51 protein-coding genes and 1 pseudogene (1 of these 52 cut by a window edge) are annotated in these 57,671 nt (G+C 58.5%); 22 read left to right on the plus strand and 30 right to left on the minus strand.

From position 1 onward, the window contains the following. From HQN82_RS17845 to HQN82_RS17855, 3 genes are all read right to left on the minus strand, one after another. On the minus strand, window positions 1–345 hold the start of the coding sequence (locus HQN82_RS17845) for an ABC transporter permease (RefSeq protein WP_173615427.1). Its footprint begins 639 nt before the window's first position; only the first 345 of its 984 coding nucleotides appear in the window; the start codon lies at window positions 343–345; its stop codon lies off the left edge, out of view. Window positions 346–429: 84 nt separating this feature from the next. Continuing rightward, entirely contained in the window at window positions 430–1,530 is a 1,101-nt protein-coding gene (locus HQN82_RS17850) for an extracellular solute-binding protein (protein WP_173615428.1), read from the minus strand. Window positions 1,531–1,583: 53 nt separating this feature from the next. Then, window positions 1,584–2,564, minus strand: coding sequence for a LysR family transcriptional regulator (locus tag HQN82_RS17855; protein WP_173615429.1), 981 nt, complete (start codon window positions 2,562–2,564; stop codon window positions 1,584–1,586). Window positions 2,565–2,951: 387 nt separating this feature from the next. On the opposite strand from HQN82_RS17855, the gene HQN82_RS17860 reads away from it, so the two are divergent. Then, window positions 2,952–4,025 (plus strand): NAD/NADP octopine/nopaline dehydrogenase family protein, encoded by a 1,074-nt coding sequence (locus HQN82_RS17860; RefSeq protein ID WP_173615999.1) that lies wholly within the window; start codon window positions 2,952–2,954, stop codon window positions 4,023–4,025. 243 nt (window positions 4,026–4,268) lie between these two features. Here HQN82_RS17860 and HQN82_RS17865 read toward each other — a convergent pair whose 3' ends face one another. Beyond that, a complete protein-coding gene (locus tag HQN82_RS17865) occupies window positions 4,269–6,035 on the minus strand; it encodes a diguanylate cyclase (RefSeq protein WP_173615430.1) in 1,767 nt (588 codons plus the stop codon). 317 nt (window positions 6,036–6,352) lie between these two features. Between HQN82_RS17865 and HQN82_RS17870 the strand changes: the two genes are divergently transcribed. The 4 genes from HQN82_RS17870 to HQN82_RS17885 all read left to right on the plus strand — a co-directional run bounded on the left by HQN82_RS17870 (window position 6,353) and on the right by HQN82_RS17885 (window position 11,637). Beyond that, window positions 6,353–8,239, plus strand: coding sequence for a sigma-54-dependent Fis family transcriptional regulator (locus HQN82_RS17870; RefSeq protein ID WP_173615431.1), 1,887 nt, complete (start codon window positions 6,353–6,355; stop codon window positions 8,237–8,239). A gap of 164 nt (window positions 8,240–8,403) precedes the next feature. Continuing rightward, a complete protein-coding gene (locus tag HQN82_RS17875) occupies window positions 8,404–9,477 on the plus strand; it encodes a 2,3-butanediol dehydrogenase (protein ID WP_173615432.1) in 1,074 nt (357 codons plus the stop codon). A 118-nt stretch (window positions 9,478–9,595) separates the two neighbouring features. After that, entirely contained in the window at window positions 9,596–11,398 is a 1,803-nt protein-coding gene (locus HQN82_RS17880; RefSeq protein WP_173615433.1) for an NAD(P)/FAD-dependent oxidoreductase, read from the plus strand. A 62-nt stretch (window positions 11,399–11,460) separates the two neighbouring features. Continuing rightward, window positions 11,461–11,637: a hypothetical protein gene (locus HQN82_RS17885; protein WP_173615434.1), complete on the plus strand. Its 177-nt coding sequence runs from the start codon at window positions 11,461–11,463 to the stop codon at window positions 11,635–11,637. Window positions 11,638–11,796: 159 nt separating this feature from the next. Here the strand turns inward: HQN82_RS17885 and HQN82_RS17890 are convergent, their stop codons facing one another. The 5 genes from HQN82_RS17890 to HQN82_RS17910 all read right to left on the minus strand — a co-directional run bounded on the left by HQN82_RS17890 (window position 11,797) and on the right by HQN82_RS17910 (window position 17,744). Further along, window positions 11,797–13,158 carry an FAD-containing oxidoreductase gene (locus tag HQN82_RS17890; protein WP_173615435.1) on the minus strand — a complete coding sequence of 454 codons (1,362 nt, stop codon included), beginning with the start codon at window positions 13,156–13,158 and terminating at the stop codon, window positions 11,797–11,799. Beyond that, window positions 13,155–13,616, minus strand: coding sequence for a DUF4126 family protein (locus HQN82_RS17895; RefSeq protein WP_173615436.1), 462 nt, complete (start codon window positions 13,614–13,616; stop codon window positions 13,155–13,157). The genes HQN82_RS17890 and HQN82_RS17895 overlap by 4 nt, the downstream gene beginning before the upstream one ends. Before the next feature lie 308 nt (window positions 13,617–13,924). Continuing rightward, a complete protein-coding gene (fhuF, locus tag HQN82_RS17900) occupies window positions 13,925–14,665 on the minus strand; it encodes a siderophore-iron reductase FhuF (RefSeq protein WP_173615437.1) in 741 nt (246 codons plus the stop codon). A gap of 14 nt (window positions 14,666–14,679) precedes the next feature. Next, window positions 14,680–15,513, minus strand: a complete 834-nt coding sequence (locus HQN82_RS17905) for an ABC transporter substrate-binding protein (protein WP_234904911.1) — start codon at window positions 15,511–15,513, stop codon at window positions 14,680–14,682. Between the two features lie 35 nt (window positions 15,514–15,548). Then, window positions 15,549–17,744 carry a TonB-dependent siderophore receptor gene (locus tag HQN82_RS17910; protein WP_173615439.1) on the minus strand — a complete coding sequence of 732 codons (2,196 nt, stop codon included), beginning with the start codon at window positions 17,742–17,744 and terminating at the stop codon, window positions 15,549–15,551. A gap of 285 nt (window positions 17,745–18,029) precedes the next feature. On the opposite strand from HQN82_RS17910, the gene HQN82_RS17915 reads away from it, so the two are divergent. From HQN82_RS17915 to HQN82_RS17925, 3 genes are read left to right on the plus strand one after another with little or no spacing between them, the layout of a single operon-like run. Then, the gene (locus tag HQN82_RS17915) at window positions 18,030–18,776 is read left to right on the plus strand and encodes an AraC family transcriptional regulator (RefSeq protein WP_006697854.1); all 747 of its coding nucleotides are present in this window, start codon (window positions 18,030–18,032) and stop codon (window positions 18,774–18,776) included. Beyond that, window positions 18,773–19,630, plus strand: coding sequence for an ABC transporter ATP-binding protein (locus HQN82_RS17920; protein ID WP_173615440.1), 858 nt, complete (start codon window positions 18,773–18,775; stop codon window positions 19,628–19,630). Before HQN82_RS17915 ends, HQN82_RS17920 begins: the two co-directional genes overlap by 4 nt. After that, a complete protein-coding gene (locus HQN82_RS17925; protein ID WP_173615441.1) occupies window positions 19,627–21,603 on the plus strand; it encodes an iron ABC transporter permease in 1,977 nt (658 codons plus the stop codon). Before HQN82_RS17920 ends, HQN82_RS17925 begins: the two co-directional genes overlap by 4 nt. Window positions 21,604–21,714: 111 nt before the next feature. On the opposite strand, the pseudogene HQN82_RS17930 reads toward HQN82_RS17925, so the two are convergent. From HQN82_RS17930 to HQN82_RS17950, 5 genes and pseudogenes are all read right to left on the minus strand, one after another. Continuing rightward, window positions 21,715–22,576: pseudogene (locus tag HQN82_RS17930) on the minus strand (alpha/beta fold hydrolase). A 108-nt stretch (window positions 22,577–22,684) separates the two neighbouring features. Beyond that, window positions 22,685–23,605: an efflux RND transporter periplasmic adaptor subunit gene (locus tag HQN82_RS17935; RefSeq protein ID WP_173615442.1), complete on the minus strand. Its 921-nt coding sequence runs from the start codon at window positions 23,603–23,605 to the stop codon at window positions 22,685–22,687. 2 nt (window positions 23,606–23,607) lie between these two features. Next, entirely contained in the window at window positions 23,608–23,814 is a 207-nt protein-coding gene (locus tag HQN82_RS17940; protein ID WP_004446037.1) for a DUF1656 domain-containing protein, read from the minus strand. Beyond that, window positions 23,811–25,814 carry an FUSC family protein gene (locus HQN82_RS17945; protein ID WP_173615443.1) on the minus strand — a complete coding sequence of 668 codons (2,004 nt, stop codon included), beginning with the start codon at window positions 25,812–25,814 and terminating at the stop codon, window positions 23,811–23,813. The genes HQN82_RS17940 and HQN82_RS17945 overlap by 4 nt, the downstream gene beginning before the upstream one ends. Further along, on the minus strand, window positions 25,811–26,200 hold the full coding sequence (locus tag HQN82_RS17950; RefSeq protein ID WP_223215997.1) for a hypothetical protein: 390 nt from the start codon (window positions 26,198–26,200) through the stop codon (window positions 25,811–25,813). The genes HQN82_RS17945 and HQN82_RS17950 overlap by 4 nt, the downstream gene beginning before the upstream one ends. A 55-nt stretch (window positions 26,201–26,255) precedes the next feature. Here HQN82_RS17950 and HQN82_RS17955 point away from each other — a divergent pair, with 55 nt between their 5' ends. Both HQN82_RS17955 and HQN82_RS17960 read left to right on the plus strand, forming a co-directional pair. Continuing rightward, entirely contained in the window at window positions 26,256–27,062 is an 807-nt protein-coding gene (locus tag HQN82_RS17955) for an AraC family transcriptional regulator (protein WP_173615444.1), read from the plus strand. 39 nt (window positions 27,063–27,101) lie between these two features. After that, on the plus strand, window positions 27,102–27,476 hold the full coding sequence (locus HQN82_RS17960) for a VOC family protein (RefSeq protein ID WP_173615445.1): 375 nt from the start codon (window positions 27,102–27,104) through the stop codon (window positions 27,474–27,476). A gap of 67 nt (window positions 27,477–27,543) precedes the next feature. Here the strand turns inward: HQN82_RS17960 and HQN82_RS17965 are convergent, their stop codons facing one another. After that, window positions 27,544–28,440 carry a LysR family transcriptional regulator gene (locus tag HQN82_RS17965; protein ID WP_173615446.1) on the minus strand — a complete coding sequence of 299 codons (897 nt, stop codon included), beginning with the start codon at window positions 28,438–28,440 and terminating at the stop codon, window positions 27,544–27,546. A 123-nt stretch (window positions 28,441–28,563) separates the two neighbouring features. Between HQN82_RS17965 and HQN82_RS17970 the strand changes: the two genes are divergently transcribed. After that, entirely contained in the window at window positions 28,564–29,535 is a 972-nt protein-coding gene (locus tag HQN82_RS17970) for an MBL fold metallo-hydrolase (protein ID WP_173615447.1), read from the plus strand. A gap of 34 nt (window positions 29,536–29,569) precedes the next feature. Further along, window positions 29,570–30,154 (plus strand): pyridoxamine 5'-phosphate oxidase family protein, encoded by a 585-nt coding sequence (locus HQN82_RS17975; protein WP_022563190.1) that lies wholly within the window; start codon window positions 29,570–29,572, stop codon window positions 30,152–30,154. Window positions 30,155–30,231: 77 nt separating this feature from the next. On the opposite strand, the gene HQN82_RS17980 is transcribed toward HQN82_RS17975, so the two are convergent. Continuing rightward, entirely contained in the window at window positions 30,232–31,377 is a 1,146-nt protein-coding gene (locus tag HQN82_RS17980) for an MFS transporter (protein WP_234904913.1), read from the minus strand. A gap of 67 nt (window positions 31,378–31,444) precedes the next feature. Beyond that, the gene (locus HQN82_RS17985) at window positions 31,445–31,801 is read right to left on the minus strand and encodes an antibiotic biosynthesis monooxygenase (protein ID WP_173615449.1); all 357 of its coding nucleotides are present in this window, start codon (window positions 31,799–31,801) and stop codon (window positions 31,445–31,447) included. Between the two features lie 123 nt (window positions 31,802–31,924). Here HQN82_RS17985 and HQN82_RS17990 point away from each other — a divergent pair, with 123 nt between their 5' ends. Together HQN82_RS17990 and HQN82_RS17995 are read left to right on the plus strand one after the other, a co-directional pair. Continuing rightward, window positions 31,925–32,851, plus strand: coding sequence for a LysR family transcriptional regulator (locus tag HQN82_RS17990; protein ID WP_173615450.1), 927 nt, complete (start codon window positions 31,925–31,927; stop codon window positions 32,849–32,851). Between the two features lie 161 nt (window positions 32,852–33,012). Then, window positions 33,013–33,963 (plus strand): LysR family transcriptional regulator, encoded by a 951-nt coding sequence (locus tag HQN82_RS17995; protein ID WP_034497496.1) that lies wholly within the window; start codon window positions 33,013–33,015, stop codon window positions 33,961–33,963. Between the two features lie 21 nt (window positions 33,964–33,984). Here HQN82_RS17995 and HQN82_RS18000 read toward each other — a convergent pair whose 3' ends face one another. The 6 genes from HQN82_RS18000 to HQN82_RS18025 all read right to left on the minus strand — a co-directional run bounded on the left by HQN82_RS18000 (window position 33,985) and on the right by HQN82_RS18025 (window position 40,508). Beyond that, a complete protein-coding gene (locus tag HQN82_RS18000; RefSeq protein WP_173615451.1) occupies window positions 33,985–35,064 on the minus strand; it encodes a serine hydrolase domain-containing protein in 1,080 nt (359 codons plus the stop codon). 40 nt (window positions 35,065–35,104) lie between these two features. Then, a complete protein-coding gene (locus tag HQN82_RS18005; protein WP_173615452.1) occupies window positions 35,105–36,094 on the minus strand; it encodes an ABC transporter ATP-binding protein in 990 nt (329 codons plus the stop codon). Next, the gene (locus HQN82_RS18010; protein ID WP_173615453.1) at window positions 36,091–37,065 is read right to left on the minus strand and encodes an ABC transporter ATP-binding protein; all 975 of its coding nucleotides are present in this window, start codon (window positions 37,063–37,065) and stop codon (window positions 36,091–36,093) included. Before HQN82_RS18010 ends, HQN82_RS18005 begins: the two co-directional genes overlap by 4 nt. After that, entirely contained in the window at window positions 37,062–37,961 is a 900-nt protein-coding gene (locus tag HQN82_RS18015) for an ABC transporter permease (RefSeq protein WP_420913925.1), read from the minus strand. The genes HQN82_RS18010 and HQN82_RS18015 overlap by 4 nt, the downstream gene beginning before the upstream one ends. Before the next feature lies 1 nt (window position 37,962). Continuing rightward, window positions 37,963–38,934, minus strand: coding sequence for an ABC transporter permease (locus tag HQN82_RS18020; protein WP_173615454.1), 972 nt, complete (start codon window positions 38,932–38,934; stop codon window positions 37,963–37,965). 164 nt (window positions 38,935–39,098) lie between these two features. Further along, the gene (locus HQN82_RS18025; protein WP_234904914.1) at window positions 39,099–40,508 is read right to left on the minus strand and encodes an ABC transporter substrate-binding protein; all 1,410 of its coding nucleotides are present in this window, start codon (window positions 40,506–40,508) and stop codon (window positions 39,099–39,101) included. Between the two features lie 55 nt (window positions 40,509–40,563). Here HQN82_RS18025 and HQN82_RS18030 point away from each other — a divergent pair, with 55 nt between their 5' ends. The 5 genes from HQN82_RS18030 (at window position 40,564) to HQN82_RS18050 (ending at window position 46,655) form a co-directional block, all read left to right on the plus strand. After that, on the plus strand, window positions 40,564–40,893 hold the full coding sequence (locus HQN82_RS18030) for a hypothetical protein (RefSeq protein ID WP_173615024.1): 330 nt from the start codon (window positions 40,564–40,566) through the stop codon (window positions 40,891–40,893). Window positions 40,894–41,165: 272 nt separating this feature from the next. Then, on the plus strand, window positions 41,166–42,545 hold the full coding sequence (locus tag HQN82_RS18035; RefSeq protein WP_173616002.1) for an enoyl ACP reductase FabMG family protein: 1,380 nt from the start codon (window positions 41,166–41,168) through the stop codon (window positions 42,543–42,545). A 227-nt stretch (window positions 42,546–42,772) separates the two neighbouring features. Continuing rightward, complete coding sequence (locus tag HQN82_RS18040) at window positions 42,773–43,882, plus strand: PAS domain-containing protein (RefSeq protein WP_173615456.1); 1,110 nt, start codon at window positions 42,773–42,775, stop codon at window positions 43,880–43,882. Between the two features lie 11 nt (window positions 43,883–43,893). Then, the gene (locus HQN82_RS18045; RefSeq protein ID WP_173615457.1) at window positions 43,894–44,319 is read left to right on the plus strand and encodes a response regulator; all 426 of its coding nucleotides are present in this window, start codon (window positions 43,894–43,896) and stop codon (window positions 44,317–44,319) included. 26 nt (window positions 44,320–44,345) lie between these two features. After that, window positions 44,346–46,655, plus strand: a complete 2,310-nt coding sequence (locus HQN82_RS18050; protein WP_173615458.1) for a GAF domain-containing protein — start codon at window positions 44,346–44,348, stop codon at window positions 46,653–46,655. Between the two features lie 251 nt (window positions 46,656–46,906). On the opposite strand, the gene HQN82_RS18055 is transcribed toward HQN82_RS18050, so the two are convergent. Continuing rightward, a complete protein-coding gene (locus HQN82_RS18055) occupies window positions 46,907–48,043 on the minus strand; it encodes an ATP-binding protein (protein ID WP_223215998.1) in 1,137 nt (378 codons plus the stop codon). 17 nt (window positions 48,044–48,060) lie between these two features. Continuing rightward, entirely contained in the window at window positions 48,061–48,759 is a 699-nt protein-coding gene (locus HQN82_RS18060; protein ID WP_173615460.1) for a response regulator, read from the minus strand. Window positions 48,760–49,049: 290 nt separating this feature from the next. Between HQN82_RS18060 and HQN82_RS18065 the strand changes: the two genes are divergently transcribed. Further along, window positions 49,050–49,820, plus strand: coding sequence for a phosphatase PAP2 family protein (locus tag HQN82_RS18065; protein ID WP_173615461.1), 771 nt, complete (start codon window positions 49,050–49,052; stop codon window positions 49,818–49,820). A 444-nt stretch (window positions 49,821–50,264) separates the two neighbouring features. Here the strand turns inward: HQN82_RS18065 and HQN82_RS18070 are convergent, their stop codons facing one another. From HQN82_RS18070 to HQN82_RS18085, 4 genes are read right to left on the minus strand one after another with little or no spacing between them, the layout of a single operon-like run. Next, complete coding sequence (locus HQN82_RS18070) at window positions 50,265–51,875, minus strand: ABC transporter ATP-binding protein (protein WP_173615462.1); 1,611 nt, start codon at window positions 51,873–51,875, stop codon at window positions 50,265–50,267. 1 nt (window position 51,876) lies between these two features. Then, complete coding sequence (locus tag HQN82_RS18075) at window positions 51,877–53,007, minus strand: ABC transporter permease (RefSeq protein ID WP_173615463.1); 1,131 nt, start codon at window positions 53,005–53,007, stop codon at window positions 51,877–51,879. Beyond that, complete coding sequence (gene oppB, locus HQN82_RS18080; protein ID WP_173615464.1) at window positions 53,000–53,923, minus strand: oligopeptide ABC transporter permease OppB; 924 nt, start codon at window positions 53,921–53,923, stop codon at window positions 53,000–53,002. The genes HQN82_RS18075 and oppB overlap by 8 nt, the downstream gene beginning before the upstream one ends. Window positions 53,924–53,976: 53 nt before the next feature. Beyond that, window positions 53,977–55,572, minus strand: coding sequence for a peptide ABC transporter substrate-binding protein (locus tag HQN82_RS18085; RefSeq protein ID WP_173615465.1), 1,596 nt, complete (start codon window positions 55,570–55,572; stop codon window positions 53,977–53,979). Window positions 55,573–56,328: 756 nt separating this feature from the next. Between HQN82_RS18085 and HQN82_RS18090 the strand changes: the two genes are divergently transcribed. After that, a complete protein-coding gene (locus HQN82_RS18090) occupies window positions 56,329–56,601 on the plus strand; it encodes a hypothetical protein (protein ID WP_173615466.1) in 273 nt (90 codons plus the stop codon). Here the strand turns inward: HQN82_RS18090 and HQN82_RS18095 are convergent. Beyond that, window positions 56,595–56,909 carry a response regulator gene (locus HQN82_RS18095; RefSeq protein ID WP_173615467.1) on the minus strand — a complete coding sequence of 105 codons (315 nt, stop codon included), beginning with the start codon at window positions 56,907–56,909 and terminating at the stop codon, window positions 56,595–56,597. The genes HQN82_RS18090 and HQN82_RS18095 overlap by 7 nt on opposite strands. 284 nt (window positions 56,910–57,193) lie before the next feature. On the opposite strand from HQN82_RS18095, the gene HQN82_RS18100 reads away from it, so the two are divergent. Next, complete coding sequence (locus tag HQN82_RS18100; protein ID WP_035208414.1) at window positions 57,194–57,430, plus strand: DUF6894 family protein; 237 nt, start codon at window positions 57,194–57,196, stop codon at window positions 57,428–57,430. Window positions 57,431–57,671: the final 241 nt, after the last annotated feature.

A 57,671-nucleotide genomic window follows, 5' to 3' on the forward strand; every position in this document is an offset into this window, starting at 1 on the left:
GGCCGCAAATACGAGGCTACGTATGAAGGGCAGCACGTAAATCGAATCCGAGAAGAACAGGGCATAGTTGGCGAGCGTATAGCGCGTGGCCTCGTTCGGTTGAGGCGGATAGTTGTCCGTGAAACTGATATTGGCCATTTGCAGGATCGGCCCGACATGCAGGACAAAAAGCCATATCACGGGTATACCGGCAAGGAGTGCGAGGCGCGCATGGCGACTGTCTGCCAGCCGGCCTATGGTGGTTCGGTAAAGGGCTGAGCCTGTCACCTTGCCAATCCATCCGGAATAATGCGCGGTAGCTGGCGCGCTTTCCTTTCGGAGTTCAGTCATTGTCGTGTTCACCATGATCGTTCCCAGCTCTGGACAAGCTTTTTATTGGGGTCTGCGAACCCGGTACCGGCCGGGTTCGCGTCGCATCGCAGCGGTAACTCAGGCAGCCTTGATTTCGGCAGCTGCCTTGTCGATCATCGCGTTCTTCATGGCCCGGTTGACCGAGCTGAAGAACTTGATGCGCTCCATCTGGTCCTGTGGAAGCGCCATGGCCGCCCGTTCGCGGTCGTTGAGCAGCTTGTCGACGCCATCAAAGGCCGAGGCAAAGCCGGACTGGCGAACCATAGCAGCACCGATTTCCGGTGAGGCGAGAATGGCGTCCAGGAAGGCATAGGCGGCGTCCGCATTCGGACCGTTCTTCACCACGTTGAAGGAGTAGAGGAACCCGTAGGTGCCTTCCTTCGGAACCGACAGCTCGATGGGGTGACCGTCCATGATCAGCTTGGACGTCGGACCGGACCAGGCTTGGGCGACGTAGATGTCTTCATTCAGGAACATCTGCTGCACTTCGGAACCTGCGTCGTAATATTTGCGGACCTTGTCCTTTTGCTTGATCAGGAAGTCGCGCGCCTTGTTGGTTGCTTCCTGGGCAACGGCTTCCTTGCCTTCATAGGCGACATAATCGCCGTCATTGCCCTGATACAGCATGGTCAGAGAGAGGAAGTCCGAAATGATGTAGGACGTCAGTCCCTTGTATTCCTCGTCGAACATCATGCCCCAGCTGTCGGAAGGCTTGGTGTATTCCGTGTTGCGGGCCAGGCCTTCAAAGCCCGCCAGAAGCGGAACGCCGTAGGTGGAGCCGTTGATGGTGAGCTGCGGTGCGCCTTTGTAGGCTGCCGCCAGCTTGTCCCAATTCTTCAGTCGGCTGGTATCAAGCGGCGAAAGGAGGTTGGAGCCGATGAACTGGGAGAGCCGGTGGCCGGTTACCGTCACGATATCGGTCGACGGCGTGGCGCCTTCGGCCGTCAGAATGTTATACTGCTTGCCCTGATCGTCCGTGAGACGGATGCGGATCTCGATCCCCGTGTCCTTCTGGAACTGATCGATGAAAGACTGCGGCACGAACTTGTCGTAGGTTGTGATGTTGACGACTTTGCCCTGTGCGTGGGCGGAGCGCATCAGGCTGGGCGCTGCCAGGATACCGGAGCCGGCAGCGAGCAGTTTGAGGGTAGAACGGCGGGTCGCTTTAAACTCTTTCATGGCACTCTCCTTTGTTGTTTCTTGATTGGGGTCGACGGGGCAGAAAATTCTGATCAGGGAGCGTCCCCTTCGACGGTTCCCCCATAGGTGACGTCAGCCACACGCCCTGAGGCGCGCGGATCGTGGGCGATGAAATCCGGCATGCGGGCTGAGGCCACACGGATAATCAGCTGGATCAGCTCCTGGGCGGTGGCCGACAGCGGGCGCGCTGTCGCCGAGAAAATTCCCCAGAGAAACGGAATGTCGACGTCGAGCGGTCGCACAGTCACGCCCGCAGTCAAGGGACCGTAAGCGGTAGCCGGTTCAACGATCGCAATTCCCATGCCGGTCGACGCGACCTGTACCGCGCTCATCGCCGCGCTCGTGGCGATGATCCGCCGTGCGCGGACATTTGCCTCTTGCAGCGCCTTGTCGACACGGCGGCGCAGACGGAATGGGTTTGCAAGCGTAATGATCGTCTGGTCGGCAAGGTCGCTAATAGAAACGACATCCTTGGCGGCCAGCGGATCGTTGACGGACAAGACCGCTGCACAGCGGCCCTGGAAATAGCCATGCGCCTCGAGACCCGGTTGCTCGGCCGGAAGCGATGTCACGCAGAAATCCGCAGTCCGTCCCAACACCGCCTGGACCGCAGCCTCGGCCGGCATGCTCCTTAAAAAAACCGTGTGCGGCAGAAGGGCTTCGGGTAACTCCGCGAGAGCGAGCGGCACCATTCCGGTTGCAAAAGCAGGTGTCGCCGCGATCTCGACAGGCTCAGGCTCCTTGAGACTGATGCGTTGGGCACGGTTGCGCAGATGCTCGATACCGCTGATGAAGCGCTCCGCTTCGGCGTGGAAAGCCACCCCCTTGTCACTCGGCGTAATACGCGGGCCATTGCGATCGAACAGCGGAAATCCGAGCGATGTCTCGAGATCTTGAATAAGGCGCGTCACCTGAGATTGCGAACGGTCAAGGAGGCGCGCAGCACCGGTAATGCTGCCTGCGGACATTACCGCCAGAAACGCCTCGAGCTCGCGTATCTCCATCGCTATCATGCATCCTTTGCATTATGACAAATTTAATGTGCATTAAACGCATGATATCTGCTAGTGACAAAAGAGAATTTTTCGTTCGAGGGGCAGAAGATGAAAAAGATGGCTCGCTGACTTCGAAGTGTGCAGAAAATTAAGCCTCAGGGCGCGGCTTTTGCTCATGCAGCACATGCATTTACTCGAAGGAGCCAAGACTTGCTGAGGGTGTAGGCAGGCGCGCTGATAAATGAGGCAGGAGAACCGAGAACGCGGTTTCCGGCGCGCCAGAAAAAATGATGCATTTGCGCAACGATCGGCGGGCAATGTACAGAACCGGTTTGTGTTCTACGCGAAAGATAGAGACCAGAGGGTGGCGCCATGTCCACTCCTACAACCGAAAGGACAGATGACATGCGGATAGCCATTCTCGGTGCGGGTTCGATTGCTTATGGCATGGCGGCTTTCCTCGCCAATGCGGGGCATCATCCGTCCCTATGGTCGCCCTCCGGCCGCAGTGCCAAGCCGTTGTCGGAAGGCGAACCGCTCGTCGCTACCGGCGCGTTGGACTTCGTCGGTCCGGTCGAGGTCGCGGCAACCTGCGAGACTGCTGTTGCGGATGCAGATGCGGTCATCATTGCAATGCCTGCAAACGGTCATCGTGCCGCCATCGACGCGGCGCTGCCGCATTTGCGGTCGGGACTGCCCGTCATCATCAGCTCTCATAGCTCCTTTGGAGCGCTCTATCTGTCGAAGCGGCTTTCCGAACGACAGCTCCGCCTGCCGATCATTGCGTGGGGGACCACGCTTCTGACGGCCCGCCGCCAAACCGACGGGCGCAGCGTCGTCGTCAACACCATCCGCCAGAAGGTGGACTTTGCCACCCTGCCGAAGTCGGCAGCCGCTGAGGGTCGGAGCCTGTGCACTGAACTCTTCGGTGATCGTTTCGTCGAACGTGACGGTTTGCTTGCCATCGCGCTCTCAAACCTCAATCCTCAAAATCATCTCGGGATCGCATTGCTCAATCTAACAAGGATGGAAAAGGCGGAGAGTTGGGGACAGGGCGAACATGTCACACCGGCGGTCGGTCAGTTGATTGAGGCGCTCGACGCCGAGCGACTGTCAATTGCCGAGAGCTTCGGCCTGGAGGTCAAAACAGTTCGCGAACACTTTTCTCTCTCCTTCCACGTGCCCCTCGCCTCTGTTTCCGAAATGAACCAGCAGATGCATCGTGAAGGACGAGGCGGAATGGGCCCTTCCTCCATCGAAAGCCGCTACATTTTCGAAGATGTGCCGTTCGGTCTACTCCCAACCGTGCTTCTCGGCCGCATAGTCAACCGGCCTGCGATCCTGCACGAGGCAGGCGTTCGCATCTTTACCGCATCGGTCGCACACAATCTGGAGGCAGACAATGACCTGCTGCCGGAGCTTTCACTTGATCATCTCGGTCCGAGCGAGCTGCGGGAGCTTTGCGAGAGCGGATTTTAACGGAGCAGAGGAGCCGCCCGTGATCCCGACCGGCAGGAGCCGAGGGCCTTTCAGCGGGCCTTTGACGATCCGCAGATCCTGAGACAGATCGGCTTGCGTCAACGGCGGGCTGGCACGCGAACCGCAGCCCTGGATCGATTACACGAGCAGCTGGGCGGGCTCAGCCATCCTTGCGGCATAGCGCGTTAAGTGAGCGCTTTCCGTCATGGCTGGGATTGGCCCGACGCGAATGTTGCCGGTTATTCACGAGGCAACCACTCTATTGCGTCCTTGTGCCTTGGCGAGCAGAAGGGCCGCATCCGCGCGTGCCAGCAGCGTGTCCAGCGGGCCGGCCTCCGGCGAGGTTGCCACACCCACGGAAATTGTTACGGTTCCAAGAAGTTTCCCAGCATGGGAAATCGCTGTACCACTTACTGCTGTTCTGACTTTTTCGGCCAAACCAGCAGCGTCGCCCTTGAGCATCCCCGGCAAGAGCGCGGTAAATTCCTCTCCCCCATAACGGTAAGCGTCACCGTGATCGCCCAGCGTGTCACGAAGCGTTCGGCCCACATACTGCATGACCTTGTCGCCGGCATCATGACCATATTCGTCATTAAAGCGCTTGAAGTGGTCGATATCGATCATCAGGCAGGCAAGTGGTGTCTTTAATTCGTCACTCGCGAAACGCTGCACCCTTTCATCCAGATGCCGGCGATTGAACAACCCGGTCAGAGGGTCTTCGATAGCCATCAGCGTCAACTTCTCACGCAGCTGCAGATTGGCGATGGCAAGCCCGACATTTTCGGCAATCAGTTCGAGATAAAGCCGTGACGCATCGAGGTGCAGCGCCTGCCCTTCTTTTTCTTCCAGGTAAAAAAGCCCGATCATGTCGCCTTGCGCGGTCAACGGGACGCAAAGAGCGATAGCATCCGGATCATCCAGATGCTGACACGGCACATCGGTGTCGGAGAACCCGTTGGCGTGCGCCCGCCCGCGGCGCATTCCCCAACACGCAGACGCAGGAAAACTGTCTCCGGCATTGTCAGGCGCTAGCCAGTCCGAACTGCGGTTGAGGATATTCTTGTTTTCGTTCAGGATATAAAGGCCGCCGGCAATGCCGGGAAAGATTTGCGGCGCAAAGCGCGCGACGATGCTGGCAAGCTCGCCCTGGTTCTGGCAGGCCTGCAGACGGTGCATCATCTGCAGGATGAGATCCTTGGTCTGTTGGTCTGCCCGTCGTTCCGCGTCGAGCCGATCGCGCTCAATGCCGCTCGCCCGGAAGATTTCAATCGCGGTGTTCATCTCGCCGATCTCGTCCCGGCGACTGTCGGGCAGCACCTCGACGGAATAATCCTGCTTTGCAAGCCGGTCGATGATCCCGCTCATCCGAACCAATGGCATGGCGATCCGGCGTCTCAGGATGAAATAGAGCACCGCCAGGAACAGCCCCCCCGTCAACCCCAGCATGATCTTGGCGATGACGCTCCACCAGTCGCTACGCGCTCGCGCCGCGGCCAACTGCGATCCGGTTCTTGCGGCTGTCAAATCTCGAAAATGCGCGACAGTCGCCAGAAGATCCCCTTGCAGTCTTTCGTGCTCGGGGCCGAACAACGTGGACTGGGCAGCGCTCCTCTCACCGCGCTGAAATGCTTCGACCGCCGCGATCTCGAACTTGTCGAGTGCGTCCGCATCCGTTTCGATCTTTCGCAGCGCATCGACCTCGGCCTTCGGCAGCGCTTTCGACAAGAGCTGGTCAACTGCGGCTTCCCGGCTTCGCTCGCTTCCATCTTCGGCCCGGAACGCGTTGAGATGGCGTTCTTCACCACGCATGACAAACAGCCTGGCCTCGTCGGAGCGGACCTCTGCGCCAAGTGCGAGGTCTTCCGCCAGACTATCCAGCGTCAGATGCTCTTCCACCGCGACACGCTCTTCGACGGCACTGCGGGACGACATGATGAAGGCCGCGCCAGACAAAGCCGTCAAGACGACTGTCACTCCGTAAGCCCAGTTGGTGATCGCGCTTATTCTCATTATCTAATACTACACACCGCTGCTTGCGGGAGGATTAAGACGCCGGTTGCGATTGCATGGTGCGTACTCAACATTGCCGGCGCCGGCAGGCCCAGATTTCAGCAAGCTGGCCGAAGTTGACTGGACAGTCAACGAGGGCGGTGCATGAATACTGTAAACCTCAACGAGAGCGCCACGGAAATCATTCATTCCGTCCCGCGCGGAGATCGAGGTTCCAAATGATGTCCGGCATTCGCCGAAGCATTAGTCACACTGAACAATTGCGGCTATGTTATTGTGGCAGATCACGGGAGGCGGCCTTCGAGGGCCGGTGATTGATGGGTTTTACGGATCACGTCAAGGAAATCGAGCGGGTCGGACAGGGAACCAACACGGGCCGCGACACCGTTGTCCTGGAGTCCTGGCGGCGCTGTCTGGACGCCTACCAGCTCGATCCGGCGCAGGCGCGCGAGGCAGTGATCGTTTCGGAAACACGGCTGCGGGAACACCGTCAGCAGGCGGAAGATCTGGTACACATCGCCCGCTCCGGCCTGGAGCGGCTCTACCGGCAGGTTGCCGAACAGAATTACGTGTTGCTGTTGTCGGATCGGCTTGGTGTCACCGTTGAATTCCTGGGTGACCCCTCCTTCAACAACAATCTGCGCAAAGCGGGGCTCTATCTCGGTTCCGAGTGGTCCGAGCCCCGGGCGGGCACCTGCGCGGTGGGCGCCTGCATTGCCACGGGCGAGGCCCTGACGATCCACCAGACCGACCATTTTGACATCACCCACACGCCCCTGTCCTGCACGGCAGCTCCAATCTATGATACGCAAGGATCATTGGCGGCCGTTCTCGACATTTCACTCCTGAGTTCGCCAATCCTGAAAGCCAGCCAGAACATGGCGCGTCATCTCGTCTCGTCGACGGTGCGGCGGATCGAGCTTGCCAATCTCATGGCAAACAGCCGTCACGATCTGGTCCTGCGCTTTGCGGGAGCGCCGGAGTTTCTCGACGTCGATCCGGAAGCGGCGATATCCGTAGACGGTGCGGGGCGCATCACCGGCATGACTCACGGCGGCGCCCGGCTTCTTGCCGCGTCGCGCGGTCTCGACTGGCACACGCCCGAGCTTCTGATCGGTCAGCCCGTTACGGACTTCTTCCATGCGGGGCTCGACGAGTTGGCCTCGCTGACCCGCGCCAGCCTGCCCCAGGAACGGCGGATCGCCGTTCGCGACGGCTCGCTGCTCTTTGCCCATGCCATAGAACCGCAGCAACGCACAGGCAACGTGCCGCCTGCCCGCACTTCCGGCCGATCGCCGGCGATCAACAGGCTCGGCGGTAATGTGCCGGCGATCGACGACCTCAGGCGCAAGGTAGTCAAACTTGCACCCAGCAGACTGCCGATATTGCTGCAGGGAGAGACCGGGACGGGCAAGGAATATCTCGCCCGCATCATTCATGAGATGAGCGGGCTTTCTGGCCGCTTCGTGGCAGTCAATTGCGCCGCCATTCCGGAGCAGCTGATCGAGAGCGAACTTTTCGGTTATGTCCCGGGGGCTTTTACCGGGGCGCTGGCCAAGGGGAAAAAGGGGTTGGTCGAGGAGGCCGAGGGCGGAACGCTGTTCCTCGACGAGATCGGCGACATGTCCTATGCCGCTCAGAGCCGGTTGCTCAGGGTTCTCGCCGAGGGCGAGGTGCTTCCCGTCGGCGGCTCGGTCGCGCGCAAGGTCGGTTTCCGTGTCGTCTCCGCTTCGCATCGATCGCTGGCCAACATGGTCGCGGCAGGCGGGTTCCGCGAAGACCTCTATTATCGGCTCAACGCCGCCATCCTGTCGCTACAGCCGCTCCATGAACGCGAGGATCTGCCGTGGCTCCTCGAGCAGCTGCTCCATAAACACAATACGAAGGACGGCCGCCTTACGCTGTCGGGCACAGCGAGGCTGCTGCTTCTCAACCATCGCTGGCCAGGCAATATCCGCGAACTCGACAATGCCATCGCCTTTGCCGCAGCGCTGTGCGACGATGGTGTGATCGAGATCACGGACCTGCCGGATCATTTGTCGCAGCCTGCCAGCGTGCGCATCGGCGGCAGCGTCGAAGCAGACCTGCGTGCCGTCCTCACGAGTTGCAAGGGCAACGTCTCCGAAGCGGCCCGCCGTCTTGGTGTCGATCGCACGACGCTCCATCGCCGGATGAGACGGTTCGGCATAGAGCGTCCGCACTGAGCCATTCATTGCGGCATCCACCACACCTGTTGCGCCACAGCTGTGGCGCAATCGTCGTCACCCTCCCTGAAAACGCTGTGATTTCCAGCCCTCTCGACGGTCGGCTCGGCTGGCACGGCGGTTGCTCCTCCTGATGGCATGAAAAGCAGCCTTAAGGAGGAAACATGCGCGCCCTCAGATTTCACGCCGCAAAGGACTTGCGGCTCGAGGACATTCCCGAGCCGAAACAGGCGGGACCGGGTCAGGTCATCGTCCGCAACCGCTTCGTCGGAATTTGCGGAACAGATCTTCACGAATACAGCTATGGCCCGATCTTCATCCCGACCGAGCCGCATCCGTTTACCGGCGCCCACGGCCCGCAGGTCCTCGGCCACGAGTTCGGTGGCGTTGTCGAAGCCATCGGTGAAGGCGTGACCTCGGTCGCCATCGGCGACCGCGTCTCGATCCAGCCTCTCGTCATGCCGCGCTCCGGCGACTACTTCGCCGACCGCGGCCTTTTCCATCTCAGCCCGCAACTCGCACTCGTGGGTCTCAGCTGGAATGGCGGGGGCATGGCTGAAGCCGCGCTCGTTCACGAATATAATGTCCAGAAGATCCCAGACGAGATGACCGATGAAGAGGCCGCGCTCGTCGAGCCGACGGCAGTTGCCGTCTACGCCTGCGACCGTGGCGGCGTCACCGCCGGTAACAGCGTTCTCGTTACGGGTGCCGGCCCGATCGGCATGCTGACGCTGCTGGCGGCCCGAGCGGCCGGCGCCACCAAGCTGTTCGTCTCTGACCTGAACGATGCCCGCCTCGAGCTTGCCAAGAAAGTCCTGCCCGACCTTGTCGCCATCAATCCGAAGCGCGAGAAGGTTGGCGATGTCGTCCGCGCACAGACCGAGGGCCAAATGGGATGTGACGTCGCGATCGAATGCGTCGGCAACGAAGCCGCCCTGAAGGCATGCGTGGATGCTGTGCGCAAGCAGGGCGTCGTCGTTCAGACAGGCCTGCATCCGCATGAGAATCCGATCGACTGGTTCCAGGTCACGTTCCGCGATCTCGAGGTCAAAGGCTCGTGGGCCTATCCGACCCATTACTGGCCGCGTGTGATCAGCCTGATCTCATCCGGCCTCCTGCCGGCGACGAAGATTGTCACCAAGCGCGTCACGCTTGAAACGGCCGTAAAAGAGGGTTTCGACGCCCTCCTCGATCCGGCTGGCACCCACCTGAAGATCCTGATCGATCTCTCGAAATGAGCATCTCGGCCAAGGCCTGAAGGGAGAGGAGCCCTGATGGCGGCGGTTTGGAGGCTTTGACGGAACGCCCGGCAGCGGCGTTCCGTGACCATCACCAAGCAATCATGGAGGAGAATAAATGCTCGATATCAGCCCCGGAACCAAGATTGACACGGCCCTTGCGAAGCTCGAAGGAGCGCTGGCGAAAGGCGACGTGGACGCCGCCGCCAACCTGTTTCAGGCGGATTGTTACTGGCGAGATCTGGTGACCTTTACCTGGAACCTGAAGACCCTCGAAGGCCGCGAGCAGGTCCGCGACATGCTTTCCAGCCAGCTTGCCGCAACCAAACCGTCCAACTTTGTGCAGGACACCAGGGAGGCCGCTTCCGAAGCGGGCGGCGTTACCGAAGGCTGGTTCGAATTCGAAACGGGGGTTGCCCGCGGCTATGGCCATATCCGTTTGAAGGATGGTCTGATCTGGACCCTCTTGACCACCATGACCGAACTGAAGGGCCATGAGGAGCCGAAGGGCTTCCGCCGCCCGATGGGGGCGGAGCACGGCCATGACAGAAACCGCACGACCTGGAAGGAAAAGCGAGAAAGCGAGGCGGCGGAACTCGGTTACACGTCCCAGCCCTATGTCGTCATCATCGGTGGCGGCCAAGGCGGCATCGCGCTCGGCGCACGCCTTCGCCAGCTCGGCGTTCCGACGATCATCATAGAGAAGAACGAGCGGCCCGGTGACAGCTGGCGCAAGCGCTACAAGTCACTCTGCCTGCACGACCCTGTTTGGTACGATCACCTTCCTTACATTCCCTTCCCGGAAAACTGGCCGGTATTCACCCCAAAAGACAAGGTGGGCGACTGGCTGGAAATGTACACCAAGGTGATGGAACTGAATTACTGGGGCTCCACGACCTGCAAATCCGCCCAATACGACGAGAAGACCGGCGAATGGACCGTCGTCGTCGATCGCGACGGCAGAGAGGTCGTCCTCAAGCCGAAGCAGCTCGTGCTGGCAACCGGCATGTCGGGCAAGGCCAATGTGCCGAAATTCCCCGGTCAGGACATCTTCAAGGGCGAGCAGCAGCATTCTTCCCAGCATCCGGGTCCGGATGCCTATGCCGGCAGGAAGGTGGTCGTCATTGGCTCCAACAACTCGGCCCACGATATCTGCGCAGCGCTCTGGGAAGCCGGCGCCGATGTCACCATGCTGCAGCGCTCGTCGACCCATATCGTCAAGTCGGACTCGCTGATGGAGATCGGCCTTGGCGATCTTTATTCCGAGCGGGCGGTTCAGGGCGGCATGACGACGCGCAAGGCCGACCTGATCTTTGCGTCCCTGCCCTACCGGATCATGCATGAGTTCCAAATCCCGATCTACAACAGGATTCGGGAAAGGGATGCCGAGTTCTACCAAGCGCTCGAAAAGGCCGGTTTCATGCTCGACTTCGGCGACGACGATTCGGGCCTGTTCATGAAATACCTGCGGAGGGGATCGGGATATTACATCGACGTGGGGGCCTGCGATCTGGTCATCGACGGTTCGATCAAACTGAAGTCTGGCGTCGACGTCTCGCATCTGACAGAGAACGCGGTCATCCTGAAGGATGGGACGGAGCTGCCGGCGGACCTCGTGGTCTACGCCACCGGCTACGGTTCAATGAACGGCTGGGCCGCCGATCTCATCTCGCGCGACGTGGCGGACAAGGTCGGAAAATGCTGGGGCCTCGGCTCCAACACCACCAAGGATCCGGGCCCCTGGGAAGGCGAGCAGCGCAACATGTGGAAACCGACACAGCAGGAAGCCTTGTGGTTTCACGGCGGCAACCTGCATCAGTCACGCCATTACTCCCAATATCTGTCGCTGCAGTTGAAAGCCCGCCAGGTGGGCATCGAGACGCCCATCTACGGAATGACCAAGCCGCATCACCTGGCCTAAGCACAAAAAGAGCGTCGGCTTTACCGGCGCTCTTTTTGTAAGCATCCTGCGTTGTGAGTTAAATGGCCGATCCCATCCTCACGCTTGAAGAAATTGCCCGCCATGCGAACCTATCGAAGGCGAAAACCTATTCGCGCGTTGTAAACAGGGAAGAACTCATCGAAGCGGTAATCCAGCGAGAATCCGACCTCACGATCACCGGCCGGCAGTTTCGAGCGTCCGGGTCTCTGTTCTGGTAGTCGGTCGAAAGGCCCAGCCCGATAGTAAGATCGTCACCCTCGTCCAGCGAAACGGCGGCGCCATAGACGTCAGAAGGCCGACGTTGCACCAACGAAACGAGCGACAGTCGCCTTATCGATCCGGAAAAGCCTTTGCGCTCCTCGCCGGGCCGGCTGGGGTCAGGTTTCCCTGAGGTCGCCGATCAGTGTCGGCACCAGCTCTCCGACCGTTGGATGGATTGGCACCGCCCAGCGCAGTTCTTCAGTTGTGGCCCCCAGGTTGATGGCGTCGAGCACGCCATAGATCGCCTCGTCACCTCCGACCCCCAGGAAAGCGGCACCGAGTATCCGGTCGGTTTCGGCGTCGGCGACGAGTTTCATGAGGCCAAGCGTTTCACCTTTCTCGACGGCCCGGCCGACGCGGCTCATCGGTCGGGTCGAGACCTTGATCCGGTGACCGGCCTCCTTCGCCTGACGCTCCGTCATGCCAACGCGTCCGAGCGGCGGATCAATGTAGAGGCCGTAACCGAGGGTACGGTCTGACACTTTTCGATTGCCGCCATCAAGGAGGTTTGCCGCGACGATCTCGAAATCATTGTAGGACGTATGCGTGAATGCGCCTCGCCCGTTGCAGTCACCAAGGGCCCAAATGCCTTCTGCGGTGGTCTGCAAGCGCTCATCCACCGTGATGAAGCCGCGTTGATCAGTCTCGATGCCAGCAAGATCCAGACCGAGATCATCCGTGTTCGGCCGCCGTCCGAGCGCGATCAGGACATGGCTCCCACTGACTTCGCCCTGATCGGTCCGCACGACGACGCCCACATCTTCCTTGGTGAAGGACAGGAGTCTGCGGTTCAAAAGAACCTCGATGCCATCCCTACTCAGAATCTCCGCAATGGCTTGCGAGATATCAGTATCCTCCCTGGGCGCCAGTTGCTGCCCACGCTCAATGACCGTCACCTCGGCGCCGAAGCGCCGATACATCTGGGCGAATTCCAGTCCGATGTAACTGCCGCCGAGAACAATCAGATGTTTCGGCAATTTCTCGAGCGCGATCACCGATGTGCTCGTGAGGAACGGCACGTCCTCAAGGCCAGGAATGTCGGGGATGTGCGGCCGCGCGCCGACATTTATAAAAATCTGCGGCGCAGTATAGTCTGTCCCGTCCACGGACACGGCCTTCGCACCGACGAATTTGGCCTGGCCGTGGATCACATCCATCGTCTCGAGACTGTCAAACCAGGATGCCAAACCGTTTCTCGCATCAAGGGTCACCTTCCTGGCGCGGGCCGCTACGGCCGGCATGTTCACTATCGGCTCACCACTGATGGTGACGCCGAATTCGGATGCGCGCCGCGCAACCTCCGCGGTCTTGGCGCTGGCGACCAATGCCTTGGTCGGCATGCACCCGGCGTTGACACAGGTGCCGCCGAGATATTTGCGTTCGATCAGGCCCACCTTGCGGCCCATCGCCGCCATGCGAGCGGCGAGGAATGGTCCGGCCTGACCGGCCCCGATGAAGATCGCGTCATACTCCCTCATGACACGGACACCACGACGATCAGTGCGAGTAGGATGGCGACCGCATCCTCGATCAGGGCGGCGGGAAGGTCGCGGCCGAAATGCCTGGCGAGATTAGCGCGGCCGGATGCACCGCCGAAGGTTCCGACGACAGCGCCGATGACCCCCGCGAGAAGCCCGGGAACCACCATTCCTGCAGTTGCGGCGACCGTCGCACCGCTGAGAGCGCCCATTATAACCCGTGCTCCGAATTGAACGGGTACCTTGCGTGAGGGCGTGCCGGGAAGCTGGTCGGCAATCAGTTCCACGATGGCAAGCACAGTCAAAATCGCCGCGGCCCAGAGCGAGCCCATGAAGGAGAGAACGCTTGGAGAAATATCGATCCACCCGAAATAAGCGCCCCAGGAGAGTGCGGCGGGGGCAGTCATGGTGCGCAGACCGGCGACAAGCCCTATCAGCATTGCGAGAAAAATGAGCATTCAGATCCCCCTAAGCTAAATCGGCATGCCGCGGCGCCCGGCTGATGCCCAGTTGACAGTTCCCTTGCCCGTCCGGGCCATCTTCGGTCGATACGTCCGAAGGAAGGCCGGAAGATCGGCCGCGACGGCGTCCCGGATTGATCCTCAACTTGCCGTTACCTACCCGACAGATCGCAACCGTACCATGGCGCGCCAGTTTGGTCGACAGGGGCGCTGCGTGGTGCCGTGAGCCAGCGCCCCGTCGTTTCGGTTGTTTGAGATCCTGCAAATTTGCTGAAAGGGGGCTCGCTATGTGCTTTCGGCAGGCCTTAATTTTTTCCCGAAGAACAGTGCCGCCCCGGGCACGGGCACGTCTTGCAGTAATCCAGTCCGTCGATAAGATATCGGATACAACAGACGCGGCGGAGCCGCTCCGGCTGGCCATCGCTTCCAGGGTAAAGGATAGGTCTGAAAAGCGGGTTACGTGAGCCATCTGCCATCTGAGGCAGTTCAAGCAGTGCCAATGCATCCGCGACGCCTGCACCAGGGCAATCATTATCCACGGCGTAACCGCGGGCGATACCTTCGAACAGGTTGCCGGCATTTGACCAAAGGACGTTGCGAGACAGCCCGCTCACCTCGGACACAGCTCGGATAACTGCTTCGATATTGCCCCTGATCAGAAAATCGAAACGGTCCTCTGCGGACCTCGCTCGGACCGGGTGGCCAAAATCAGTCAGGCCGAGCGAAACCACCTCCCCTTCACCGCTTATTTCGATGCTCAAGTCTGCCGGTGTCAGCGGTACCCGCCAATCCAGTAACATGGCTGCGGTGGCAATCGGTCTCATCACCCTTGCGAAGTACCGCTTTGACCACTCACCGGCAACGGCGGCAATGGGCGCGTTCGACCCGTGGCGGCGACCGTAACTCTTAAGGACCGCCAAAAGACAATCGGGCTCCAGCAATTCAGTGAAAGCCAGATCGGCGGGCCGCCTGCGCCGGAAGCAATACCGCCACTGCGAATGTGCCGACTGCCGCAGTAATTCGCCAAGAACCTCCGACCGTCGCATACGCTCCCGCCAGCCTAAACGAACCGGGTGACAATCTGGCGAGCCAGATGCTGCAGTGAGGCCGTGGAGCCGAATGGCCAGGATGGCATGCCGGTCAAACGGACATTTCCTTGCGCTACGACCGGCAACATAGGCCAGAGCGAAGCATTGAGAAGATCAGCCGGAACGGTCTCGCCAAGGATGAACAAGGTGCTGTCGCTCCCAAGGGAGGCAATTCCTTCAAGATCGATTGTCGTAAAACCGAAAGGTTGCGGTGACATTTCAATGCCATCGGCAAAACCGATCTTCCTGAGAAGGCCGGAAATTGCGGCGTTGGGCGCAAAGACGCGCAACCGAGGAACGCCCGGCAACGGTTGCGCCACGACCAGCTTGCGGCCTGCCACCTGCCCGGCATGGCGCGATTTCAGGTTTTCGATCTCATCATCGAAACGTCCGAGGAGCCTTGCGACGTCATCCGATCGCGAAAGCGCTGCGCCCGCCTGACGGGCGCTCTGATAGACGCTCGCCAGCATGTCACCGCCATTTTCCTGATCATCGATCAGATGAACCGGAGCGATCTCACTGAGCGCATGAGCGATGGACGCGTGCCGATACCGCGACGTCAAGATAAGGTCAGGCTGCAGCTTGCGGACCGCCTCGAGGCTGGGCTGCTGTCGCCGTCCCACGTCGATGGCATCGGCAAGGCCTTCATTTGCGACATCGACCCATGTTCTGTACCCGGAGATTTCCGCGCATCCAGCCGGCGATATTCCAAGGGAAAGCGCAATCTCGGTAGCAGTCCAATCGAGCGTGACCAGGCGTGAGGGTCCTGAGGCGGCAAGCGACCCTGGCGCCGCAATCAAAGCCACCGCGCCACTCAAGAACGATCGTCTGCCTATACCCGCTACCACTTCACGCTCACTGTTCCGACAACAGTCAAACCCTGCCCGTAATAGCACTGCGTGGTGGTGTTGCAACCGGCGACGTAGGTCTTGTCTCCAAGATTGTAGCCGTTGAGCTGGAACGAATAGCGATCATGTTCGTAACGGGCAAAGGCATCGACCAGCGTATAACCGGGAACGAAGAATGAGTTCGCCGTATCCCCGGCAGTCTTGCCGATGCGACGGACACCACCACCGACTGTCAGCTTGCCGTTCCAGCTGTCCGGCATCGGCAGATCATAACTCACGAACAGCGACTGCTGCTGCTTTGGAACGGTATACGGCATTTTCCCGATCTGGGTGGGCGTCTGGCTCTCGGTTACCACAGGATCCTGCCAGCTCGCCGCCGCAGTAACATTGAGACTGTCCCAGAGGGTGGCGTTGGCCTCCAGTTCGATCCCACGGACGCGCACCTCGTCAGTCTGGTAATAAACGCCTGCAACACGGTTGACGACATTCTGCTGCGTCGCCTCGAAGCCGGAAAGAGTAAGGCTGAAGTCCTCGCCCTGTGGCGCAAATTTCACGCCCATTTCCTTCAGCTCGCCTTTGGTTGGCTTCAGCGGCGTTGGCGCCAATGTCAGCACCGGGGAGAAGGACGTGGAGTAAAGCGCGTAGGGCACAAGACCGCTATCAAGGACATAAGCGGCACCGACCCTACCGGTGAAGGCACTATCGTCCTGCCGGTATCGGGTGGTAAGACCGCTGGCAAGCGTGGTGCTGTCGGAATCGTTGCTGACATGGTCCTGGCGGCCGCCAACCGTCAGTCGAAGCCCGCCGAGTTCCATTTGATCCTGGAGATAAAAACCGACCTGACGCTGCGTCTGATCAAGACGTGTCGTCAGTGCTGCCGGCTGTACGCCAATGCCGTAGACCGGATTGAACAGGTCGAGTGTGGGGCCACTGCGTGATCCTGTCCTGTTCACAAGGTTTTGCCACTGCACGTCGATACCGCCGAGAAGCGTATGGCTGATTGGCCCACTGTCGAACTTGTACTCAAGATTGGTATCCAGCGCCACGGCGTTGAGCGTTGGCTGCGCATTGTAAACGAGGCGTGAAAGCGTGCGCTGGTTGGCGGAAAGGCCGTTGCCGAAAAGGTTTTGATAATTGACGTCCAGATATGAGTACCGGAAATTCTGGCGTAGAACGAGATCGTCGCTAATTGCGTGTTCGAGCCGATATCCAATGTAGGCCGTTTCCTTGTCGTAAATCGCCAACGAGGGATCGCCGTCCGAAAAGCTGCGCGGTATCGTCAAACCGAGACGATTGGGATAGATGCTCCCGAGTGCTGGAATAAGCGAGGGCACCTGGCCGGCGTCATCCTTCATATAGGCGCCATAAACCGTGAGACTGGTATCTTCATCCGGCGACCACCTGACCGTCGGGCTGATGGCGAAACGGTCGTTCTTGCCGAAATCATTCATTGTTTCGCTGTCGCGGATAATGCCTTCCAGGCGATAGGTAAGATTTGAATCCGCACCGACAGGGCCCGTGACGTCAAACCCTGCTTCCTTCAGATTATAACTTCCGAAGCGCGCGTAGACTTCTCCGCCAGCCGTCTCTGACGGATCCTTGCTGATCATGTTGACGACGCCGCCGACATTCGTTTGTCCAAAAAGCGCCGAACTTGGTCCGCGCAGCACTTCCACGCGATTAAGGAAGTAGGGTTCCACTCGAAAGCCGGCATAGCCACCGGTCTGGTTCGCAATCTGCGGCACGCGCAAGCCGTCGAGATAGAGATCGGCGCTAAAGCCGCGAATGCTGAAGTAATCCGAACGGGGGTCGTTACCGTAGCGTTGGCCGTTGACGTTCGCGCTATAGAGCAGGCTGTCCGCCACCGTCTGCACGGCTCGATCCGTCATCGCGCCCCGGGTGATCACGGAGACGGATTGCGGCGTCTCGGCAATCGCCGTCGTAGTCTTGGTGGCCGAAGCCGATTGCGTCGCAACGTAGCCACGCTGTTCGACACGCGCCCCTTTGACGCCCGTCTTTCCCTGTACGACGATTGGCTCAAGCACGGTGGACCCATTTGCCTCTTGCGCCTCAACCCTTCCCGGCTGGAGGACAAGCGCTCCCAACGCAACGCCTGACACCAGAAACAGGAGCTGCTGTCTGGTGACGTGGCAGGTTGATGTGCGAAGGCGAAGGTGGGTGTTCTGCATTCGAGGACCTGTGATAGGAATACTGCGTAAGGGCTACTCCGGACTGTCCGCAGTGATTTTCCTTTCCCGCACGCTTGGCCGCTTAACTAGACTTTTTTTATCAGCATTGTCAGGTCAAAATCGAGCTCTTGCGGGCCATTTTGTGGCCTGATCCTGCTAAATGATATTATTCTGCTCCATCGGGCCAATTTTTCCTTTTGAAATACAGACGCGACGCGACTATGGCTCTTCCCGTTGGATGCGGCCGCAAGGCCCCCGTTGGGAATCCCATTGCCTGGAAACACGATGAAACAGCCGCAAAGGGCAGCCGATCTTCAAAATGTGCCGCGGCCTGTCGCTGCCATGGCGCGGACCTACGAGCAAAGCGTCGATTTTGGCTGGCACAGCCATCGCCGAGGGCAATTGCTCCAGATCATCGACGGCTTCATGACCGCCCGCACCCCCGACACCTCATTCATCATCCCCTGTGGTTACGGTTTGCTGATAACGCCCGAGATACCACATGCCGTCCATTCGCACGGGCGGGTTTCCATGCAGTCGGTCTATATCGAGCCGGAACCGGGGATCGCCATGCCGTGGGAGCCGCCACGTGTTATCTCGACCTCGACGCTCCTTTCGGCCACGGTTGGAGCGTTCCTGAAGGAACCAACTCTTTATGACGAAAATGGCCGCGGCGGACATCTGGCAGCTCTGATACTCGAAGAAATTGCCAATGCGGAGGAAGGCCCGTTTGCGCTTCCAATGCCAAGTGACAAGCGATTGCAGCGGCTGTGTCGGGATCTTTCCGAAACCCCATCGCTCGATCTTGATATTGACCGCTGGGCAGACAATCTCGGCATGAGCCGGCGCACCATGACCCGGAAATTCCGAATTCAGACGGGCATGAGTTTCGCCGAATGGCGGCGTCGCTTGCGCATGGCGCATGTCATGCGCCGGCAGGCGGAGGGAGCGCGTCTGGAAGAGGCAGCCGCAGACGTCGGTTATCGCAGCCTGTCCTCTCTGCGCAAAGCCATGCGCGAGGCTGCCGGATGACGGGGCTCGCAAGCAAACAGAAGACGCAGACAATCGCCGCTCAGGCGATTGGTCTCAGCGTCGTCTATGATCAGGCTCAAGCGCTTCGGCAGGTCGATTCAATCGCATTCGAAGGCCGTATTACCGTCATATGCGGCGCGAACGGTTCCGGGAAAAGCACGCTGCTCAAATGCCTCGCCGGGCTCGAACAACCGACAGAGGGCGAGGTCCACCTGGCCGGGCAGCAACTCAACGCTTTGTCACGGCGCGCCGTCGCCCGTCAGGTTGCCGTCATGAGCCAGACGCCGGAGGTTCCGATCGGTCTGAGCGTCGAGGAACTCGTTGAACAAGGCCGTTATCCTCATCGCCCCTGGCTGGGACGCCTGTCGACACGGGACCGCGGAATTATCGAAAGCGCCATCTTTCGCGTCGGCCTCCAGGACTTACGTGCGCGTCAACTCACGACCCTCTCCGGCGGTGAAAGGCAGCGCGCCTGGCTGGCCATGGCTCTGGCGCAGGAACCGCGTGTCCTCTTTCTTGATGAACCCACGAGCTTTCTCGACATCAGACATCAGGCCGAGCTGCTGACACTCCTGCGCAAACTCAACTCGGAGGAAGGGCTCACGATCATCGCGGTACTTCACGATCTCAATCAGGTTATGGATGTCGCCGATGACGTCGTCCTGATGCAGAAGGGTCAGGTTCTCGCGGCTGGGCCGACACACAAGGTGCTTCGGGCTGACCTGCTGCGGCAGGCCTTTGAGTGCCACGTCGATCTCGTTCCACATCCCGACGGAAGCGGGCGAACCTATTGCATGGTTGACTGGGTCGGCACCGGCAATCGGCAAAACCGCCCGGCTTCGGCTCAACCATGACTTTGTCTCGCCTCGCCCTTCATCGATTGGCTCCATCCCTTGTCTGGCCCGTTGGCGTGATCCTTTTGCTGCTCCTGGCGGCGCTGGAACTCAGAGTGGGGAGCAGTCTGGTGGGCTGGAGGGACGTGTTTCTTTTTCCGACAGCCCCGGAAACACTCGCGCAGGCAATTCTGGAAACGACCCGGGCGCCGCGTATGGTCGCAGCAATATCAACTGGCGCCGCCCTAGCGCTGGCAGGTTCGGTTCTCCAGACCGTCTTGCGAAACCCTTTGGCGGCTCCGGATATACTGTCCGTTACCAGCGGCGCGCAGCTTTTCCTCGTCGTATCGACCTTGTTGCTGCCCTTGGCTCTGCCACCCATCATTGCGACAAGCGCAGGCGGCCTCGCCGGCGCAGCTGCATGTCTAGCGCTGGCAGGCGGCTTTCAAGCCGCGCCCGGCCGGCTGGCTCTTTCGGGTGTCGCCGTATCACTTTGTTTTTCCGCCATATCATCGGTCATCGTGCTTCTCGCTGACGAACGGGCGTCCGGTCTGTTGCTCTGGTCCTCCGGTATCCTGGACCAGACCGGATGGGCCAGGATCACCACGGCGATCCCCTTGGTGCTCCTGTCTTTCCTGATGCTCATGGTGATGGCGCGCGCCCTGGACTTGCTGGGACTGGGAAGTCAGGCCTCGGCCAGTCTCGGGGTGACACGGGCCGTCACACTTTTCGGTCTGCTCGTCGGCGTTCTTCTCTGCGGCGCCGCCGTTACCCTCGCAGGGCCGATTGGCTTCATCGGCCTTGCAGTTCCGAATGTTTTGCGCGCATTGGGTATAATTCGGCATCATCGCCATTTGCCGCTTTCGATGGTTTGGGGAGCAAACACCCTGCTCCTCGCAGATGTCGTCACGCAGTGCCTCGCGCGCAATGGCACGAGCATACCCACAGGCGTTACGGTTGCTTGCCTTGGTGCACCGGCCATGCTGCTCCTGCTCCGGAAGGCAAAGATCGGGGGGGAGCGCCGAATCGGCTTGCCCATAGGGATAGCGCCCCCGCCCCTGCCCCTTGCCGCGGTAGCGCTTGCCGCCTTGGGCCTGATAGCCATCGCGGCAAGTCTCGCGACAGGCGACGGGCTGTCACTGACGATTGCCGAGGTGACGGGAAACCTCGACCTGCGCGCGCCTCGCCTTCTTGTGGCACTTGGCTGTGGTGCATTGCTGGCTGCTGCCGGCACCGTCCTTCAGGCGGTGACGCGCAATCCGCTGTGTGGGCCGGAGACGCTGGGCCTTACACAGGGAGCAGCGCTGTTTAGCCTCGTCGCGCTCCTGTTGGGATTTGCACCCGCAACGCCAACTTTTCAGGCGGTCGCTCTGGCCGGGGCCATCACCGTGCTCTTGCTGCTCCGGTTGCTGGCGCCGAAATATTCTCCTGAGAAATTCGTTCTGGCCGGTGTCGCAATCGCAGCAAGCCTGGGCGCGGCCGCAACAATCATCGTCGTGGAGGCTCGCCTGCAAACGGCTCAGGCACTTTCATGGCTCATCGGCTCGACGCACGCCCGTGGCTACGCCGACGCGGTCGTACTGATGCCATGGGTCTTCGCCCTGTCGGCCATCGGCCTGTTGTTCAGCCGTCATCTTGATGCGTTTTTACTTGGGGACGAAAAAGCTCGCTCACTGGGCCTCGCGACCGCAGATGCGAGCAAATACGCGATGCTCTATGCCGCCGTCGCGGTGGCAATCGCCGTTTCCTCCATCGGAGCCGTCAGTTTCGTTGGCTTGCTCGCGCCCCACGCGGCTCGGCTCCTTACCGGGGCGCGCCATGCCAAAAGCCTTCCTGTCGCGATGGCGCTCGGCGCTGTGATGCTCGCTTTCGCCGACACGATCGGTCGCAGCATTATCGCGCCACTCGAACTTCCGGCGGGCATCATCACCGCAATTATAGGTGCGCCCGCCTTTATGTTGCTGCTCCGTTCCGGATTGAGGTCGCGGTCCTGATCGAATGGAAGAGGTGCAACTCTATGGTCTCGGGTGTTCGACTGCGGGGCGGTAAAATCCGGCGACGATGCCCATCGCTTACACAGCAAGGGGCGGACGAAATCGACAGCCTCATTCGGTGAAAAACGAGATGAGCTCACGCGCCAGTTCCGCTGGAGCCTCTTCTGCCATGTGATGTCCGCTGTCTATTCCCCCGACCCGAAACGGGAAGGGTTGACCAGGGCTGCCATACCGACAGGACATCTCCGTACAACATTTCCAGATCGTCCTGCAGCGACCAAAGGACATGAAGTGGGCATGTCAGCTTTCTTCCGCAATTTCGATCATCAAGATCGTGGAGATGGTCTATGTGGATACCCGCGCGATAATCACCCAGCATGCCCTGAACAGTCCTGGGGTCTTCGACGGACGAGCGGAAGTCCGCGAAGTTTTCTTTTCCCATCGAAGCCTCGCTCCCGCCATACCATGCCAAGGGATCGGCAAGGATGGCCCGCTCGGGTTTGTCGTGTTGAGCAAAGAAGAACCAGTGCCACCATCGCTGTGCAAAGCGAAGATTGCACCGCTCCAGCGCTTCGAGGATCGGAACACCGTCGAGGATCGCGAGCTTCTCGACTCTTGCCGGGTGGTCCATCGCGGTGCGAAATGCCGTGTAACTTCCACGGTCGTGGCCGGCCAGAAAGAACCGGTCGAAACCGAGATGTTCCATGAGCGCAACACAGTCACGAGCCTTGGCCCGCTTTGACGACGCTTCATGATCATAGGGGTCAGACGGCTTGCCAGACTTGCCAAAACCTCGCAGATCGGGGCAAACAACCGTGAACTTGTCGGCCAGAATGGGAGCCACCTTGTACCAGGTTGTGTGTGTTCTCGGATGTCCGTGAAGCAGAAGAAGCGGCGGGCCCTTGCCGCCATGGCGAACCCGGAGCGTCGTTTCCGGGACATTGATCATTTCCAGCCTGAAATTTTCAAACATCGCGCTCCCCCTGGATCATGGAACGAACGGTCTCTGCCACCAGTGGTTCCATCTCGGCCTGCCGTGGCTTGGAACCGCGGGCCCCTCAAAACCCGGCTTCGGTAGCGATCAGGGTGCGATTGCGGAGGGTGATGGATGACGAAGTGCCGCCTGGTTACTCCTCTGCTCGATCGAAACGGTTGCGGTCCTTCCCGCAACGAGCCGAACCGTCTTTGGGGCGTCATCGATCTCGATCCGCACGGGGATTCTCTGGGCAAGTCGGACCCATGAGAATGTCGGGGCGACGCTTGCCAGAGAACCCGCATTATCGCTTCGCTCCCGATCTTCAATGCCCGCGGCAATGCCTGCAACACGTCCGGTGACCGACTGGGCTTCGCCCATGATACTGATCGTTACCGGATCACCAATGTGGATCCGGGGGAGCTTCGTTTCTTCAAAATATCCTGCGACATAGACGGATTCTTCTTCCACCAGGGCTCCCACGGCGTTGCCGGAAACGACATAGTTACCCCTGCGCAGGGAAAAGTTGGTGATTGCACCGGATGCCGGTGCCCTGACCGTTGTGCGCTCAAGGTTGAGCCTTGCCAGATCCCGGGCAACCAGCGCAGATTGATAGGCGGCCTCTGCCTGATACATCCGGCTTTCGGCGTATTGACGCTCCTTGAGGCTTGCCGCCTCCTTTGACGCAAGCAGTTGATACCGTTCGAAATCGGTTTTCGCCAACTCCGCCGCCGCCCTCGTCGCTGTTACCTGCGCTTCTGCCTCGCGCAGCGCGAGCTCGAAGCGATCTGTTTCGATGCGAAACAGCGGCGTTCCTTTCTCCACCTGTGCATTGTCCGACACCAGAACCTTGGCGACAGGCCCGGAAACATCTGGTGCCAATCGAATGATATCCGCCCGGACATGGGCATCACGCGTCCATGGTGCCTCCATGTAGAAAGACCATAGGTGCCAGCCCAGCACCGCAGCGCATCCCGTCATGGAGAAGGTGAGAAGCACTCGACCCGCAGTAAACGTCAGATTTTTCATGATCATGGAAACCAGTCGATAGCGGCAGAAAATCCGCCGACAAGGGTAATGTAAAGCGCAAGGTTGAACAGGGAGCGGTGCCAGACCATCCGGTAAAACCCCATCTTTTCGAGAAGTGATGTGAGAAGACGAAATCCTGCATACGCAAACAGTGCGAGCGCTGCGAACGAGGGCAGAAAAATGCCATAGAGATCGACCTGTTCCTTCAAGCGGCTTTCCTCCACCGCCCGGGTATATGGGGAACTGGCGCGTCAGCGTCCGGAGCAATGCACAGGCGAAGAGCAGCGGCGCGCAGCAGAAGTTCGTCATCCATCACGGTGATGGCCGCAGGAGAGAGAATCAGATCATCCAGCGCCCGGACGGCGCTTTCCAGGATTTCTCCACCTTTAACGGCACGGCCGCGGTATAGAATTGTGACCGCCTGAAAGACCGGTTGTGCAGCAAGGTGAATACCGTTCGAAACCTTGGGTAAAAGCTCCTGCATTGCAATCAGATGCAGCCCTGCCCGGATATCCCTTAACGGATCATAGCCGCCGACCTCCGACACCGGAGGCAGTTTCGCCAGTCTTGAGGCGAACAGGCCGGATACGTCAATCATGCGATAATGGGCGGCGAGAACGTCGGTCTGTTTACCAACGGCGACGTTCGCGACATGTTTCCGGACAACAGAAAGAAGCCTTCTCGCATTTGTCTCAACTCGCACGGATCGAAAGAGACCGCAAACCGTGATCGTCCAGACCATTGCGAGTATGGTCGCCCCCGCGGCATTCACGAATGTGCCGAAATCTGTCGCGGGATATGCCTGAAGGGTGAGAAAAAGGGGAAAGTTTATGCAAAGCCCCATGCCGACAATGGCGAGTGAAGGCACTGCAAGACATATGCCCGCCGGTATCAGAAACAACCCCAAAGCAGCAGAGAGCGATGCAAACCCGTCGATTACCGGAAGAACTGCAAAGCCGTAGACGAATGCCGCAATGGCTGCACCGATCGTCACATTAACAAACTTGCGCATGGCAGGAACCGGGTCGTCCATGGTGGCAAGGAGGCAGCAAAGGACACCGGATATCTGGGCGAAGGTAACTCCGTCGGACCAGCCGGTGGCAATCCAGAAGAAGAGCGATGTTACGAGGCATACTGCAACCGCCACCGACGACAGCCACGCCATTCCGATGTCGCGATGCGGTGCGGGCGCTCTGTCGGGCGCGCGGGCGCCTCTTGCTCCGTTTTCATCTTCAATGGATTTTCGAAGAGTAAGGCACTCGTCAGAGAGCCGAGAAACAGTCCGCAAGTCTCGGGCGAAATTGACAAGGAGGAGTTTTTCCCATGTCGGCAGCGAGGCGGGGAAGGCCAGCGCATCGATCGTGGAGAAGGAGCCTCCCGGACGCGAATCCGCTTCCGCGACTATCGCTAATGCCTTTTCCCGGCCGGCAGGGTCCAACCTCCCCAGCGATCGTCGCAAATCCTCCAGTTCGCTCAGTAGGGGCAGGAAGGAAACCATTCGGTGCTGCAGCGACTTCACCAGCGCCACTCTGCTTCGGTATCTGGATCCGTCATACTGAAGATGCACCGCGAACGACCGCAGATCGGCCGCCTCCCCCGCCAGGGCGTGGCGTTCCATCCGATTTTGGGTTTCGTCCATTTTGCCGGTTGCTGTGGCTTCGAAAAGCTTCTGCGCCCTGGCCATCCATCCATCGATCCGGTTGAGAAGCGCTGTCCCCACGTGAACCGGAAAAACGACGTGGCTGACAATCGATGCGCATATGACCGCGAGCCCGATCTCTTCGGTGCGGGAAACGACAATGTTGAAGGTGTTTGCCGGGGCGTTGACGAGCGGCAGTCCTGCGAGAAGAACGGTATAGCCGGCTAACAGGAAAACATAACTGCGTGGTGTGCGATCAAGAAGACTGACAAAGGTACACCCGGAGACCCACACGATGATCGCGCCGGAAAGCAATATCGGTTCGTTCACCAGGTTCGGGACCATGAGGATCGTCGCACCGCCGCCGATGACCGTGCCCAGAAGCCGATATACCGATTTCGACGATATCGCACCGGAGAGGGGATGAGCGACAATATAGACGGTTGCAACTGCCCAGGACGGTCGGTTCAAATCGAAGCTAATGGCAACAAGATATGCCAGCAAGGCCGCAAGGAATGATTTCAGCGAAAAGATGACGTTCCCGGTGGTGACAACTGGCCGGCTGCTCACACCGCATCCTCCGGCCCGGGGGCGCTGCGCTCGATGCCTTGTTTATTACTGGTGATCTCTTCTGCGAGGCCATAAGTCGCTGGCGACACATAACAAAAGAAGGGTACGGCGAGGCAGGCGTGCAGATAGGCTTCGGCCGGGTCGGCGGACACACCGGTCGACATGGCCGGTGGATGGCGGGCAACGAGCGCTCGGGCCTTCGAAACGAGCCCGTCTGTCATCCTTTTCAGCACCGTAGCGCGGGCCAACCTTGCTCCCGGTCGTAACGGGAGAAGGACGCAGAACCTGCGAGGTCCTTTCAGGGGAAGACGAATTTCAGTCCGGATAATATCCGACCACCACCGGTCGTCGTATTTTTGAAGTGCCATAATCTTCTTCTCCAGCATCTTTCCGGATGACCCTATCGACAAAACCGAAAGAAGAATTTAGATATTCTCTCTAATGATCACTAAATACCACCAGACGCCTATATCCCTGTCCGGTGCCCTCGCCGACCATGATCTCGAAAGCTCCTCGTCGCGCGTTCGCGCTGTGAGGATCGACGTGTCGCAGAACGAACGCGAGGCTCCGGAACACCAGCACCGCAAGGGCCAGCTTGTTATGCCCCTGCGGGGAGGCGTGACATGTCGCGTCCCAAGCGGCATGTGGATGGTTCCGCCTCATTGTGGCGTCTGGGTTCCAGGAGGCATGCGTCACAGCAATGTGGCGACCGCCAACGCGCGTTTGTTCTTCCTGTTCATCGAGCCGGGGGCCGCCGATCTGCCGAACCGGTGCTGCACGCTTTCCCTGTCCCCGCTCGTCAAAGAGTTGATCATCGAGATGGCCGACCAGTCCGCTGTGGCGACTGCTGACTCGGAAGTCATGGCAACGCTGCTTCTGTCGGCCTTGTCGCGGATGCCGGTTGAGCATCTTCATCTGCCGCTGACGGATGAGCCCCGGCTTGCACGCATTGCATCGGAACTGGCGGAAGATCCATCCGACCGTAGTACGATGGCACAATGGGCAAAACGAATGGCGATGAGCGAGAATTCGCTTGCCCGCCTCGTCCAAAACGAGACGGGTCTGACCTTCGGCCGCTGGCGACAACAATTGCAGGTGATTGTCGCTATCCGAAGCCTTGCCGCGGGGGCAACGGTGCAGCAGGTTTCGGGCGATCTTGGATATCAATCCGTGTCTGCGTTCATAACCATGTTCAAGAAGGCGCTTGGTACATCACCTGCCCGATATCTGGGAAATTTCGACCGCTAAACGTCAGAAAGCACCGCCACACCTGAGAGGAGATAAAACATGTTCACCCACGTCATGATCGGCAGCAACGACCTGGAGCGGGCCAGGAAATTCTACGATGCCGTCTTTGTCGCACTGGGCGGCAAGCCCGGCGAAATGGATGCAAGAGGCCGGCTGATTTACGCCCATGAGGGTGGGCGGCTCATGATCACGAAACCGATCGATGGCAAGCCGGCGACTGCTGCCAATGGCGGAACGATCGGTATTGCGGCGGCGACCCCCGAACATGTTTTAGCCTGGCATGCCGCCGGCGTCGCGCATGGCGGCACGGCAATCGAGAGCCCGCCGACGGCGCGGCCGAACGGGGCTTTCGTCGCATATCTTCGCGATCCCGATGGAAATAAACTGACTGCGCGGACGCCTCCGACGACATGAGGCAGGCGACCTTCCGCTCGGTTGGCTGCAGAAATGAAGCAAATCGGCCGTGGGTCCAGAGCGGAACTCATTGAGCCATCCGCTCGCGCAGGCGAGGTGTGAGCCAGTCGAGAAAGCACCGCACTTTCATCGACAAGGGCTCGGCCGGCCCATGAATGACATTAACAGGCAGCGGTTCAGGTGCGAACTCGGTCAAAATTTCCTGTAAGGCGCCGGAACGCAGTCGATCGGCGACCTGGTAGGAGAGCACCCGGATGATACCAATACCGGACATGGCTGCCTGAATTGCGGCCTCTGTCGTGTTGACCGCAAGCCTGGGGCGGGGTTCGACATTGAAGGCCGTCCCGTCGCGGCGGTAACGAACTTCGGGCGCGGTCGCGAAGCCCTGGAAGCTTATACCGTCGTGCCGGGCGAGGTCATCGGGATCAAGCGGAACGCCTCGCCGGGCGATATAGTCAGGACTGGCGCAGACGACTCGACGGACCGAACCGACACGGGTTGCGATCAGCGCGCTGTCGGCCAGGTGGCCGATACGCAGCGCCACGTCAACGGGTTCATCCGCCAGACTTATCTGGCGGTCCGTCAGCGTCAGCCGCATGTCGATTTCGGGTTGCTCCTTCAGGAATTCGAGCACTATGGGCAGAACGTGGCGCTCCCCGAACGCGATCGGAGCGGTCATATGCAGCCCTCCGCGCAGCGCGCCGTAATCGCCGCTCGCCTGCCGCTCAGCCGCGTCCAGTTCCCCCAGAATACGCCGGGAAGCGGCGACGTAATTTCGCCCTTCCTCCGTCAAGGTCAGGCCGCGGCGGGTACGCAGCACCAGACGGGCACCAAGATGCTTTTCGAGGTCGGCGACCTTACGGCTGACCGTGGCGAGCGGCGCCTGCAATCGCCGTGCGCCGGCCGAAAGGCTGCCGGCATCGACCACCGCGAGCAGCACCGACATCGCTTCGAACCGATCCATTCCATCCTTCCATAAATTGAGAGGTAGTCTCCTGAAATCGTAGGATACCCTATCGGTTTTGGATATCCTAGCTTTCATGATGTCGGGGATCTTCCCCATTGCCACAATAAGGAGAAAGACATCATGCCCGATCTTTCGCGTCGTGCCTTTGCAAGCGCCCTTCCTTTTGGCCTCCTCGCGGGAGGACTGGTCCATAGTGCGCAGGCCATCGCCGCAACGCCGGAACCGGTCGCGACGTTGGCCAGCGTAACCCCGCTGGCGCAGATCCGCATCGGCCGCTTTACGGTGACGGCGCTGACGGATGGTTATGCGGATATGCCCTACAACTTTTTCCCGGGGCGGGATCCGGCCGAGGTGGAACAGGCGGCTGCCGCCCAGTTCACCGCCAGGCCAAGCGGAGTGCGATTTCTGTTCAATCAGTATCTCGTCGATGACGGCCAACGCCGCATCCTGATTGATGCCGGCGCAGCGGGCTCTATCGGGCAAACCGGCAACCTGCCGCAGGCGCTTGCCAGGCTCGGTCTGCGGCTTGATCAGATTGACGCGGTGATCGTGACGCACATGCATCAGGACCACATGGGCGGCCTGATCGCAGGCGGCAGGAACAACTATCCGAACGCGGAAGTCTATATCGATCGGCGCGACGTCAAGCATTGGACCGACCCGGCCAAGCGTAGTGGCGCGCCGGATTACCTTCAGACCAGCTTTCAGATGGCGGAAGAGGTCGTGCGTCTCTACCCCAGACTTCAGGCGATCGACGGGGAGCGCGAAATCGTGCGGGGCGTCTCGATTGTCGACCTGAGCGGCCATACCCCCGGCCATATCGGTGTTCGCGTGGAAGATGAGGGAAAGAGCCTTATTATGGTTTCAGACATGATCTTCCCGGTCGTACATCCGGCAGCGACGGACGTGTTCTTTCTGTTCGAACAGGACCGGGCAGCGGCCAAGGCAATGCGCGACCGCTTCTTTCCCCGCGCTGCTTCGGAAGGCACACTCATAGCGGCGACGCACATGCCGTTTCCGGGGCTGGGCCACGTCGTTGCCGATCGGGGACAAATCCGCTGGCAGGTTGCGGACTGGGCTTTGCAAGACTGAGGCCGGTTCAGGCCTCTGGAAAGGCAGATGGAAAATGAGCAGATATCTCGATATTGCCACGACTCCTTCCGTCGCGGCCGCGCAGGATAAGTATGGAAGCGCGGAGCAATGGGCGCGGATTGCCGCGCGCGGTGGCGTGGATGAAACGACCCGGAGCCAGCGCCTTGGCCCCGCAGAGGCAGGCTTCATTGGGGAGCGTGACGGTTTTTATCTCGCCAGCGTCTCGGAAACGGGCTGGCCTTACGTCCAGTACAGGGGCGGACCAGCCGGTTTTCTCACCGTTCTCGAGCCGGCACTCCTGGGCTTTGGAGATTTTCGCGGCAACCGGCAATACATTACGACAGGTAATGTGACGGCAAATGACCGCGTGTCACTGTTCCTGATGGACTACGCGCACCGGCAACGCCTGAAAATCTTTGGCCGAATCCGCATCATCGACGCAGCTGATGATCCGTCGCTGGCGGAGAGGCTGACCATGCCAGACTATTCCGCTCGGGTGGAACGTCTTGTCCTCATCGGCGTGGAAGCTTTCGACTGGAACTGCCCCCAGCACATAACGCCGCGCTTTACACTTGCTGAGCTGCAACGATGGCGACAGGCATCAGGCGAGGCGCCGTGAAATTGGTCCGAGGCGCTCGCGATGACAGACGTGAGCCGTCTGCGGAAATCATGTCCGCATTCGGCTCAAATCTGACATCAAGTAGATTGCTTCGACGGAAATGCCCTCTCCTTTTCCAGGTAAGTAATAACAAAAGCGAGAGACAGTAGCGCCAAAACCGACCAGGCGAGCCAGTTGATGCCGGAGTGTTCGAGCAACAGGCCACCAATGACGCCGCCGCCCGCAATCGCAAGGTTCCAGGCGGTCACGATCATGGCTTGCGCAACCTCCGACGCCTTTCCCGAGGTTTTGGCGGCAGCGGTCTGAAACAGTGTGGCTGCGCCACCGAAGGCCAATCCCCATACACCGGTTGCCAGCCAGAAGAGTTCAGGCACGTTTCCTCCGAGGCCGACGGTCAAGGCGGCGCCAGCGAAGAGCGTGATGCTTGCTAGCACAAGTTCGCGCAGCCAGCGCCCGATCAGATAGCCGACAATACCAATCCCTGCGATGGCCGTTACCCCGAACAACAGCAGAACAACGTCGAGCTTCTGAGTTAATTCCGCAGGAGCCACGAGCGGGGCGATGTAGGTATAGAGGATGTTGTGCGCCAGGACGAACAGCAACGTCACCATCAAGACAGACTTGATCCCACCTGTTGCCAACGCTCCGCTGATCGTGATCCGTTCGTTGATCGTGGTGCCCGGATAATCGGGCACCTTCACCAACACCCAGCCGATCAAAACCACGGTCAACGCGGTCATGGCCGAAAATGTACTTCGCCAACCGATCTCGGACCCTATCAGCGTACCGGCGGGAATACCCAATGAAAGGGCCAGCGGCGTACCGACCATCGCGACAGCAATGGCGCGCCCCTTGAGCTCATCCGGAACCATGCGCGCCGCGTAACCGGCAACCGTCGCCCAAAGCAGTCCTGCGGATACGCCGGCAAAAAATCGCGCCAGCAGCAGGATGCCAAAACTGTCCGTGACGGATGTTATCGTATTGGCAACGGCAAAACCGGCAATGGCGCAGAGGAGAAGTGGTTTGCGGCGAAACCGCTGGGTGGCTGCGGTGAGCGGAATGGCCGCCACCAGAGACCCTATGGCGTAAACCGTGACGAGTTGGCCGATAACGGAGGGGCTGACGCCAAGGTCCACGCTCATTTGTGGAAGAAGCCCTGCTGGCAGGGCCTCCGTCAAAATGGTGATGAAGCCAGCCGTGGCAAGGGCAAGCAGCGCCGCCATCGGCAATCGATTGCCGTCTGATCCTGCGGCCGTTTTGCGGTTGTCCGGGAACGAACGTGACATGGTGTCAGCCCGTCTTGCCCAATTTGGGCAAAACGAGATCGCCGACAGAGTATGTATGGAATTCACTGGTAGAGACGGTGTCGAGCTTACGGAATTTTTCAACGAAAACCGGATCTGAAAAGAATTCGTCTACGTTGCCCGCCCCCTGAATTGCTTCGATATTGACCACGGTCAGCCCGTCAGTGCTCTTGGCAAGATTGCTCCACAGAAATCCGGGCTTTCGTTCTGCCACGTAGTGGACCGCGTCCTGAATGATTTGAAACGCTTCATCCTGCTTGCCCGGATGGGCATGAATGACATTGACGATGAAAGTTGTTGGCTCCGGGGAGATGACAAATCCGGCGGTGAATGTCCTATCCATATGCTTTCCTTTCGTGGAAATCAGTACCCATTGTCGGGTCCCACTGGATACCGGCCGAGCGATAAGCGATAAACAGTCGCGTATTCCAATCAGAGCGGAAGAATATTCCTTAATGGGAGCGATATGGATAAGCTTGGGACGCTGAGTATTTTCGTTCAGGCGGCCGAAGGCGGCAGCTTCGTTGCAGCCTCTCAAAGGCTGGGTCTCTCCGGCTCCGCCGTTGGCAAGGCCATTGCGCGGCTTGAGCAGGAGATGGGGGTACGGCTTTTCCATCGCTCGACTCGCAGCATGACGCTGACGGAGGAAGGGAGCTTTTTTCTCGATACCTGTCGGCGCGTTCTGTCTGAGCTGGACAGGGCGCAGGCGCAGCTTTCAAGGTCCCACAGCGAACCTCATGGCCTGTTGCGCGTGAGTTTTCCGCTGACGGGAATGCTGCTCATGCCGGCAATATCCGCGTTCATGAAAGCATATCCCGACATCACGCTGGATCTCGATTTTACCGACCGACTGGTTGACGTGATAGAAGAAGGTTTCGATGCCGTTGTCCGCACTGGCGAGGTGCGCGACACGCGGCTGATGAGCCGCAAACTTGGTTCTTTCCGACACCGGATAGTCGCCTCGCCTGCCTATCTGGAGAGAGAAGGCATGCCGCTCGTTCCCGAGGACCTGCCAAGTCATCGCTGCATGCATCACCGATTTGCCAACTCGGGCAAACTGGAGCCATGGCCGCTGGCCAGAAGCGGCAAAGATTTGCGCATCACGCTGCCAACGACGACGGTGGCCAGCACACTTGAACCGCTTATCCACCTTGCAGAAAACGGCTTTGGCATAACCTGCCTGCCCCATTTCGCCGTGGCTCAACAGATTGAACAGGGCACGCTGGTCTCAATACTCGAAGACTTCACAGCGGAAGCGGGTGTTTTCCGCGTCCTTTGGCCGACAAGCCGTTATCTATCGCCAAAAATCCGCGTGTTCGTTGATTTCATGGCTGATAATCTTTTCGTGCCGGAAAGGGCCGCAGCTCAGGTCAACGGGCAGAAAGCCGGCTAAAGGTTTCCTCCACCCTGTTGTTTCCGGCCGGTGTCGCGCGAGCCAGACCACCGCAGGCAGCCGACGCCTGAGACCGCAAGCGAAAGGCTGCCGCCTATTTTCGCCAGGCGCGGTCCATGCCATTGTGTTCATGCACGTTTTGAAGGCTAAGGCAGGTTCGCATGCAGCGATTTTCATTGGGATCCATCGATCTCAATCTACTCAAGGTCATCTATGCCCTCGTCGTCAAAGGCAATATGACGGCAGCAGGCGAGTATATCGGTCTGTCCCAACCCGCCATGAGCCATGCGCTAAAGCGCGTTCGTGCCATCACGGGTGACGAATTGTTCCGGAAGACGTCAGGTGGTTTCGTGATGACGCGGTTCTGCGCGGAGATTTTTCCGGCGGTGCGACGTATCATCGAAGACACCGAAACAGTGATGCTGTCACATCTCAAATTCGAACCGGAAACATCGCACCGCGCCTTCAGGATCGGAATGAACGACTATTTCTCCGTCGTCCTGATGCCTCGCCTGATTGAACGTGTACAAGCACGGGCGAAGCATTGCGTGCTGGAAGTCATTCACATGCCGCGCACGGGCGTGGCCAACAATCGAAACTTTCTCCCCGTCGTCCAGGAGCATCTCGATGAAGGCACGATTGATGTCGCCGTCATGACGGCGGACAATTTTCCGGCCCGTTACCGCTGCACCTCACTCTTTACAGAAAGGCGCGTCTGCATCATGTCAGCTACCAATCCGGCCGCGCAGAAGCCGCTGACGCTGGATGCGCTGCTGTCGCTTGGACACGTCAAGGTAACCTCCGCGCCAAGCCGTCGTGGCTGGATCGACGAGCGGCTGGACGCCATGGGGCTTGAGCGAAGAGTCGTTGCCGTCGTGCCGCATTTCTCCGCCGCAGTGGCGATCATAGCCCGCAGCGATCTCGTGGCGATCATGCCGGAAAGCGTTGCAAAACTCTTCGAACGTTCGCACGAACTGCTGCTGCTGGAATCTCCCTTTGCAGAAGAAAAACAGTCGACCAGCATGATCTGGCTTGCCGAAAAGGAACGCGATCCGGCAAGTCAGTGGCTGCGGGAGCAGATTTCCGACTGTTTCATCGGGGACGCGCCCTGATGGATCAGCGGCCTTGCAGCATCATCCGGTCGTCAACTTTGCGCGGATGAAATGATCGGCGACGCCAAGGAAATTTTCCATGGTCACCGCCGGCAATTCTTCCTTGAAGCTGCCGTCATTGCGGGCAATCGCCAGATGATCAGGGATTGCTCTCCTGTTGACGAAAACCATGTCGAGCGCTGGCAGGCACAGGATGAACTGCCCGAAATGGCCAGCGGCAACACAGGCGCCCTGCCATTCCGGCGTCTCATCCGTCACCACGGGAATCCACCAGAGATAGCTGTAACCGGCAATCCGCGACTTTTCGCTCTCGTTCATGCTTTCCGCAGGAACGCGGATCTTTGTGCTTTCTGCAACCCATTCGGTCGGCATCACCTGCCTGTCGCCCCAACGACCCTGTCGGACCATCGCAAGCCCCAGCCGCGCCATGTCGCGCCCGGACAGGAAGAAGTGATAGGCAAGGTACCGCGATGCACCCTCGTACCCCATCATCCGCTGACGGGAAGGGTCGAAATCCTGCATTTGCATCGGCCCTGCGAAATCTTCCTCGAATGCCTTGAAGACACTGCGGCCGGTCAACTGTTCAAAAGCGGCCCCGAGCACGTTGAAATCCCAGTTGTTGTAGTGGAAATACGTGCCGGGTTTTTTGGAGCCGCGCTCTGGAATGTTCTTGGTATTGCTGCCGGGGCTTCCCGGCCGATGGTAAACCCCGGAACTGCTGATCAGAAGGTCCCGCAGCTTCGCCGTCTTTTCGATAGGCAGCAGGCCGTGATCCTCATCGATGCCGAGGTCTGCCATGGTCAGATCGAGATCGATCTTTCCTTCGGCAACGGCTTTGCCCATCAGCATCGATAGGATGCTCTTGCGGGTCGAGGCGAGATAGCTCACCTCGGAAATATCACCGTAGCTATAGAGAATTTTGCCACCCGCGACCGCCACAAACGACGTGGTCGGCAAGGCGTCCAGAGCCGCATCGACTTTCGAGCGAACATCGGCGGAAAGACCGTGGTTGGCAGGATTAGCTACCTGCTTCCATTCCTGTGACGGAAATTCCTGGCCTTGCTCGGCAGACAAATGTTCCAGAGGTGCTGAAACAGACATATTTCTTCCTTTTGCGGTTTTGGTTTTGGATTTGCCGACGTCAGTCGTTCAGATGACAGGCGCTCTTGTGGCGCGAACCGACTGAACGCAGCTCCGGCCGCTCGACACGACAGCGTTCCATCGCCAGCGGACAACGGGGGTGGAAGTGGCATCCTGACGGCGGTGAAAGCGGGCTTGGTATTTCGCCTTCGATGGCGGTAAAGCTGCGCTGCACGGGATCGAGGCTTGGTCGTTCCTGAAGAAGGGCGCGTGTATAGGGGTGATTGGGATGGGCGAACAACTCCTCGACGGTCGCCTCTTCCACGACACGGCCGAGATACATCACCACAACGCGATCGGAGATATGCTCAACAACCGAGAGGTCATGGCTGATGAAGATGTAAGTTAGGTCCAGCTGTTCTCTGAGGTCGAGAAACAGATTGAGTATCTGCGCCTGGATCGACACATCGAGAGCCGCGACCGACTCGTCACAGATCAGCATGTCCGGTTGAACCGCGAGCGCGCGTGCGATGCCGATGCGCTGGCGCTGGCCGCCGCTGAACTGGTGGGGAAAGCGGGATGCCATGGAGGGATCGAGGCCGGCGCGCGCCATCTGCTGGTTGACGTAGTCATCCAGCTCCCGCGCCGTGGTGAGCCCATGATGCAGGGGTGCAGCACCAATGATTTCACGCACCCGCTGCCGAGGATTGAGGGAGGAGGACGGGTCCTGAAAGATCATCTGGACCTTCAGCCGCGCCGTCTCCGCCTCGTCGCCCTGCATATCCTGTAGGCGCTTGTCCCGGAAGAGCACGGTTCCGTCTGACGCCTGCAGCAGACCGGCCACCACGCGTCCGAGCGTCGACTTCCCGCAGCCGGATTCTCCGACGATGCCGACGACTTCGCCTTCTGCGACGGTAAGACTGACATCATCCAGAGCGCGGACGACGGGATTGGGGGATTTCAGGCCGATGAATTCGGCGCCGCGTTCAATCAGGCCGGATTTGCGGCTGAAGCGCTTGCTGATGTTGCGGACCTCCAGTCGATTGCTCATGCTGGCGCTCCTTCCATGACGGGGTGAAAACAGCGAAGAAGTCGGCCTTCGACGGGTTCAAGCTGCGGTGGACTGAGACAGAGCTCGGTCGCTGACGAACAGCGGGGATGAAAGGCGCAACCTTTCGGCATATTGGCGACAGATGGCGTCGTGCCCGATATCTGTTTGAGCCTGAAACCGCGCTTGTTGTGCGCGGGAAGGCTCGCCATCAAGCCGTTTGTATAGGGATGCATGGGGCGGCGAAGCAGATCGGCCGTGTTACCCTGCTCGGCGATACGGCCGGCATACATCACCGAAACGCGATCCGCGAGGCCGGCGACAACTGAGAGGTCATGGGTGACCCATATGAGGGCAGTTCCCTTTTCTCGGGCGAGCTTTTGCACGATCGAGAGGATCTGCGCCTGGATCGTGACATCAAGCGCCGTGGTCGGTTCATCGGCGATGATGAGATCCGGCGACATCAGGAGTGCGATGGCGATGGCCACTCTCTGCCGCATCCCGCCCGAGAATTGATGCGGATAGGCGCTCAGCCTCTCCTCAGGGCTTGGAATGCCGACCATGCCCAAGGCATCACGCGCCCTCTCGCGGGCGGCCTGCTTGCTGATCGTTTCATGGGCACGCACCGCCTCCATCATCTGCGTATCGATACGCAGGACGGGGTTTAGCGTGGACATGGGATCCTGGAAAATCATGGCAATCCGGTTGCCGCGAATGGAGCGGAACTCCCTTTCAGAGAGCGTCCGCAGATCCCTGCCCTTAAAGAGTATCTGGCCACCCGTCACCTGGGCGGGTTTATCGATCAATCCCATGATCGACAGGCCGGTTACCGATTTCCCCGACCCGGATTCGCCGACCAGCCCCATCACTTCACCGGCCGCAAGGTCGAGATTGATGTCGTCGATAAGGGTGACGCGGCCTTCGGCGGTCACGACTTCGGTCTTCAAACCTTTGATTTCGAGCATGGCGGTCATTTCTGTGCAGCCTTCGGATCGAGCATTTGACGCAGGCGGTCGCCGACGAGGTTGATCGAAAAGATGGTCACGAGCAGCGCTATTCCGGGGAAAAGCGCGATCCAGTAGGTGCCCGACAACATGAATTCGTAGCCACTGGAAATGAGGAGCCCGAGCGACGGTTCGGTAACGGGCACGCCAAGGCCAAGAAAGCTGAGCGTCGCCTCAAGAGTAATTGCGCGCGCGACCTGCATGGTCAGGAGGACCACCAGCGGCGACAGACAGTTCGGCAGAAGCTGCCGGAACAGGATATTCCGGTGGGGAAGGCGCAACGACCTTGCCGCTTCAACATATTCGCGGCGCAGTTCGGTCAGTGCAGCCCCGCGGGCGGTGCGGGCATAGGTCGCCCATTCCACCAGCACGATTGCGAAAACGACGTTACCGACGCTTTTCCCGAGCAGCGCGAGGATGAGGAGCGCTGAAAGGATCGTGGGAAAGGAGAGCTGAAGATCGACAATGCGCATCATCGCCGTTTCCACCTTGCCACCGACATAAGCGGCCGTCAGGCCAAAAGCGGTGCCGATGGCAAAGGCGATGGCTGCCGATCCCAGACCGACAATCAGGCTGATCCGCAGACCGTGGAGAATGGCGGAAAGCATGTCGCGCCCCTGATCGTCCGAGCCAAACAGGAACGTAAAGCCGGCGGACGCCTCCGATCCCGGGGCCATGCGGCCATCCATGATGTCCAGTTGCATCAGGTCGTAGGGGTTCTGAGGCGACAATATCGGAGCGAAGATGGCCAGAAGGGCAATAAGTATGATCAGGATGAGGCCGATGAGGGCGAGCGGTGAGCGTGAAAACTGCCGCAGGAATTGCAGCCCGGGTCGGAATTTTGCGGAGACGGGGATAGCTTGCACGTCACTCTCCCTGAAGTCGGATACGTGGATCGAGCAGCCTGTAGGTGACATCGACGATGAGATTGATGATGACGAACATGATGACCACAAGCATGAGATAGGCCACGATCACGGGGCGATCGAGCGCGGCGATGCTGTCGATGATGATCTTTCCGACGCCGGGCCAGGCAAAAATCGTTTCGGTGACAACAGAAAAGGCGATTGTCTGGCCGATATCGAGCCCGACGACGGTCACGACCGGTATCATGACATTCTTGAGGACGTGGATGCCGAGTATGCGCCGTGGCGAAAGGCCCTTGGCTTTGGCAAACCGCACATATTCGCTGGACATGGCCTCGCGGACACCGGCTTCCGTCAGGCGCGTCACCATGGAAATGTTAAACAGCGAAAGGCTGATTGCCGGCAGTACCATGTGCCTGAGGCCATCCAGCGTGACGAAGGACCATGGAATACCAAACAGGGTTTCGGTTGCACCACGCCCGGAACTCGGCAGCCAGCCCAGCTGCACGCTGAATATCATGATCAGCAGAATGGCTATCCAGAAGATCGGCAGACTGAAACCGAAGATCGAACCGACCATGATCATGCGGGAAAATGGACTCTCGGGCTTCCAACCCGCCATGAGGCCGAGGGGCACGCCGAAGACGAGCGACAGCAGGACGGCCGCAAAGGCAAGCTCCAACGTGGCTGGCAGGCGAGACAGGATCAGCTCAACAGCCGGCTCCTTGTAGACATAGCTGATGCCGAGATTTCCCTGGAGGACGCCTTTCAGAAACAGAAAGAATTGCTCATAAAGCGGGCGATCAAGGCCAAGATCGGCGATCAGCCGCAGGCGGTCTTCATGGGTGGCTTCCGCTGGAAGCAGAGTTTCGATCGGGCTGCCTATCAGGTGAAGGCCAACAAATACGATCACGGCCATTGCCAGAGCGACCAGTATCGCTTGCAACAGGCGCTGGATAATCCATAGGGTCATGATACCCTCAAAACATGATGATGTGGCGCAGGGCCCGCCGCTTTCGACATGCGGGCGCTGTCAGATATACCGCATTTCAGGCTTTGCCTTCTTGCAAAAGCCGCTCATCTGCGCGCAGGAGGTGACGGTGACGGATCGAAACAATTCCGATCCGTCAGGCAGACTTATTCGGATATATCCTTCACGAGCGTACGCTCATCGATCCGCGGCGCATAGGACAGGCCTTTGCGCGTAACCCAAGCATTGCTCTGCTGGTAAAGCGGTATGATGGCGCCGTCATTCACCGCGACCTTGACCGCCTCCACAAGGGCCGTCTCGCGAGACTTGTCGTCGTAGATCGTCATCGCCTTCGCAACGAGATCATCGAGTGCCGGATTGGAGTATCCGCTGTCATTTGAAGCGCCCAGTCCACGCTTCGGATCAACCGTTCCAAGGACGTTCACCAACATGGAGCTTGCATCATAGGTGGCGTTACCGAGCCCCAGCAGCTTCATGGAGAATTCCGATTTGCGCGAGGAGAACGTGGTCCATGGAAGTGCTTCTACATTCGTCTTCACGCCAATGCGGGTCCACATCTGCGCAACAGCCTGAACGACTGCTGGCGCATTGGGATAGCGGTCGTTCGGCACATGAACCGTCAGCTGGAAACCATTCGGGAAGCCGGCATCGGCCAGCATCTTCTTGGCGCTTGCCGCGTCCGGCTTCGGTGGTTGAATGTCGTCGGTGTAGGAGAAGGCACCTTTGGGCAACCACTGGCCGGATGCCGTGGCTGTACCTTCCATGATCTTATCGACGATACCCTCACGGTTTATCGCCACGGACAAAGCGTTGCGGACGCGTGCATCGGCAAGCGGATTTGTCTCCAGCGCTTCGCCATTCGGCCCCTTCACATTGGCTTTCCAGGTCTCGCCCGAGGTCGTCGGCGCCAGATAGATCACACGCAGACCGGGCGTGGAGACGAAGGAAAGATCTGCTGTCGACTTGAATCGCGCGATATCGGTTGCGGCGGGGGCGTCGATAATGTCAACATCACCCGCCAGAATGGCCGTGGTGCGCGCGCTGGCGCTGGAGATCATGCGGTAGGTCGCGTGGTCCCAGGCCACTTTCTTGCCCCACCAGTCTGGATTGCGCTCCAGCCCAACTTCGATGCCCTGCTTGAAAGTGGAAAAGCGAAAGGCGCCGGTGCCGATTGCCGCTTTTCCGGAATTGTAGTCTGCGGTGTCCGCGCCCTCCCCGACGTGCCGGGAAATGATCGCGATGTTGGCGAGATCACCCGGGAGGGTAGGCGCCGGCGCCTTCGTGTTGATGATGACCGAAAGATTTCCATCGGCTTCGACACTTGCGACATTTCTGATGAAACCGCCGAACCCACCGGGGCTGTTGGGAACATTTCCAGCGCGGCCGAGTGTGAAAACAACGTCATCGGCAGTGAAAGGTTTCCCGTCATGCCATTTTACGCCCTCACGAAGAGTAAAACGCCATTTGGTTTCGGAAACGGCCTCCCATTTCGTTGCAAGGCCCTCGACAAGCTGCCCTTCGGCTGTCCGCTCGGTCAGCCTGTCGAATATCTGCATGGCTATACTGTTGTTTGGAGAGGCATTATAAAAATGCGGATCAACCGATGTCACGGTGCCGCTCAATCCTACCTTAATATCCTTCGCAACAGCTGGAAAAACCGCAAAGCTGGCGCAGGCCGCCAAGCAAAGAAAAACCGCACTTTTCCTCATTTCGTTCCCTTTTTTATTGATTTCTTTGAGCGATGAACCGCCCTGGCCAGTTTGGCTCGTAAAGTATTATTCCGGCCTCGTCCTGATTTATCAAATGAATGTTTTTTCCATTCATCATTCGCCAGGCGAATATATGGTCGCGCTAAACTCGGTCCAGGTTATCGAGAGCAACGTGCTTCCGAGTCCTCGTGAAAAGAGCAGAATGGGCGACCGCCGAGAAATGACGCGCTGAAACCGCTTAGCGAAAATCTGTCTGCGTATAGAAAACCGGCAATATGGGTATCGTGCCCAACTCTTCGCCGGCAATGCTGTGGCTAATTCGTACTGAAGCAACCGCGGCGAAAGGCGGATTTAATGCCGAGGTGTTTTCGGATTGCCCGACTCTTCACGTTTTGAAATGAGCAGTCACCGAAAATGAGTTCCCATCGGCCAACTATGCGGTCATGTCTTGCTCAGATCGTATGGGCACCTGCTCGACGAAACGCGAAGCAAAGAGTTGACAGTATGGAAAATCCGGTTGCGTTGAATCGTCTTTCCGAAAACACGGTCTTCCGTAAGGGCGATGTTTTCGTACTCTTCGGCGAATTGTTCGGTCGCGGGTACGCCACCGGCCTGCTAGACGAAGCCAGACGGGCTGGAATGGAGATTGTGGGGATCACCGTCGGACGGCGCGACGAGAATAACGCCCTGCGGCCGCTCGACGCCGAGGAACTGTCTTCTGCGGAGGCCCGGTTGGGCGGTAGGATCATCAACATACCGCTTATGGCGGGTTTCGATCTCGATGCGCCAGCAGGTGGCCCGACTCCAACCGATCTTCTGGCAAAGATGACGCTTGAGAGCTGGGAACACGACAGGCTCGACTGGGACTATCTGGAGCACTGTCGAGACATTGCCACTGCGCGTTTCAAGGCGTCGCTGTCAAAGGTCATGACCGCTCTGGACGGAATGATCCCTAATGGCCGCAATGTTTTCTTCGCCCACACAATGGCCGGCGGCATTCCGAAGGCGAAGACATTCCTGGTCGTCGCCAATCGAATCTACAAGGGAACTGGCCCCCGCCACATGTCTTCTCAGACGCTGCTCGACAGCGATATGGGAAAGCTCATTCTGCAGAATTTTGACGACGTCTCTGCAAACACCTTTCGCCATCTCATCGACTTCAGCACAGCGATCCGCGAGCGCATCGAAGCCTCGGGCGGACAAGTACGATATACGGCCTATGGTTATCACGGATCGGCAGTCCTGATCGATGGGAGCTATCGTTGGCAAACCTATACCAACTACACCCAGGGATATGCGAAGATGCGGCTCGAAGGCATCGCCGAGGATGCCTGGGCGAAAGGCATTAAGGCGACCGTCTATAACTGCCCTGAAATCCGGACCAATTCGTCCGACGTGTTCACCGGTATCGAGCTGCCCCTGATACCGCTGCTGCTTGCGTTGAAGAAGGAAAACGGGAGCGAATGGGCCGACGAACAATGGCAGGCCTGCGAGCAGCTGCTCTTGGACGGCTTAACCATGAACGATGTTTTCCGGAAGATCACCGACATGCAGGCCAGCGAGGTCATGCGTCCATTCTATGATTTTTCGGCATGGCCCATGGCAAACAGCCAGGCACAGGCCGATTTGACCATCGGCACGTCAAACGAGATCACCCGGATGCATCGGGATGGCAAGACGATGATTAGTGATCTCCTGAGCAGTCTCATTGTGACTGCAACAGGGCAACTGATCTTTGGCGAATCGTCTGAACCCGCGGGTCCCGTCCTTTGGCTCAACCACGATATTGTTGCCCGGCGACTTAACGCTTCCCACCCGCATTCTAAGCCTTCTGCGCCGCTCGTCGCTCACGGAACGGAATCCCCGCATCCTGAGATGGCGTGAAGACTTCTCCAACCTGGCTTGAAAACGAGGTGTCTTGGCCTGGAGCGACAAATCCTGCGAGGGGAAGGCCCCTTCAATTGGTCCTGCGTAGTGAACAGCTTGTCGCAGGCGTCATCAGAAGCGAGGCCGTTGGAGCATACACGAAGGGCCGAAGCTCTTTTTTCCGCGACATTGGAACAAAATCGGAAGTGGCCCATTTCATCGGCGTACAATTCTCAGGGCGCTGAATGATCGACAACCACAACTCCCGGCAGGACGCCAAAGACGCCGGTGAGCGTCTTGTGTCAGCGCATGCATCAGAAGATCCGTTTGCGGCCGCATTCAAGGCCACCCGCATGCCGATGCTGATTACTGACCCACGGCAGCCAGACAATCCCATCATTTTCTGCAACAAGGCGTTCTGCACCCTCACCGGCTACGAGGTTGGCGAGCTAATTGGACGTAACTGCCGACTCCTGCAGGGACCACAGACCGATCCGGACGCCGTCACCAAACTTCGTGACGCCGTTGCATCGCAAAAAGATATTGCCGTCGATATCCTCAACTACAGGAAAGATGGATCCAAATTTTGGAATGCACTTTTCGTAAGCCCGGTGCGCGACGTGTCCGGAGCCGTGATCTACTTTTTCGCCTCGCAGCTCGATTTCACCAATATCAAAAGTAAGGAAGCCGAACTCGCCCGCGCCCGGCACATTGCCGAGGAAGAAGTGGCACTCAGAACGGCCGATCTGACCGAGGCCTTGCGCGCAAAAACCGCTCTCGTCCATGAGGTCGACCACCGCGTGAAAAACAATCTTCTGACGATCGCTTCCATCGTCAAGCTCCAGGCGCGAATGACAGACAACGAGGTCGTCGAGCGGACACTGATGTCCGTGCTGAACCGTGTCGAAGCACTGAGCACCGTACAGCGCAAGCTTTTGAACGATGAGGATGTTGGCCATTTCGACGTGGCGGATTTCGCCAACACCCTGATGCTGGACAAGATCGGCGCCTTGAAACGGACCGATATCCGTCTCACGACAGACCTTCACGAGGTCGTGGTTCCGGCAACCAAGGCGTCTCCTCTGGCGCTGATCATCAATGAACTCATTGGAGACGCGATTGGCCGGGGACTGAAAGAAAGCGGTGGTGAACTGCATCTGGAAGTGAAACGGCTGAACGGTCACTTCCTCATCCGGGTCGTTGACATCGTTGTCCCGGTGGAAGTGGACAGCGAACAAGCCGCCTTCAGCAAGAAGATGCTGGAAGCGTCACTAAAGCAGTTGCGTGCAACGATCGTAAGGACCGTCGATGGTCGCTGTACTGACGTGCGGGTCACGCTCTCTGTAAAAGACTGAAAGGATGTCTCTTGAAGATCTTGATTATTGAAGACGAGGCTTTGCTGGCTATGGAGCTTGAGAGCGAGGTCGAAGAGGCCGGGCATGAGATCGTCGGCGTCGCAGCCGAAAGCAAGCAGGCTCTATCCTTGATCGAAAAGTCCTCACCACAGTTCGCCTTTGTGGATATTCAGTTGCTGGACGGTCCTACGGGTATCGACGTCGGCCGTCATCTCGCATCCCGTTCAATTCCCTATGTCTTCGTTTCCGGAAATCTGAAGCGGATTCCTGAGGATTTTGCGGGCGCCCTTGGTGCGATCGAAAAACCTTACACCATGAATGGACTGCAAAATGCGCTGGAATTCATCGACACCATTGTGAACGGTGAGCACCAGTCCGTCACCGCGCCTCCAAGCCTCGTTTTGTCACCCCGCTTGCTCGCCGCTCTGTCGGCGTGAAACGCATCCGTGATTAGGGATTGACCTTGAACTCACCATCTGAACGCATTGAAGCCGTTCGCAATTCTGGTTTGCTTGATGTTCAGGGCCAATCCGAATTCCAGGATATTATCGAGGTTGTCAAAGCCGGGCTGAAGTCTCCGGTGGCACTGATTTCCATTCTTGATGAGCACAGGCAGGTCTTCATTGCCCATCTCGGCCTTCCGGAAAAATGGGCCGAGGCGGCAGAAACGCCGCTGACGCATTCCTTCTGCCAGCACGTGGTTCGCGACAAGATGCCCCTCATCATCGGGGATGCGACGCTCCACGACCTCGTCAGGGACAATCTGGCCATCGCCGATCTCGGCGTGATTTCATATATGGGTGTTCCCGTCACCATGCCGGATGGCCTGGTCATCGGTGCACTCGCGGCAATCGACGGAGAGCCGCGAAACTGGACCGAAAGCGAGCTGGAGTTGCTGAGCCGGATCGGGCGCGTCGTCTCCAATCAGATTGCGACCTTCCTCTCCGAGCGTCGATGGGGAACACTCTTTCAACAGCTGGAAGAAGGCATCGTCGTCGGCTCAGTGATCCGCGATCTTGAAGGATCGATCATCGACTGGCGGTTTGATACAATCAACCCGGCCTGGAGTGTTCTCCTTGGCTTGCCCGGAGATGGTGTCCCGGGCCGAACAATGCGGGATGTCTTCCCCGACTTCGAGGAAGAATGGATTTCCGATGTCGCCGAAGCGATGGAGACCAGGCAAAGCAAGCGTTTCACTCGCAAGATTCGTTCCCTGGATCGCTGGTTCGACGGCTATGTCCAGGCGACTGGCAACGATAAATTCGTCATCATCTTCGTTGACGTCACCGATCGGATGCGGGCGGTGGAGGCGCTACGCAACAGCGAGACGAAGCTGCGACTGATCGTCGAAGGTGCCAAGGATTACATCATCCTGACGCTTGATGAAAACCAACGCATCACCAGCTGGTTCGGCGGCGCGGAGGAGACTTTCGGCTGGTCGGAAGCGCAGATGCTCGGCAGACCGTTCGAAGAAATTTTTACAGAGGAAGATCGGGCGGCAAATATCCCGCAGTTTGAGATCGAAACGGCGGGCCGCGACGGTGTTGCACTTGATCGCCGATGGCATCTTGCCGCCGATGGTACGCGGGTGTTTCTTGACGGCACCATACGCCCGATGCCCAACCACTCCTCATCCCATCTTTCCGGCTTCATCAAGGTTGCGAGAAACGCGACAGCCCAAAAGCTATCGGAAGACCGGCAGCTCGCTTTCCTGGAGCTGGGGGAAAAGATCCGCGAACTCGACTCGGTCGCCGCGGTCGCTTTCGCAGCAGCGGAAATTATGGCTCGAAACCTGCAAGGGGCAACGCGGGCCGGTTATGGCATCGTCGATCCGATCGCCGAGACCGTGGAAATGCTGCCTGACTGGCGCGCGCCCGGGATGTTCACCGTTACCGGCCGGCATCAATTTCGCGATTACGGTTCCTATATTGAAGACCTGAAGCGTGGCGAACTGGTTATCATAGCAGACGTTGCGGTCGATCCAAGAACCTCGGCGTCAGCGGAGCTTTTGAACTCGCTGGGCATCTCCGTCCTCGTCAACGTCCCTATCCTTGAGCGGGGCGCTTTTGTCGGCGTCATGTTCGTGCATTACGAAAAGCCGCACGAATTTTCTTCAGAGGAACGGGATTTCGTACGGACGATTGCCGATCGTACCCGCGAAGCGATATCGAGGATCCGTGCGGAACAGGAACAGCAGGTTCTCAATCATGAGATAAGCCATCGGCTCAAGAACACGATGGCGATGGTTCAGGCAATTGCGACCCAGACCCTTCGGCCCGTCACCGACAGAGCGCCCGTCGAAGCGTTTGTCAGCAGGCTGCATGCACTTTCAAAAGCGCATGAAGTGCTGCTCACTCACGACTGGTCATCGGCGCGCATGGTTATCGTGATCGATTCCGTGCTTCGACAACTCTCCCTTCCGGATCGTTACCGTCTGTCAGGTTCGGACCTTGAAATCGGGCCGCGGACTGCGCTCAGCCTTGGCCTTCTCATGCACGAACTTGGCACCAACGCCCTGAAATATGGCGCGTGGTCGAGCGACGCTGGAAGGGTTATCGTGACCTGGAGGGTTGAGTCCGTCGGTGGGGATAGCACGCTTGTTATCGAGTGGAACGAACAGGATGGCCCGCCGGTTGAGCTTCCCTCGGGAAAAGGGTTCGGATCAAAGCTCATCCGCATGGGCCTCCTGGGAACCGGGGGCGTCGAGATCAATTACGATCGTGACGGACTGCGTGTGACCATGCAGGCGCTGGTTTCACAGCTTGAGCAGTGACACCCAGCGCGAAGCCACAATAACGGACAGTCATGATCGGCGAATCCGTTCTCGACCGACCGTTCATGGCTCCCGACCGCAACCGTCAGCATGAACGCTTCTGACCTTGCCCCCAAGTTTTATCCAGTTTCGAGTTCGTCGGTGAGCGCATTCACGGCGGCCTTGCTGGCGCGATAACTCTGATGACCGGCAGCGCCTTCAGTATCACCGAGGACGTAGACGTGATGCGTGTCCCGCGTCTTTTAACGTATTTAACGTATGTGGATTGTAACCACCGAGCCGCCATTGACCCTGTTCTTAAACTCGAGATATCCGCCATGCGCTGCTGCTATCGCTTGAACCACGGAGAGTCCAAGGCCAGTTCCACCCGTTTCTCTCGAACGTGATACATCGCCGCGCCAGAATAGATCGATCGATGCAGAATCCATCTCCTCCGGAAACCCCGGGCCGCGATCGATAACATGGATGAGCGCTTGGTTGTCTTGCAGTTGTTGTGTTTCGAACCGCAGCCACTTGCCGTCGTCGGCATATCTGACAGCGTTGTCCAGGAGCGCAAGGACGGCTTGCCTGATCCGCTGGGCATCAGCAGAGACCCATGCCGGGGCCAAACTTGTTTCGGTCTCGAATTTTCGCTCATCGAGAATGGGTAGTGTGGACGCGATGACAGAGGCGACAATATCCGCCAGATTGGTCTTTTCGCGATGCGTCACGAGCTTGTGGCCGGCGGCCAAAGACAGCGTGCGCAAATCTTCTACGATTTTCGCCAATCCTTCCACCTGGACCAAGAGATCTACAACGCTCTCACGCCTCAGGGGAAACACGCCATCGATCATCGCCTGCAAACCGCCCTGAAGGATCGTCAGTGGGGTGCGCAATTCGTGGGCAACAGCCATGTTGTTAAAACGTAGCCTTGTTTCCATGTGATCAAGACTGCGCGCGAGCTGGTTGAACGTTTCGACAAGGCTGGAGACCTCATGCGCGCTTCCGACAGACGCTTCAACCCTGACCGAAAAATCCCCGCCTCTTAATGCCTCCGCGGCGCTCGTAAGCTCAGCGATTGGACGCGCGATGCGCCGGGCAAAATAGACACCGATCAGCGAGCAGATGGAAGCCGAAATCAAGCCGCAGACCAGCGCAGACAGCTCGATTTTAAGATTTGCCTTGGCGTCCTCTTCTTCCATCCCGTCAAAGAGAGCTCTGAGAGACGCGCCGTCCGGAATGCCTCCCTGCTGGATGGTTTTCAGAGCTTCGGCGGCGTCGGGCGGAAGGCTCCTGTTGATGCCATCGTCAAGGAATGCTGAGTACCAGGTGACACCAACATAGGACATCCCGACACTGAGAATCAGCATCGTTGCGATAACGATAGCGGTGAGTGTCGCAAGCGACATGAAAAGTGGGGGGCGTCTCAACATAGTCCAAGCTCCGCAAATCGGTAGCCGACGCCCCTGACTGCGGGGAAGAACCCGGTTTGTCCATGTTCTTCCAGCTTTCTCCTCAGATTGGAGACATGGGTATCCACTGTCCTCACCAACGCGTCGCTCTCCGGCAGGCATGCGTCAAGGATGTCAGCGCGCGCAAAAACCTGGTTCGGATGGCGGATCATATGTGCGAGGATGCGAAATTCACTGAGAGTAAGAGGCAGAACCTCACGCGTCTTGTCTTTCGCAACGACGACAGAATAGCTGCTGAAATCCACCTCAATCGCGCCGAACCTGATTAATTTGTTGGGCTGCGCGCCGGACGCGCGTCGTAGCACCGCTTTTACCCGTGCGACAACTTCCTGCGGATTAAACGGCTTCACCACATAATCATCTGCCCCGAGATGAAGGCCGCTCAATCGATCGAGATCGTCAGCCAAAGCCGTCACCATGATGACCGGTGTCGAACTTGTGCTCCGGAGCCGAGCCAGAACTGACAGTCCATCAAGCTTGGGAATGCGGATATCGAGAAGCACGATGTCCGGTTTCAGATAGGCATGCTGTTGCAGCGCCGTCTCGCCATCTGACGCTTGGACAGTGCGGAAGCCCTCGCGCGACAGATATGCCTCCAGCAATCTGGAAATGGCAGGCTCGTCTTCGACGATCAGGACAAGATAATTTTCCAATTCCAACCCTAGGCATTTGTTGTTCATTAGGTCTGGCCTGAGGTAGTTATGTGGAATGAGAGTTGACCGCGCAATACCAAAGCGCTTGCCTCACATCGATCCTGCGGTCTGCGGACAACTCGTTGACGCGATCTCCACCATTTCTTGACAATCCGGTTCCAAGTCCGCTGCGTTCACGGCAATCCCGCGCCAGTTGGCATGCAGGAGAGCCCCAGGCCAACCACAGTCAGCATATGATCTGCGGACAACCACCCCGTCGCATCAGATGCTGCATCCGCGGATCGATCAGCATGCAAAAACACGTCTCCCATTCCGTCTTTCCGGCATCTTTTGGAAGGCACCTCAAAGATGATCCTTCTCCGATTGCCAATTCCTTGAGCGTGACGGGCTGGTTGATCGTCGGGACGAGCTTCATATTTACAGTCTTTCCGACGATCGACCTGAGAGTGTCCGGCTGGTTTGCCAAAGACGGGATTTTCCTTCTTGTCGACAATCCTTTTTTCAGGGGTTTGAGAGACTACAGCCGGCTGAGCGCAGCCGTAGCGGTCTGGTCGATGTTACTGTTGACGGCACTGTGTATCGCTTTTCCGAGGCGTCCGTGGCTTTGCGCACCCCATAAACCGCTATTCGTCCTTATGAGTTTCTTGGCGGGTCCAGTTGTGATCGTTGAGGTGCTGAAATTCGCGCTGGGACGGGCGCGGCCTCGCCATCTCCTAGAGTTTGGTGGCACTGCTGACTTCACACCTGTGTGGGAGTTCGCAGCTGCATGTTCGCGAAATTGCTCCTTCCCGTCAGGTGAAGCGGCGGGAGCCGCGGCCTCACTCTCACTGCTGATTTTTGTCTCTAAAGGGTATCAGCTATTGGCCGCGTCAATTGTGACGCCCGTTCTTGTCGTTGTCGCGATGAACAGAGTCGCTTTCGGTGCTCATTTTCTATCGGATGTAGTTCTGGCCTGGCTGATAACCCTATTTATAATGTTGTTGATCTGGCGGTGGATGCAGGATCGATCACAGCTTATCGATGACCATATAAGCGGCCTCCTGCGACAACGCAGAGGGTGATCGGCGCCTCGAACCGGTTTTGAAATCGCACTTACATTTCGTCTACAGATTGACCCGTAAGCAACGGATCGGAGACGCATTAATCCGATTTAAAAACTCAACCAGGAGAGGCTTCACAATGAGGACGATAACTATTGAAAAATATGAGGAAGGAAAGTGCGTGGAGAAGATAAGACTCCCTGCCGCGCCACTTTGCCTCTTCGCGAAGCTCCTTCCTCGCAAAGCCAAGCGTGAGCTAATCGAGCTTGGCCTCGATATGGATACAATTTTAGCCGCGAGTACGACCTCGTATTCCGAGTGCTGGGTTGACGTGGAGGAAAATAAAGGGCTGAGACGCGTTCGGATTGTTCGCCACGTCTGATCTCGCCCCTCATTTCGCGACCATTGAGCAGACCCTCGCCCACCACACTGCACCCATAATCGAGCTATGGTCAAATTTTTGGTCTATGGCACCGCCGCCGCCGAAAAAGCGGATTTGATGAGTGTTTTGGTGTACTCAGCCGAAGGCCGGTTGAAGATCGCGTTTGTCTCTCCCTCCTCGACTATCTTTCCGTTTCTCATGACTATGACGTAATCTGAAATGGCCTTGATGACGGACAGGTCGTGGCTGATGAAGATGTAGGAAAGGCCGTGGGCCTTCTGTAGATCACGCAGGAGGTCGATGACCTGACCCTGAACGGACCGGTCCAACGCCGACGTGGGTTCGTCAAGAATCATGACCTCGGGTTTGAGAATGATGGCGCGGGCAATGGCAATGCGTTGGCGTTGTCCCCCGGAAAATTCGTGGGGGTAGCGGTTGCGGGCGGCGGGATCGAGGCCCACTTCTTTCAGTGCCTCGATTGCACGCCTGTCCCGTTCCGCACGGTTGAGGCCCTGGTCGTGCACGAAGAGACCCTCGGTGATGATCTCGCCTATCGTCTGTCGCGGCGAAAGCGAACCATAAGGGTCTTGGAACACCAGCTGGAGATGCCGCCGTAGCGGCCGCATGGCCTTTCGATCCAGCCCGGTGATTTCCTGTTTTCCGAAGAAAATCCGGCCATCCGCCTGGATCAGGCGCAGGAGCGCGCGACCGAGCGTGGATTTGCCTGACCCGGATTCGCCGACAATGCCAATCGTCTGCCCCTGGTGAAGATTAACGTTCACGCCATCAACGGCCCGGAACTTGCTCGACTTGGACAGGAAGCCGCCCGGAATTGTGTAGTCGATCGTCACGTTCTGGCCGGAAAGCACGATCGGAGCCTCTTGGCTGACTGCGGGCTTGTTCCCACGGGGTTCGGCATCGAGAAGCATCCGGGTATAATCCGCCTTCGGGCGCTCGAAGATATCCTCGGTTGTCCCAGCCTCCACGATTTCCCCCCGGCGCATGACCGCGACGCGGTCTGCGAAGTGCCGGACGACACCGAGATCATGCGTGATCAGCACGATGGCCATTCCGAAACGCTGCTGCAGCGACTTCAAAAGATCAAGGATCTGGGCCTGGATCGTGACGTCGAGGGCGGTGGTCGGCTCATCCGCAATCAGGATGTCCGGCTCGTTCGCGAGCGCCATGGCGATCATGACGCGCTGGCGCTGACCACCGGAGAGTTCGTGCGGATAGCTGTCTATGCGTCGCTCTGGTTCCGGAATTCCGACAAGCTTCATCAAGTCGAGAACGCGCGCGCGCGCCTCTTTATTACTGCCGCCCCGATGATGAATAATCGGCTCGGCAATCTGCGCCCCGATCCGGTAGAGGGGATCGAGCGAAGTCATCGGCTCCTGAAAGATCATGGTGATTTTCGCGCCGCGGATCTTGTTCAGTTCGCCGACAGGCAGTTCGAGCAGCTCACGCCCGCGATATTTCGCAGAGCCGCTGATCTCGCCATTGGAGGCAAGCAATCCCATGATGCCCATCATGGTCTGGCTTTTGCCCGAGCCCGACTCCCCGACGACGGCGAGCGTTTCTCCCTGTTTGACGTCAAGGTCGATGCCCTTGACGGCATGGACAGTGCCATCCGGCGTGGTGAAATCCACCTTGAGGTCGCGAACAGTGAGGATAGTTTCTGTTGTCGTCTTCATGTCAACGATCCTTGGGATCGAGTGCGTCACGCAACCCATCGCCGACGAAATTCAGCGAAAACAGGGTCAGTACGAAGAAAATCGCCGGGAATATCAGAAGCCAGGGGGCTGACTGGATATTGTTGGCCCCTTCGGAAATCAGCGCGCCCCAGCTTGTCAGCGGCGCCTGAACGCCGAGACCGAGGAAGGACAGGAAGCTCTCCAGAAGAATGACTTTGGGCACGACGACCGTCACGAACACGACCACGGGTCCGATTGTATTGGGGATGATATGACGGCGGATGATCTGCCAGTCGCTTAGTCCCAGAGCCTGCGCCGCACTGACAAATTCCCGTCGTTTCAAGGCGAGTGTCTGGCCACGCACGATGCGCGCCATGTCCAGCCATTCCACCGCGCCGATGACGAGGAAGATCAGGATGAAGCTGCGGCCAAAAAAGACGACCAGAACCACAACCAGAAAAACGAAGGGCAGTGAATAGAGGATTTCGACGAAGCGCATCATCACATTGTCCACGCGTCCACCGATGTAGCCTGCGGTCGCGCCATAGACCACGCCGATCCCCAGCGAAACGAGGCTCGCCAGCACACCGACCGCAATCGAAATCTGTCCACCCAGCATGACGCGTGCCAGCATGTCCCGGCCGTTCGAATCAGTGCCGAAGAAGAAGTATTCGCGGTTGACATCGCCTTCCAGCTTCAGCGTGCGTCCGTCGTCTTCGGTCGCAGTCACCTTGGTGTTTTTGAATTCATTGGCACGGTCGAAGTAGCGTGTTGCGCGCGGATCGATTGCGCTGCTGGAAGTGATGGTCGCCGTGAAAGTCTGGCCTTCAACGGCAAATTCCTTCAGCTCGACGCGGGCCCGGCTCGCAACACCCTCCATCACGTCCTGAAGGTTATTCACATCCGGGCGTGGCTCGAGACTGGGTGCCACCGAGACATAAGAAGAAAACACCTGATCATAGGTATGCGTCAGGAAATGAGGCCCGACAAATGAGAACAGAGTGATGAGGAGCAACATGACGGAGCCCGCCATGGCAGCCTTGTTGCGTCTGAAGCGCAGGGCTGCCAGCTGGAACAGGCTGCGGCTTTTGATTTGTTGCGAATGAGCATTTGTGCCGGGGATATCAGTCATGTCTGACCCTCGGATCAAGAAGGCCGTAGAGGATATCGACGACAAGATTGAACAGGATGACGAAAATGGCGACGAGAACAACAGTTCCCATCACCAGCGTATAGTCACGATTGATGGCGCCGAGAACGAAGTAGCGGCCGACACCGGGGATGGTGAAGATCGTCTCGATGACTGCCGAGCCAGTCAAAAGCGCGGCGGCGCATGGAGCGAGATATGAAACAACCGGCAGCATTGCCGCGCGCATCGCGTGGAAAACCACCACGCTACGTGCGGGAAGGCCATAAGCCTTGGCCGTGCGGATGTGGTCCATTCGCAGTGCCTCGATCATGGCGCCGCGCGTCAGCCGGGCAATGACCGCGAGCTGCGGCAGGGCAAGTGCGATCATCGGAAGAATGAGGTAGCGTAGCGACCCGTCACCCCAGCTCCCTGCCGGAAGAAGCCCGAGCAGCACGGCAAATACAAGCGTGAGAACAGGGGCCACGACGAAGTTCGGGACGGTGACGCCTACTGTCGAGATGGACATGATCGAGAAATCGAAGGCGCTATTTTGCCTGAGCGCCGCGAGCGTGCCGGCAAGCACACCGCCCACCAGCGCCAGCAACAGGGCATAAGAACCCAATTCGAGCGAGTAGGGCAGGCCCTTGCCGATCAGCTGCGCGACAGTGTTGTCCTTGTAGATGTAGCTCGGGCCAAAATCGCCGGTGACGGCATTGCCGAGGTAAATGAGATACTGGCGCCATAATGGCTCATCCAGGTGATAGGTTCTCATCAGGTTTTCCATGGTCTGCGGGGGGAGTGGACGTTCGAGATTGAACGGACCACCGGGCGCAAAACGCATCAGGAAAAAGGAAATCGTGACGACGATAAACAACGTCGGCACGGCGCTAGCCAAACGGCGCAGAATAAACGAGATCATGTTTTTCGGGCTCCGGCATGGCACGGTGGTGTTTGCCACCGTGCCAGTGCTGCTTATTCGGAAACGCTCAGGAAGCGGCTGAGATGTTCGTTAGCAGCATTGTCCACCCAGCCCTTGACGCGGTTGGAAACCAGCCAGAGATCGGCCTGCGTCAGAAGGGGTGCCACCGGCTGTTCCTTCATGAGGATGGTTTCGGCTTCATGCAGCAGCTTGGAGCGTGCGGCCGGATCCTTTTCCTCATAGGACTTCTTCATCAAAGCGTCGTATTCGGCATTGTTGAACTTCGAGTAGTTGAAGGTCTTGTTGGACGAGATGGAGAGCGCAAGGAAGTTCTCCGCATCCGCATAGTCGGCAACCCAGCCCGCACGCGCCACGTTGAACTTGCCGCCTTCCTGGAGGTAGCCGTAATGCGAGGCAACGTCGAGGTTCACGAGTGAAACCTTGGCGCCGAAGGTGTTCTTCCACATGTCGGCGATGGCGGTCGCAACGCGCTCGTGGTTCGGGTTTGTATTGTAGCGGATTTCGATGGACAGCGGTTTGCCGCCTTCACCGTAACCGGCCTCCTTCATGAGCTTAAGGGCTTCGTCCTCGCGGTCGAGCTGCGAAAGGGTCGCGAAGTCGGCCCTGGCGGGTTCGCCGTAGGAGTCCATGCCCGGGGGCACCATCGAATAGGCCGGAACCTGCGAGCCGCTGTAGATTTCCTTGGCGAGGAAGTCGCGATCGACAGCCATGGAGAGCGCCCGGCGCACGCGGACGTCGTCATATGGTGCTTCGCGCGTATCAAAGGTGTAGTAGTAGGTCGCGAGCGTCGGTGAAACGTGCACCTGTTCGCCATAGGATTTGCGCAGACGGTCGATCTGGTCGGCGGAAAAATTGTAAGCGAGGTCCATTTCCTTCGCCTCGAAACGGCGAACGGAGGCGGCTTGATCGTCGACGGGATAGAAGATCACCTTGTCGATCTTGGTATTGGCGGCATCCCAGAAATTGGCGTTCTTGACCACAGTGAGGCTGTCGTTCGGAACGTGAGCTTCGAGCTTGTAGGCGCCGTTCGACACCATCACGCCTGGTTTTACGAAGTCCGCGCCGTTCTTTTCGTAACTCGCCTTGGAGATGGGCAGAGCCGTTTGATGGGCGAGCAGTTCAAGGAAGAACGGCGTCGGCCGCTCAAGCGTGATCTCCAGAGTCTTGTCATCCACCGCCTTAACACCAAGCTGGTCAACAGGCGTTTCGCCCTTGTTGATCTTTTCGGCGTTCTTGATCGGGTAGAGAATATTGGCGTATTTCGCTGCGGTCTTCGGGTCTTCGACGCGCTTATAAGAAAAGACAAAATCTTCCGCTGTCACGGGCGTACCGTCCGACCACTTCGCATCGGCGCGCAGTTTGAACGTGTAAACGGTGCCATCGTCAGACAGCGTCCAGCTTTCGGCCGTGCCCGGAACGATCTTGCCGGTCGCGTCATAGATGGTCAGACCTTCATAGAGATCCTTGACGATGAAGGCCTCGATGTTGATGGAGGTCTGCGCCTGATCGAGCGTCTGAGGTTCGCCGGCATTGCCGCGGTGGAGCACTGTTTCTGCAAGCGCAGAGCTCGTCCCCAAGAGAAGCGCAGCCATCACCATCGCGGCCCGAGACCTAGCATTTATCGACATTTTTTCTTTCCCCGTGATATTTTGAGCCCACGAATATGTCTGAACTGCCGCGAAGTGCAACTACGATAAATTCATGGCGTTTACACACACAAGGAGCTCCAGATCTACAAAAACGCCCGAGCTCTCGGCCAAATTAAGGCTGCGGCCCGCACCGGAAGCCGGTATGGGCGCCGAAGCCACCTCACCAAGAATTGATGTCAGGCTCATTCAGGAACGCTGATGCGGTATATAGTCCGACGGCGATTTCGAGGAAAAGAATAGCGCCATCAAGCAGATTGGGCAGGCGGGGTTGTTTCCTGTCGCGTTTCCGGACGGACCGACAGCCGTATGCTCTAAGCCGCTATTTCTTTGAGTTTCATTGTGATTTGGGTGGCTATACGTGCGTTCAACGAGCGCCGCAATAACCTCAATTGAGGATCAATTTTAGGAACCGATCATCACAGCGACGGTTGGGTAGGCGGATGGTCTTTCCCCCGTCCACTGCTCTTGCGGCCTGTCATGGTTGCACGCCTTGGAACCCTCCGCTGTTGAGGGTTTCTTTTTGCTCACATCACACGCAAATTATGCCTTAAAAAGCAATTCAGACCAGCGGCGACGGCCTGCTGCCGGGCTGCAAACCTGTACCCTTGAAATCTAATCGCTCGACTCCTCCACCAGACGTGTTACACTTTTCGCATTGTCACCAACCGAATTCATAGGCGGTGGCAGCTGAGGGTTACCACGTGCTCCCGCCTATATCGTGTGGAGGACGGCTACGTGCCCAAACCATCAAATTTTCCCGGCTGCCCGCTTCGACGCCTCCTTTTTCGCTGGGCGGCGCGCTTTACCGCTGACGAGCGAATGCAGAGCCGGCTTGTTGAAAAAACGATCGGCGAGATCATCCGTGATTTTCCCGCCGCCGACCACGACTCCAGGATCGATGTAGAGCTTCTCGCGACTTTGCGAGGTGTCGCTCTACAGGAATTCAGTACTCGTCCTCGCCCAGAGCGTCGTTCCGAGAACGATCAACTGTCGAGCGACGGTCAGTGAAGAGTGGACAGCGTTCCCGGTGGACCGAAAAGTGCATCGGCTATTTCCCGAAGCTCCGCGCTATCGCCGCTCACAGAGTAACCGCGGTCGTTCGATTTGGCCCGGTTCGCGAAAACAAACGGCACTTTGGCGTTCTCCAGTGCAATCGACACATTCAGCAATGTCTGGTCGTCGATTTCCACGTCAACGATTGCGGCGTCAACGTCCCACTCCAGTAACGCATCGAGCAGGCATCGTGTCGATCGAACCGATCCCAGGACGGTGGCCCCTGCTGCCCGCAGCCGCTGACGGCACGCAAATGTCAGCATGAGGCGCTGCTCTACGATGATTAGCTTTTTCCCACGAAACGCTCGCAACATAGAGATATCCTCTGTTTGCGCAATGAACCACCTGCGAGCGGAAGACGCGGTCGGTTCTCGTGTTATCCACGGCTTGCAGCTCGGCAATTCGCGACTGCTGTCATGGCATTCATGCCAAACCGCGCATAGCGATGACGGTTCACGCTGAGACGATACCTTTTCAGAGGGTCCGATGGAACCATGTTCTTCGAAGGCGGTTGAAAAATCTGCGAGACAAAACAGGTAGCTAAGACATGCAGCGGTATTACTTCCACGTTCGGGACGCTGACGGCCTCTCCGAAGACACTGAGGGAACCATGCTGGCAAGTGACGAGCGCGCGTATATCGAGGCCGCGCAGGCTGCAAGAGAAATGCTGGCGGAAAAAATCCTCAAGGATGAAATCGTGGATGGCGCGGAATTTGAGGTCGTCAGAGGCGACGGCGTGCTGGTCGCAAAAATCCCCCTGAAATCTGTCGTCCGGTTTGAATGAACCTTCCTGCCTGGCGATGACGAGACAACACTCATCTCGACTTGGTCGTCCGTTTGAACTGCCATCCGGCCTTGGTGGCCTCCTGCATGGAACCAAACCATAACCCGTTGCCTTTTCACCGTTGAGTTCGCGGGCTGTGTGCACCGGACGCAACAGGGTGATGAATGCGAACCCGATTCTCATCCCGCACAACGAAAAGACGATTGCGCGTCCACCTGCCCGGCCCGTGCCTCATCCCGTA

The sequence above is a fragment of the Agrobacterium pusense genome (assembly GCF_013285525.1).
Taxonomy (GTDB): Bacteria; Pseudomonadota; Alphaproteobacteria; order Rhizobiales; family Rhizobiaceae; genus Agrobacterium; species Agrobacterium pusense.

Excerpts from the sequence above, each read along its gene's own strand:
- HQN82_RS18000 (WP_173615451.1), bottom strand. The coding sequence starts at position 35,064 with ATGTCTGTTTCAGCACCTCTGGAACATTTGTCTGCCGAGCAAGGCCAG.
- HQN82_RS17915 (WP_006697854.1), top strand. The coding sequence starts at position 18,030 with ATGAAACAGCCGCAAAGGGCAGCCGATCTTCAAAATGTGCCGCGGCCT.
- HQN82_RS18035 (WP_173616002.1), top strand. The coding sequence starts at position 41,166 with ATGGAAAATCCGGTTGCGTTGAATCGTCTTTCCGAAAACACGGTCTTC.
- HQN82_RS18100 (WP_035208414.1), top strand. The coding sequence starts at position 57,194 with ATGCAGCGGTATTACTTCCACGTTCGGGACGCTGACGGCCTCTCCGAA.
- HQN82_RS17920 (WP_173615440.1), top strand. The coding sequence starts at position 18,773 with ATGACGGGGCTCGCAAGCAAACAGAAGACGCAGACAATCGCCGCTCAG.
- HQN82_RS17850 (WP_173615428.1), bottom strand. The coding sequence starts at position 1,530 with ATGAAAGAGTTTAAAGCGACCCGCCGTTCTACCCTCAAACTGCTCGCT.
- HQN82_RS17965 (WP_173615446.1), bottom strand. The coding sequence starts at position 28,440 with ATGGATCGGTTCGAAGCGATGTCGGTGCTGCTCGCGGTGGTCGATGCC.
- HQN82_RS17990 (WP_173615450.1), top strand. The coding sequence starts at position 31,925 with ATGGATAAGCTTGGGACGCTGAGTATTTTCGTTCAGGCGGCCGAAGGC.
- HQN82_RS17935 (WP_173615442.1), bottom strand. The coding sequence starts at position 23,605 with ATGAAAAATCTGACGTTTACTGCGGGTCGAGTGCTTCTCACCTTCTCC.
- HQN82_RS18085 (WP_173615465.1), bottom strand. The coding sequence starts at position 55,572 with ATGTCGATAAATGCTAGGTCTCGGGCCGCGATGGTGATGGCTGCGCTT.
- HQN82_RS17980 (WP_234904913.1), bottom strand. The coding sequence starts at position 31,377 with ATGGCGGCGCTGCTTGCCCTTGCCACGGCTGGCTTCATCACCATTTTG.
- HQN82_RS18025 (WP_234904914.1), bottom strand. The coding sequence starts at position 40,508 with ATGCAGATATTCGACAGGCTGACCGAGCGGACAGCCGAAGGGCAGCTT.
- HQN82_RS17975 (WP_022563190.1), top strand. The coding sequence starts at position 29,570 with ATGAGCAGATATCTCGATATTGCCACGACTCCTTCCGTCGCGGCCGCG.
- HQN82_RS18010 (WP_173615453.1), bottom strand. The coding sequence starts at position 37,065 with ATGACCGCCATGCTCGAAATCAAAGGTTTGAAGACCGAAGTCGTGACC.
- HQN82_RS17910 (WP_173615439.1), bottom strand. The coding sequence starts at position 17,744 with ATGCAGAACACCCACCTTCGCCTTCGCACATCAACCTGCCACGTCACC.
- HQN82_RS18065 (WP_173615461.1), top strand. The coding sequence starts at position 49,050 with ATGCAAAAACACGTCTCCCATTCCGTCTTTCCGGCATCTTTTGGAAGG.
- HQN82_RS17970 (WP_173615447.1), top strand. The coding sequence starts at position 28,564 with ATGCCCGATCTTTCGCGTCGTGCCTTTGCAAGCGCCCTTCCTTTTGGC.
- HQN82_RS17860 (WP_173615999.1), top strand. The coding sequence starts at position 2,952 with ATGCGGATAGCCATTCTCGGTGCGGGTTCGATTGCTTATGGCATGGCG.
- HQN82_RS18005 (WP_173615452.1), bottom strand. The coding sequence starts at position 36,094 with ATGAGCAATCGACTGGAGGTCCGCAACATCAGCAAGCGCTTCAGCCGC.
- HQN82_RS17890 (WP_173615435.1), bottom strand. The coding sequence starts at position 13,158 with ATGAGGGAGTATGACGCGATCTTCATCGGGGCCGGTCAGGCCGGACCA.
- HQN82_RS17895 (WP_173615436.1), bottom strand. The coding sequence starts at position 13,616 with ATGCTCATTTTTCTCGCAATGCTGATAGGGCTTGTCGCCGGTCTGCGC.
- HQN82_RS18040 (WP_173615456.1), top strand. The coding sequence starts at position 42,773 with ATGATCGACAACCACAACTCCCGGCAGGACGCCAAAGACGCCGGTGAG.
- HQN82_RS17960 (WP_173615445.1), top strand. The coding sequence starts at position 27,102 with ATGTTCACCCACGTCATGATCGGCAGCAACGACCTGGAGCGGGCCAGG.
- fhuF (WP_173615437.1), bottom strand. The coding sequence starts at position 14,665 with ATGCGACGGTCGGAGGTTCTTGGCGAATTACTGCGGCAGTCGGCACAT.
- HQN82_RS18075 (WP_173615463.1), bottom strand. The coding sequence starts at position 53,007 with ATGACTGATATCCCCGGCACAAATGCTCATTCGCAACAAATCAAAAGC.
- HQN82_RS17875 (WP_173615432.1), top strand. The coding sequence starts at position 8,404 with ATGCGCGCCCTCAGATTTCACGCCGCAAAGGACTTGCGGCTCGAGGAC.
- HQN82_RS18055 (WP_223215998.1), bottom strand. The coding sequence starts at position 48,043 with ATGTCGCTTGCGACACTCACCGCTATCGTTATCGCAACGATGCTGATT.
- HQN82_RS18020 (WP_173615454.1), bottom strand. The coding sequence starts at position 38,934 with ATGACCCTATGGATTATCCAGCGCCTGTTGCAAGCGATACTGGTCGCT.
- HQN82_RS17880 (WP_173615433.1), top strand. The coding sequence starts at position 9,596 with ATGCTCGATATCAGCCCCGGAACCAAGATTGACACGGCCCTTGCGAAG.
- HQN82_RS17925 (WP_173615441.1), top strand. The coding sequence starts at position 19,627 with ATGACTTTGTCTCGCCTCGCCCTTCATCGATTGGCTCCATCCCTTGTC.
- oppB (WP_173615464.1), bottom strand. The coding sequence starts at position 53,923 with ATGATCTCGTTTATTCTGCGCCGTTTGGCTAGCGCCGTGCCGACGTTG.
- HQN82_RS17855 (WP_173615429.1), bottom strand. The coding sequence starts at position 2,564 with ATGATAGCGATGGAGATACGCGAGCTCGAGGCGTTTCTGGCGGTAATG.
- HQN82_RS17950 (WP_223215997.1), bottom strand. The coding sequence starts at position 26,200 with ATGCTGGAGAAGAAGATTATGGCACTTCAAAAATACGACGACCGGTGG.
- HQN82_RS18070 (WP_173615462.1), bottom strand. The coding sequence starts at position 51,875 with ATGAAGACGACAACAGAAACTATCCTCACTGTTCGCGACCTCAAGGTG.
- HQN82_RS17995 (WP_034497496.1), top strand. The coding sequence starts at position 33,013 with ATGCAGCGATTTTCATTGGGATCCATCGATCTCAATCTACTCAAGGTC.
- HQN82_RS17885 (WP_173615434.1), top strand. The coding sequence starts at position 11,461 with ATGGCCGATCCCATCCTCACGCTTGAAGAAATTGCCCGCCATGCGAAC.
- HQN82_RS18095 (WP_173615467.1), bottom strand. The coding sequence starts at position 56,909 with ATGCTGACATTTGCGTGCCGTCAGCGGCTGCGGGCAGCAGGGGCCACC.
- HQN82_RS17985 (WP_173615449.1), bottom strand. The coding sequence starts at position 31,801 with ATGGATAGGACATTCACCGCCGGATTTGTCATCTCCCCGGAGCCAACA.
- HQN82_RS17865 (WP_173615430.1), bottom strand. The coding sequence starts at position 6,035 with ATGAGAATAAGCGCGATCACCAACTGGGCTTACGGAGTGACAGTCGTC.
- HQN82_RS17955 (WP_173615444.1), top strand. The coding sequence starts at position 26,256 with ATGATCACTAAATACCACCAGACGCCTATATCCCTGTCCGGTGCCCTC.
- HQN82_RS17870 (WP_173615431.1), top strand. The coding sequence starts at position 6,353 with ATGGGTTTTACGGATCACGTCAAGGAAATCGAGCGGGTCGGACAGGGA.